Here is a 55,265-nt window from a genome sequence, read left to right on the forward strand (position 1 = left end):
CCGGCATCCTGGCCCCTTCCATCTCGCCGGTGCGGCGGAACGAGGTGGTCCGGGCCAGCAGTTCCTCCAGCGCGATGCACAACAGCAGGCGCGCCATGGGGGCACCCGGGCACCGGTGGCGTCCGCGCCCGAACGCCATGTGGTCATGGACGTTGGGCCGGTCCAGCCTGAACTCGTCCGGGTCCTCGAACACCGAGGCGTCCCGGTTGGCGGACGCGTAGGTCAGGGTGACCGGCTCGTTGGGCAGGATCTCCCGGCCCAGGACCGTTACCGGTTCGACGACGGTGCGCGCGAAGCCGCGGTACGGTGCGTAGAGGCGCAGGAACTCCTCCAGTGCTTCCGGAATGAGCTCCGGATTCCGCCGCAGCCTCTCCTGGAGTTCCTGGTCCTCGCCCAGGTGCGCGGCGATGGACCCGATGACGATCGGCGGCGCCACCATCCCCACCACCAGCGACTGCCGCAGGGCCCCGACGATCTGCTCCTCGTCCAGGGGCAGGCCGTCGGCCCGCTCGGCCAGCAGGGAGCTGGCCGGGTCCTCGTCCACCGGCCGGGGATTCTCCCGCCGGTCGGCCACGAGCGCCCGGGCGATGCCGTACATCTTCCCGCTCATCTCGTTGACGACGCCGGCGTCCTGCGAGCGCCACGCGCGGACCCAACTGGCCGCGGTTTCGGCCAGCACGGGTGCGGTCTCCGCGTCCAGGTTGAGCCATTCGGTGGTCACCCAGGCGGGGAAGATGGCCCCGAACTCCTGGGCGATGTCGCCGCCGCCGCGGGCGAGCAGCGGTTCGAGGGATTCCGCTGCGTGTTCGCGCAGGCGGGGCTCCAGCCGCTCCAGCCTCCGGCGCGAGAGCGTCGCGTCCAGCGCCTTGCGGAACGGGGTGTGGTCCGGCGCGTCGAAGTTCAGCGGGGGCCTGCGCAGTCCGCGCGGATCGCTGGGCACCACCGCCTTGACGGAGGAGATGAAGGTCCGGTCGTCCATCGCCGCCGCCTTGATCTCCGGGTACGTGGTCAGCGCCCAGAACCCGCCGTACGCGTCGCTGTAGGCCACCGGGCAGCGCTCCCTCAGTTCCCGGTAGAGCGTGTGGATGTCCACCGGATCGTCGGTGGCCGAGGGATCGAAGTCCTGGGTGATCGTTCTGGTGCTCATGCCCGTACCTCTTGGATGGTGTTTGGATCGTTGGTGCTTTGGTTGGTGCCGGCGCCGGGGGAGTCGAAGCGCACGTCCCTGGCCCCGTCCACCAGCGCTGCCCCCTCCACCACCAGCGCGGCCTCCTCCTCCAGGAGCCATCCCTCGCCCACGAGTTCCGCGGCCCGCCGCGCGACGAGCTTCCGGTAGTTCTCCGCGGACCCGTAGCGTTCCAGGAGGACCTCGTCCGGGAAGGGGAGCACGTGCGGGTACAGCCACCCGCGCGACTGGCCGTCGGCGTCGTCCGCCGTGGTGCTGTGCGGCACGTAGGTCGCGGCCGGGACGTCGACGTAGGTCGAACGGACGCCGCCGACGGCGTTGCAGTCCGCGTCGCGCTCCAGCGGACGGGCCTCGGGCCACGGGGCGCGGAGCCCGGTTTCCGCGAAGGGAATCCGCTCGGCGCGCGGGGCCGGCGTGCCCTCGGCCACCCACCGGTCCAGGTGCTCGTACGCGGCACGGGCGGCGAATTCAAGCGGGAAGGTGCTCCACTGCTCACGGATCGGGGTGGCGGGGCGCCGGTGCCGCAGCGCCACCTCGTCGCCCGGCCATCCGGTGCGCGGGCGGTAGGACGAATGCCCGGAACCGGCCACCTGGTACAGGCGGTACGGGTCCTGGGGGTCGTCGGAGTCGGGGCGCAGCACGCCGGAGTGGGTTTCGGACTCGTTCTCGCTGAGCAGTTCGATCACGGGCACGCCGTACGCGCCGATCGTCCGGCGCGGATCGTCCTCGGGAAGGACGGGGCACCCGTCGCTGAGCGGGGTGTATCCGCCCTCCAGGAAGCCGCCGGAGGAGATTCCGATCAGGTAGCCGTCCACCGCGGGCCCGCCCTCGGGGGTGCGGGATGCGGCGTGGAACCCGTCGCCGAGGAAGACGCGGCAGAACGTGCCGGTCATCGACCAGCCGGTCAGGTACAGGCGGGACACCGCGCCGGGGCCCAGGCCCTCGAAGGCTCCCGCGCGCAGGGCGGTGACGACGTCGGACATGATGCCCCAGCCGAGCCCGTTCGCGGGAAGGGAGAGGGCACCGTAGCGGGCAGGGTCGATGGACTCGGCCATGGTCCTGGCCCAGCCCGCGGCGGTGGTGACCCCCACCCAGGTGTGTCCCTTGCGGATGATCCAGGGGTGCGCCCCGCGCCAGCTCGAATCGTTGGCCGATCCCGGATGCAGGGATTCGCCCACGACCACGCCGCTGGCCGCGGAGGCCTCGGCCGGCCGCCGCACCAGTACGCGAGTGGTGTAGGGCAGGTCCGCCTGGGCCACCTGCCGGCTCCAGTCCGCGCCGTAGGTGTAGGTGTTCTGGGTCCCGGAGACGATGAACTCGTCCTCGACGTAGCCCACCTCCTCCAGGTCCACGCCGTGTTCCTCGCCCACGGCCCAGCCGCTGGTGAACGGGCGGTTGGAGCGCTCGGTGCGCGTCCTGTGCACAATCTTCAGTCCGGGCATGCCGTCCTTCTTTCGCCTCGTTGGTGGTCTAGTTCCCTGTACTCGTTGTCCAAGTGCCCGCGTCCTCCCGCGCCTCGCCGAGCCATCGGCGGGCGTCGGCCTCCAGGTAGTGCCCCCGGCCGACCAGTTCCTTCAGGGTGCGTTCGGCCTCGTCGAGGTAGCCCTGGGCGGATCCGTAGCGGGCCAGGAGTTCGTCCGCGGGAAGCGGGAACTCGTGGCCCCGGTTCCAGTACTTTCCGGAGGAAATGGCGTGGATCCGGGCGGTGGGCTGTTCGACGGCGGGAACCTGCAGGCCTCCGCGCGGGTGGCCGAAATCGTCCCTTGCCAGCGACCCGTCCGGTGCGGCCTCCAGGGGAGCGCAGTCCAGGGGCGGTTCGCCGCCCCGGATCCACCGGATCAGGCCCTCCAGCGCGGCGTGGACCACGTGCGTGTGGGGGAAGCTGCTCCAGCGGGACCGGGCCGGCGGATCCTGGTCCGGGACGGCGTAGCGGGCATCGTTGTGGGCCATCCCGGCCACCTCTATGAAGCGGTAAAACGGGCTGGCGCAGTCGCGGTGGAGCAGGTCGCGCCCCTGGCCGGGAAGGCCCGCCGCGGAGCGGACCGACTCGATCTCCGCCTCGGCCAGGAGCTCGTAGGTCGGAACGGACAGCTCCGCGGGCAGCGGCTGGCCCCCGCTGTGCAGGGGCAGGAACCCGTCCACCCGGCGGGGCAGCTCCCCGCGCGCCACCTTCTCCGCGTAGCGGCGCACCACGCCGCCGGACTGCGAGGCCCCGGCCAAGATCACGGTGGACGGGCTCACGTTCTCCAGCCGTCCGCGGCCCACCGCATCCACCGCCGCGTCGAGGATCCCAAAGAGCAGCGGACTGGTGGCCCACCACTCGCTGGAGAAGGCGTCCGACGCCGCCCGGGTGTCGATCCCCGGCCCGATCTGGGACTTCAGCCCGGTGGTGCGGCCCGGCAGCGACACCCAGCCGTAGCGCTCCGGGTCGGAGGGCACCAGGTAGGTGAGGGCCGGGTGCGTTTGGCAGGCCACCTCCACCCACGCGTGCCCCGCCCGGACCAGTTGCTCGTGGGCGTGCCCCCAGAACGAGCGTCCGCCCCCGAAATGCATGGGTTCGACGACGCACACCCCGCTCGCGGCCTCCGGCGCCGGGCGGCGCACCAGCAGCCGGGTCGCGAAGCGCCCGCCGGAGGCCTCCCCGGCGAACCGGTATTCATCGGTGACGTACCCGTGCCCGGCGAGCCGGTCGGCATAACGGTCAGGGGAGGGGAGGGCAGCGCCGAAGGCCCGCTCCGGATCCGGGAGAAGCTCGATCCTGATGTTCCCGGCGCCGGTGTTTTCGATGCTCACGCCCGCCCGCTCTCGCCGATGGCCCGTCCCCAGGGGTCCTGCCGGGAGGTGGTGACGAATCCGCTCCAGCGCTCCAGCCGTTCCCGGGCGAAGCGGTCGGTGACGTCGAAGCCGTCGTCCCCGAAGTGGAACTGCGCCGGCTCGCCCTGCTCGAAGGCGGGCCAGACTAATCCGCCCACACCGCCGTCGTTCGGGTTGCCCGTGCGCGCAAAGGTGGCCAGGGCGTGGGACATGACCGGGGCGGCCTTGTGGTACGCGGGTTCGTCGACCGGAATCGCGCCCATTCCCACGTTGCGGAAGAAGATAGGCATCTCCGTGCCATGGAAGCTGCCCAGCGGCATGTCCTGGCCCAGCGTGCACCAGTAGCTGTAGACCGGCGCGGTGCCGAAGGCGGCCTTCGCCGCGGCCAGGCGGTGCGTGCGGATCGCGAACTGGTCGCTGAGGATGTCCAGCATGAGGTCCAGCAGCCGGAGGCGGGCCGAATCGCCGGACGAACCCCGGTACGGGCCGCCGGAGTCCCGGTAGGCGTCCAGGACGGCCCGGGCGTCGTCCGGGTGGTTGAACCCGGCGTCGAGGATGCGCAGGACCGTGGCCTCGTCGAGGTCGAAGTCAGGCTCCTGCCAGCGCGGCTGGCCGGCCATGATGAACCTGGCCTCGTCGATGGCCGTTCCCGTCATCAGCGGGATCCCGGCGGCGACGCCGGCCGCCAGGGCCTCCTCGGGGAAGGCCGGCAGGGACGCGGTCCCGGCCACGGGGGCGAAGAGCATGCCGTGGTCGGTCGGCTCCGCGCCGACGCCCAGCTGGGCCTGCACGGCCATGAGGCGCTCGCGGGGGAGCGCCCGCAGGGCGGAGGCGTCGTTCCCGTTGACCCCCAGCAGCGCCAGGGCCCGCTGCGCGATCTCCGTGGCGCGTGCGGGGTCCTTGTAGCCGAACGGCGGGCCGCCGTGCACCACGGCGCGGCTGAACAGGCCCTCGGCCAGGGGCGAGGTGAGGATCGCGGAGACCTTTCCGCCGCCGCCGGAGTGCCCGAAGATCGTCACGTTGGACGGGTCCCCGCCGAAGCCGGCGATGTTGTCCCGCACCCATTCCAGCGCAGCGACAAGGTCCAGCAGGCTCGGGTTGGCCTCGTAGCCCCAGTCGCCCCCGCCCAGTTCGCTCAGGTACAGGAACCCGAGCAGGGCCAGGCGGTGGTTGACGGAGACGACGACGACGTCCTCGGTGCGGGCGAGCTCGGCCCCGTCGGTGTGCGCGGTCAGGCCGCGGCCGGTGAAGAACCCGCCGCCGTGCATCCAGAACAGGACCGGCTTCTTCCCCGTGGTCCCGGGGGTCCACACGTTCAGGGCCAGGCAGTCCTCGGACTGCTCGTGGGACCCGTGGCGGGGCCGCTCCAGCTGGGGAGCCGTGGGGCCGGCGGCGTGCGCGGTGCGCACCCCGGTCCAAGGCTCCGGCGGGCGCGGCGGCAGGAAGCGGTTCTCCCCGCTGCAGGACCCGGCGTACGGGATCCCCAGGAAGGACAGGACGCCCTCTTGGGACAGGCCCTCCACGCGTCCGGAAGCGGTTGCGACGATCGGATTCGCTGCGGTGGGTGTCACGCGACCGTCACCTCCTCCGGGGCTTGCGTGCGGGAAGCCGCCTCGAACGCCCGGCCCCAGGGGTCGGTGAAGGCGGTCGCCGTGATGCCCGCCCACCGGGGGCGGCGCTCGGCCAGCCACGCGTCGGTGACGTCGAAGCCGTCGTCGCCGAACACCAGCTGGCTCGGCTGTGCCGGATCGTAGGCCGGCCACTCGATGCCGGCCACGCCGGCGTCGTTCGGGTCGCCGGTGGCGGCGAACGCGGCCAGCATGCGGCGCAGGACGTCCGACGCCGCGTCGTAGGCCGGACCGGTCAGGCCCGCGGGCCCGGCCCCGACGTTGCCGAAGAACAGCGGCATCTGCACGCCGTGGAAGGTGCCGTTGGGCTGGGAGTGGTTGAGCGTGCACAGGTAGCTGAACACCGGGGCCTGCCCGGAGCGGGCCTTGGCGTCGGCCAGGCGCGCGGTCCGCTCCAGGAACTGGTCGCTGAGGATGTCCGTGAGCAGGTCCACGTTGCGGCCGGCGTCGTAGTCCGCCCGGTAGCGGTCCAAAAGCAGGCCCGCGTCCGCGGCGTTGTCGACGCCGGCGGCGACCAGCCGCTCCAAGGTGGCCTCGTCCAGGTCGAAGGCCGGGTCGAGCCAGTGCGGGCGCGCGTTGTAGACGTAGCGCATCTCGTCGACCGAGGTGCCCGTCAGCAGCGGCACGTCGGCGTTCACTCCGGCCCCGAAGGCGTCCTGCGGCATGGTCGGCAGCGAGGCCGTACCGATCACGGGCGCGAAGCGCATCCCGTGCTCGGTGGGCTCGGAGCCGACGCCGAGCTGGCTCTGGGCGTCCATGATCCGTTCCAGCGGCAGCTCCTGGAGTCGCTGCCGGTCCGCCGACCGCAGCCCCAAAACCTCCAGGACGCGCTGCGCGGTGACGGTGGCGCGTCCGCGGTCCTTGAGCCCGAAGGGCGGGCCGCCGTGCAGGGCGGCCCGGGAGAACAGTCCGCGGGCCGGCGGGCTGGAGAGCAGGCTGCCCACCTTGCCGCCGCCGCCGGAGTGCCCCTTGATGAGGACCCGGGAGGGGTCCCCTCCGAAGGCGTGGATGTTCTCCTGGACCCAGCGCAGCGCGGCCACCAGGTCCAGCAGGCCCGGGTTGGCCTCGTGGCCCCAGTCCTCGCCGCCGAGCTCGCCCAGGTAGAGGAAGCCCGGCAGCGAGAGCCGGTGGTTGATCGAGACGACGACGACGTCCTCGCGCTGGGCGAGGGCCGCCCCGTCGGTCTGCGGCGAGTAGCCGCTGCCGGTCGCGAAGCCTCCGCCGTGGATCCAGACGATCACCGGGCGGCTGCCGTTCAGGCCGGCCGTCCACACGTTCAGCGCCAGGCAGTCCTCGGAGGGCTCGCTGGAGCTGGGACGGCGCGGGCTGGAGAACTGGGGCGCGATCTGCCCCAGCGTGTCCGCCGCGCGGACCCCGGTCCACGGGGTCACGGGCTGGGGCGGGAGGAACCGGTTGGCCCCTCCCGTGGGCGCGCCGTAGCGGATGCCGAGGAAGCGGATGACGCCGTCGGCCTCGTGGCCTTCGAGCCGTCCCGAGTTGGTGGTTGCGATGTGGGTCATGAGGCCGGCTTCCAGGTGAACTTGCCCGTCGGATCGATGAGGGAGTAGTAGCCCGGGAACTCCGGCTCCATGGTCACGTTGTCCACGCCCTTGACGTACTGGACCGAGTACGGCCGCACGACCGGGGCGAACCAGGCCTTTTCTGCGAGCAGCTCGACCAGTTCGGAGTAGGCCTTGCCCTGCTCCTCGTCGGTGGTGGTCTGGACGACCTTGTACTGGGCGTCGATCTCCTCGTCGACGGTGCCGAACGGGTTGGCCAGGACGTCGCGCTGGGTCAGGCCGCGGGCGGAGTTGTAGGCCGGGCCACTGCTCTGGAAGATCACCGCGGGAACCTCGCCGGCGGCGAACTTCTGGTTGAAGGAGGAGATCTCCGACTCCTCGTTGATCTTGATGGTGATGCCGGCGTCGGCCACGGAACTGGCGATCGCCTGGGCCACCGGGCAGGTGTTGAGGTTCTTGCTGCACGTCACCTCGAAGGTGAAGCCGTTGGCGTAGCCGGCCTCGGCGAGAAGCGCCTTGGCCTTGTCGATGTCGTAGCCGTAGTAGCCGTCGAGGGCCTCGTTGAAGCCGGTCTGCAGCGGCAGGCCCATCTGCGAGGTCGGATCGGCGTACTCGTCGCCGTAGAGCGCCGTGGTGATCCCCGCGCGGTCGATCGCGTAGTTGATGGCCTGGCGGACCTTCTCACTGCCGAGCTCCGGGACCATGGTGCCCTCCCGGTCCAGGAGGTAAAGCCCCACCACGCGTCCCGGGGCCGCCAGCACCTCGGCGCCGGCCTTCGCGGCGGCCTCGGCCGTCTCCGGCTTGCCCAGTGCGAAGTCGAGCTGGCCCGAGGAGAGCGCGGAGACGACCGTGTTCGGGTCGGACACGACCGTGACGACGACCTTCTGGTACACGATGCCGTTGGGGTTCCAGTAGTTGGGGTTCGGCACGTAGGTGTAGTGGTCGCCCGTCACCGTGGCGGCGGGATCGAGCTGGTAGGGGCCGGTGCCGATCGTGGCGGCGTCCAGCGAGCCCGGCTTGTCCATCCCGGCGGGAGCGGCGACCAGGCCTGCCGCGTACTGCTGGGACAGGATCACCGGCAGGTCGGGGTTGGGGGAGTCCAGGGTGATCCGCACCGTGGTGTCATTGACGGCCTCCGCCTTGGTCATGGCCGCCAGCATGGAGCTCTGGGTGGCCTTCGCGTCCTTGAAGTAGGCCAGCCACTCGGCGACGCCCTCGGCGGTCAGTTCGGTTCCGTCGCTGAACTTCACCCCGTCACGGATCGTCAGTTCGAACTTCGTCAGCGCGTCGTTGGTGAAGCCCCATTCGGTGGCAAGGCCCGGGACGAGCGTGCCGTCGGGCTGGCGGAAGATCAGCGAGTCGTACGCCGGCGTGTTGTAGATGAGCGAGCCGCCGCCGCCGGACTTGGCCGGGTCCAGGCCCGTGATGGGCGGGCCGTTGAACTGGACGTTGAGGACGTCGGCGTTGCCGGCGGCGGCACCGCCGGCCGTTGCCGTTCCGCCGCCGCCTGCGCAGCCGGCGAGGGCGAGGCTGGCCACGGCCAGGCCGGTGAGGAGGGTGGTGCGGGCGGCGACGGTCCGCCGAGGGGTTGACCACTTCATCGTGAATCTCCTGTTGCTTCCGAAGGTGCGGTGTTCTGAAGGTGCGGTGATTTGGCAGTGCGGTGCTGTGGAAATGTGGTGCTTGGGAAATGCGGTGGGTCGTGAAGGTAGGTGGCTCAGGCGGTGGCGCGTGCCGCGGCGGCCTGGGCGCGGCGCAGGCGCTGGGCTCCCGGGTTGGGCAGCGGCGCGGCGTCGATGAGCGCCCGGGTGTAGGCGTCGGAGGGGGCGTTGTAGATGTCCAGCGCCGGGCCCTCCTCGACAATGCGGCCACGGAGCATGACGTACATGCGGGTGGCGAGATGTTTCATCAGGGCCAGGTCGTGGCTGATGACGAGGTAGCTGATGCCGTGCGCTTCCTGCAGGTCCAGCAGTAGGTTGACCACCTGGGCCTGGATCGACAGGTCCAGGGCACTCGTGGGTTCGTCGCAGACAATCAGCCGCGGCCGCGGCATCATGGCCCGCGCGATGGCAATGCGCTGGCGCTGCCCGCCGGAGAACTCCCGCGGGTAGCGTTCCATGGCGGCCGGCGGGATGCCGACCTCGTCCAGGACCGCGAGCGAGCGCTTGGCGGCCTCCCGGCGGGAGAGCTTCAGGTGCACCACCGATTGGGCGAGGATCGCCGAGATCGGCAGGGCGGGGTCCAGCGAACTGTAGGGGCTCTGGAAGACCGCCTGGGCCCCGGCGTCGACCACGCCGCCGCGGTTCCTGGGGTCGATCGTCTTCCCGTTGACCGTGATCGAGCCTTCGGCGATCGGGGTGAGCCCCAGGGCCGCCATGGCCAGCGAGGTCTTGCCGGAACCGGATTCGCCCACCAGGGCGACGGTTTCCCCGACGCCGACCCGCAGCGAAACCCCGTGGACCACCCGCTTGAGGCGCTTGCCGCGCCCGTACTCGATGGAGACGTCACGGATGTCGAGGGCAGTGATGCCCGGAGCGTCAGTTTGCGTCACGGCGGAGTTCCTCCCAGCGGATGCAGCGGACCTTGCGGCCGTCGTCGGTCGAGGTCAGGGGGATGGGACCGGCGGCGCAGGCCGCCGTGGCGAACGGGCACCGCGACTGGAAGCGGCAGCCTTCCGGCCAGGCGTTGGGGCTGGGGACGCGGCCGGGAAGGGCCGCGAGGCGTTCCCCGGGAACGCCCTGGGAGGGGTTGGCCTCCAGCAGGGCCCGCGAGTACGGGTGGCGCGCGTCGTCGAACAGGTCATCCACGGTGCCGACCTCCACCACTTCGCCGGCGTACATCACCACGCACCGGTCCGCGATGTCCGCAACCACGCCCCAGTCGTGGGTAACGAAGAGGACGGCGAGGTCGGTCAGGGCCTGGCGTTCGCGCAGGAGGTTGAGCACGCCGGCCTGGACCGTCACGTCCAGGGCCGTCGTCGGTTCGTCGGCGATCAGGAACTTGGGGTCCGCGGCCAGGGCCCGGGCGATGCACACGCGCTGGGCCATGCCGCCGGAAATCTCGTGCGGATAGAGCTTCAGCACGTTCTCCGGGTCCCGGATGTCCACCTGGGCCAAGAGTTCCAGCGCCCTGGCCCTGGCCGCCTTGCGGTCCAGGCCGGCATGGCGGCGCAGCGAGTTCGTCAGGATGGTGCCGACGGTCAGGGACGGATCGAGGGCGGCGACCGGCTCCTGGAAGATCATCGAGATGCCGTTCCCGCGCGGGAGGGTGTCGCCGTCGTCGGACAGCTCGTACGTCTTCCCCTCAAAGACCGCGGTGCCGCCGTCGACGTGCGCGCTGGGCGGGAGAAGCCCCGCCACGGCCCGGGCCGTGACGCTCTTGCCGCACCCGGATTCGCCCAGCAGGGCGACGGTCTCTCCGGCGGCGACCTCGAACCCGACGTTCTGGACCACGGGGATGCGGGAGGCGCCGTGGCCGAAGCTCACGGTCACCCCGTCCACCGAGACCAGGGCGTCGCTGGGGCGGGAGGCCCCGCCGCCGGTGGTGGCGGCCGCGAGCCGCTGGTTGGCCACGAGCTTCCGGGCCCGGGCGCTGCGCCTGGTCGCCGGCGGGCCCTGCCACCGCTCGGCGAGGGAGTCGCGCACGCCGTCGCCCACGAACCACAGGGCCAGGGTGGTGAGGGTGATGATGCCGCCGGTGGGCACCAGCATCCAGGGGCGCGTGTGGATGAGTTCGGCGGCGTCGCTGATCAGGTTTCCCCAGGTGGCGGTCGGGGGCTGGGGCCCCAGGCCGAGGAACTCCAGGCCGCTCTGCACCACCACGGCCACGCCGGACACCAAGGTCATCTGCACCACGATCACGCCGGCGACCTTGGACCGGACGTGCTTCCACATGATGCCCAGGTCGCCGATGCCGCTGATGCGGGCGAAGTCGATGTACTGCTCGGCCCGGACGCCGAGCGTGGCGGAGCGGACCACCTTGGCCACGGGCGGGGAGATCAGGATGCCGAAGACCACCATCGCGATGACGATGTTGTGGGGGAAGACCGCCAGCACGGCGAGCAGGAAGATCGTTGACGGGACCGCGATGATGCCGTCGAGGATCGAGCTCACGACCTGGTCGGTCCGGCCGGCCTTGAAGCCGGAGAGGATGCCCACGGGGACCCCGATGGCGAAGGCGACGGCGACAGTCAGCAGCGCCGGGCCCAGGGTGTTGGCGCCGCCGTAGAGCAGGCGGGAGTAGACGTCCCGGCCCAGGGTGTCCGTCCCCAGCCAGTGGGCGGCGGAAGGGCCCTGGCTCGCAGCGGCGAAGTCCGTGGCGTCGGAGGCGTAGGGCGCGATCCACGGCGCCAGGAAGCAGGCGGCGGCGAGCGCGATCAGGAAGAGGGCCGCTGCGACGGCGGCGCCCTTGCGCAGGTACCGCAGGAAGAATCCGGGGCGGCGCTCGCCGGCGGGTTGGGGTGCGGCCACGGAGGCGCCGGGTGCCGCCTCGGTGGCCGCCGGGGTGGTGGTTTGTGTGGTGGACATGCTCACTTCACCTGCACCTTCGGGTTGAGGCGGCGGTAGGTCAGGTCAAGGACCAGATTGACGAGGACAGCCAGGATGGCGAAGTAGACCACGACGCCCTGGATGGTGGTGATGTCCCGTTGGGAGGTGGCGCTGACGGCGATCCCGCCCAGCCCGGGCAGGCCGAAGATCTTCTCGATCAGGACGGTTCCGCCAAGGGACCCGACGAAGTTCAGCCCGATGATGGCCAGGATGGGGGCTGCCGAGTTACGCAGCGTGTGCCAGTAGACGATCGTGCCTTCGCGCACGCCGTCGGCTCGGTGGGCCAGCGTGTATTCGGCGGAGAGGCCGGTCAGCATGGCGTCGCGGGTCTGCTTCGCGATGCCGGCGAAGCCGCCGATCACCATGCTGAGCACGGGCAGCGTGATCGACGTGGCCCATCCGCTGAGGGAGACCGTGGGGCTGACGTAGCCGATCGCGGGGAAGATCGGGAACGTGACCGCGAGCAGGGTCACGACGATCAGGGCGATCCAGAAGTTCGGGAGGGCGCTGCCGAAGACGGCCGCGAAGTCGACGGTCCGGCCCAGCCAGCGGCCGCGGTGGGCGCTGATGCAGCCGACCAGGACACCGAGGAACGCGGAGATCGCAACCGAGGGAATGACGATGGACAGGGTCACGCCGAGCCGCTCGTTGAGGCTTTGGACCACGTCCTGGCCGTTGACGATGGACTTGCCCATGTCGCCCTGGACCGCGTTGACCAGCCAGTGCCAGTACTGCAGCAGGAGGGGTTCGTTCAGCCCGAGCTCCTGCCGGAGCGCCTGGTACTCGGCGGGGGTGGCTTCGGCGCCGGCCAGGATCATGGCCGCGTCGCCGGGGGCGACCCCGATCAGGATGAACGTCACGAAGGAGACGCCCAGCAGCAGCGGAATGCCGGACAGGAGCCGGCGGAGGATGATCTGGGTCATGGCCTCTGGGCCTCTCTGGAGTGGCGGCGCACGTCAGCGCTCCAGGAAGTTGACGTGGCGGCCGCGGCGGATGAAGGTGGCGTCGAGCCCCGCGTCCCGGGTGATGGTCTCGACGTAGTCGATGGACTCCTGGGCCGCGTCGCCGTCCACGGGGACGGGGATGGCGTCGGTGTCGATCAGGCAGGGGATGAACCCGGCCTCGACGATCCCGTCCCGGTCCGCGACGACCCGGGCGATCATGGTGTGCCGCGAGTCGCGCGGGAACGGGAAGGGGGCCCGCCCGGGGTCCGGGCGGAAGAAATCCAGGCTCGGCGCGTTCTTGGGTCGGGGCCGTTTCCCGTGGTGCCCCAGCGGGTCAGACTCCTCCGTGTAGGCGGCGACGAAGTGGTTGATGCCGTGGAAGATGGGACGATCGCGGTACACCTCGACGCCGCGCAGGATGTGGGCGTGGTGCCCGATGACGACGTCGGCGCCCGCGTCGACGGCGGCGTGGGCCAGCGGCTGCTCGTAGAGGGCCAGCCGCGCGTGGACGAAGCCCATGCCCTTGTGCAGGCTCACGCAGACGACGTCGGCCTCCTCCTTCAGGGCGGCGATGTCCAGTTCCATCGCGGCCAGCGACTCGGGATCGAGGCTGGTGAATTCCGCGGGCGCGCTGCCGGGGGAGGCGATGTCGAGTTCGTAGTGGTTGATGATCCGGATCGGGGCGACGCCGGCCTTGACGGTGGTCGCCCACGATTCGCGCGGCCCCACGGCGTTGTAGCTGAGGAAGCCGAAGCGGATTCCGTCGCGTTCGACGATCGCGGGCCGCCGGGCCTCGGCGATGGTCATGCCCGCCCCGGTGTGCTCGATGCCGCGCTCCCGCAGCGCGGCCATCGAGTCGCCGATGCCGTGGGGCCCCTGGTCGAACATGTGGTTGCTGGCCATCGTCATGACGGCAAAGCCGCAATCGGCGACGCTGTCCAGGAAGGCCGGCGGGTTGGCGGGGGCCGGGATGTCGACGACGCAGACCTGCCCGCGGTCCGTGTGCGGCCACTCGAGCTGTCCGATCGCGATGTCGCTGGACCGGAGGATGTCGCGGCTGGGCGCGAAGTAGCGCTCGGGGTTCGGGGCGGAGAGCATGACGTCTCCGACGAAGGCCATTTCAACGGGCATGGGTGGAGCTTCCTTTCACGGAGGCGTTGGCGGAGGCGAAGTGGCGGTCGATGACGTCCCGGACGGACGGCCGGTGGCGCAGCTGCAGCAGGTCAGCGGCCAGCTCCTCGGGGTCCGCGATGGGCCGTGCGGAATGGGCGGAGTTGTCGATGAACTTGGCGGTGAGCGCCGCGGCGTCCAGGGGCGATTCGGCGCTGCCGCGCGGCCGGTCGACGTCCAGGACGACCGTCTGGCCGTCGTCCAGGTGCAGGGTGGTGAGTCCGGAGGTCATGTGTTCCGGACGGTCGCGGTTGGGGTCCACGGTGAAGGAGACCTTCTCGGCGACGGCGAGCAGGTCCGGGCGGCGCAGCTGCTCGGGGGTGAAGGACGCCAGGGTGATGTCTCCGTCCACCAGGGCCAGCGCCACCGTGTAGGGGAGGCTGAACTTCGCGTCGATCGCCAGACGGGGAGCGCGCTTGGCCGCCAGCGGCTCGGCGAGCATGGTGTTGACGGGGGCCCCGCTGAGCTCGATCGAGCGGATGCGTTCCACCTCGACGTGCTCGCGCAGGCGCAGCGCCGCGTCGACGAAGGCGTGGGTGCCGCGGCAGCTCGGCCAGGGCTTGAAGCTGACCTTCGGGCCCCAGAAGGTTTCGCCGAACCCGTCGAGGAGGGCCTCGGCGTCGTCCGCGGCCAGGCCCGCGTAGGCGGCGAAGAAGCCCGCCTTGCCCTCCAGCGGGGCGGCGAAGCCGCGCAGTCCGCGCGCGGCCAGTTCGACGCCGCGGACGGCGGCGTGGCAGGCGAAGGCGTCCCGGACGGCCCGCATGTGCGAGTCGGGGCTGTTCTTGATTTCGCCGCTTGCCGACATCTGGGACAGGGTGAAGGTGACAGCGTCCACCAGCTGCGCGGGCGGGAGGCCGGCGATCAGTCCGCCGGCGAACGTGGCGCCGATGGCCCCGGCCAGCGGCGGGGGATACCAGCCGCGCTGGGCGAGCCGGTCCCCGGACACCGCCGCGATGCGGCAGGTGATGTCGCAGCCGATCGCGATGGCGGCCAGGGCCTCCGCTCCGCTGGCGTCGTGGTGTTCGGCCAGGGCGAGCACCACGGGAATCACCTGGGCGTTGGGGTGTGCGGCCAGCCCGTCCACGGCGTCCTCGAAGTCGAGCGCGTGGGCCGCGGCGCCGTTGGCGAAGGCGGCCGCGGCGGCGGAGGTCCGCAGTCCGGTCCCGAGCACGGTGCTGCGGCCCGCGGCGGCCTCCTCGGCGACCAGCTCGGCGAACGGGGCCACCCCGTCGGCCAGGGTCGAGGCGGCCAGGGTGACGCCCACGGCGTCGAGCAGCGACAGCGATGCCGCGGACAGCGCGGCGGCCGGAAGGGGCGCAGCGCCCAGGGCGGCCACGCGCTCCGCCAGTTCGAGGGTTAGTGCTCTTGCCACGAGTGAACTCCATCGTTATCTCAGGAAACCTGATAAAGAGAGTCACACGGGGAAAAACGATTGTCAACGGTTCGCCCGGACGTAAATTTGTCGCGTATTTTCCGCCCGAGGGGTCGGTAAGGGAGGTCCCCAGGGAGGGGCGGGGCCGCGGGGCGTTACGGGATCCGGAACTGCGGGGAGTGGAGCCGGATGTTGTTGCGGCACGTGCGCAGCGCGCCGAGCAGTGCACTCCGCTCCGTGCCGTCCAGGCCGTCCAGCATCCGGTCCTCGATCGCGGCGATCCGCGCCGCGTGCTCGGTGAGGAAGGCCTGGCCTGCGGGCGTGAGGGAAATGATCAGCCGCCGGCGCCGGGCCGGGTCCTCGCGCCGGGAGATGAAGCCGCGCTGGGACAGGGCGGAGACCAGGTCGGCGGCCGACTGCGGGCGCATGAAGGAGAACCGGGCCAGGTCGGACTGGGTCATGTCCGGCCGCCGCTGCAGGGCGGTCAGGGCGGTGTACTGCAGCGCCGTGACCCCGGTGGGGCGAAGCACCTCGTCCAGGGCGCTGCGGATGCCGGCTTCGAGCTGCTTGATCACGTACATGATCGTGGGTTCGGACGGAAGGGCCTCCCCGGCCGTGAGGGTCTGTTCGGAGCCCCCCGTTGATGCTGTCGGCATGGCGGATCTCCTTTGATTGCTGGCCGGTGTGGGGTTGTTCGCGGGCCCGGTGGCCGGTCCTAGATGGCGGTGCCGCCCCAGGGGGAGTGGGGCTGGGCCAGTTGGGCGAGCTGCTCGTCGTGGCCGGCGATGATCTGCCGGAAGCGCAGGACGGCGTTGGGCGCCAGCGCGTCGTAGATGGCCATGAAAAGCGTCCGGGCGCGCGGCCGCGGCCAGTTGGGCGGCAGCAGTTCGGCGGGCAGTTCGGGATCGATGCTCCGGAACGCCAGCCATTCGCTGGTGAGCATGGTCCGGCGGATCAGCGCCTGGGACGGTTCCACGGCAGCCGTGGTCACCTGGCGCAGGGTCTCCTGGTGCCGGGCGATGAAGTCCTCGTAGGCCGCCGCGAGGCTCTCCAAATCGAAGGCCTGCGCAAGGGCGTCGGGGGTCTCCAAACGCCCCCGCCACCGGGCTCGCATCACGTGCCCCCGGCCCACGTGGAGTTCGTCGAGCAGGGCGAGCGCCTCGGCTTCCAGGTTGCGGGGGCTGATCCACATGCCGTCTTGGAGAACGCCGAAATGCAGGGCCTTCAGCCCGTTGCGCAGGTGCCTCCGCGTGTCCCGTTCCGTCTCCGGGATCGAGTAGCTGACCACCGTCCACTGCCCGTCCCAGTCCGTGAAGTCGGCGCCGAACTTGATGGCGCGGTCCAGCCGTTGCAGCTGGTCCTGGACGATCGGCGAGGGAATGCCGTAGAAGGTGGTGCGGCCCTGCTTCGACTGGGTCAGCAGGCCGGCGGCCGTGAGCCGGCGCATGGCCTGGCGGGAGGCCATCTCGTTGGCGCCGAACTCGGCCAGCAGGCTCACCAGGGCCGCAGAGGGGAGCGGCTCCGAGCGGGCGTACCAGTAGTCGCCAAGGAGGCTCACGAGGATGTGCTGCGAGTCCTTGCCGGTGTGGGGGCGGGGCAGCCGAGACGCGTCGGCGGGCGCCGGGGCCGTGCCGGGCGGAGCGGGATTCTTCATGGGACCACCACCATACGTCGGGGGTGGCCGTGGCGGTTCGGGGAGCGTTTCATCCCGCGGCCTTCATGCTGGCGGCCTCGACGGATGCGGCCCCGACGGCGATGGTGAGGGGGTCGAGCTCCAGGCCGGGCGGGTACGCTCCGCCGAACAGTTCGCTGCCCTCGCCGGTCAGGATCGGGACCAGGGGCGGCCATAGGAGCGTTTCCCCGATCCGGGCCGGGGCGGCCGGCCGCAGCGTGGCCAGCTGGATCCGCCGGTCGTCCGGTTTCCCGGTGGCGGCGGACAGTGACCCGCCCGCGGGCGTCAGTTCGACCGCGGGGCGGTCGACGGTGATGGCGAGCGCGCCGAAGTGGCCGCTGAAGCGGACGGTTCCTCCGAAGCGGAGCGTCCAGGCGTCCGGCCCCGGGTTTGCCGCGGCGGCTGCGGGGAACCGGAACAGGCCGGTGGCGTCGACGTCGGCGCCGTCGGAGATCGCGCAGGTTCCGTCCGCCATCGATGTCAGGTACGCGACGAAGGAGCCCTTGACCCTCCAATACAGCCCGGAGGGGACGTCGCCGGGGATGAGGTCCGTTTCCACGTACCAAGAGTTCCGGTCGTCACTGATTTTGTCAAACATTTATGGGTTCCTATGCTGCCGCTCACACGTATTCCCGAGAGGTGTCCGCCCGGATTTTGGCCCTTCTGATGCGCCCTCCCCTTTTCGCGGATCCCGCCGGCGTGCACCGGGGCCGGCCCTCTGCCGCGCGGGGTCGCGACCGCAGCGACATCCCCTCGGCCGGGCCCTGGGCGCCGGCCGAGGGCGGCAACTCCGTGTCGGGGAGCCCCGTTGGCGGCGCGTTGGAACATAGTGGTGTACCCGGTGGTTGTACTCCGGGTTGGGAAAGGAGAAGCGACCAATGAACGATCAGCAAACGGTGAGTATCGGAGACCTGGATGCGGTGCCCGAGGGAGCGGACAGGTTCATCGTGCGGGACCGGAGCCGGGACCTGGTCCTCGGCGACGTGCGGAAGGCCGACGACGCGCGGTTCGAGGCCCGTAGGGCCGACGGATACTTCGCCGGTGCCTTCAAAACGCTGGCCGAAGCGATGCGGACCCTCGCCGGCGACCGGTAGGCAAGGCGCACGCGCCGAACCCCTGGCGGACTGGCTCCACCGGGGTCGGCGCCATGGCCAAAAGCCTGCGGCACTTCCCGCTCTCTGGCCGAAGCGAAATCAAGGGACTGCTTCACACCCTTGACATGCCCGGGTGCGGGGAGAAGGGTGGGCGGTACGGGACCGTGAGCTCGGCGGGCCGATCTGTCCGGCTGCCCGGCAGCCGATCAAAGGTGATGCCGGGCTGGCCCCCCTGGACAGAGGAGGACCCCTTGCACGTACCGGCCACCCGCGGCCCCGTCTCCGCCGAACTGCTCGCCGCGCTGGGCCGCAACGACTTCGACGCCCCCTTGCCGACGCTGGAGTCGGCGGTGGATGCGGCGCTGCGCGCCACGGACGACATCCTGTACGACGACGACCTGCAGCTGGCGCTGCTCTGCCTCTACGAACTGCACTACTCCGGGATCGAAGGCGTGGACGACCGCTGGGAATGGCACCCCGCGCTGTTGGCCGTGCGCTCCCGGATCGAGTCCGCCTTCGAGGACCGGCTGCGTAGTGGCATTAAGGTCGGAGGCATTGAGGCAGCGGGCGCCGAGTTCGAAGACCGGACCATCTCCAGCGCGCAGGGTGTCGCCGAGGCCCTGTTCCGGATGTCCGAGGGCGGGGACGGACCCTCCGTGTCCGACTTCGTGGCCCGGAAGGCCACTCTGGACCAGGTCCGCGAGTTCCTGGTCCACAAGTCCATCTACCAGCTCAAGGAGGCCGACCCGCACACCTGGGCGATCCCCCGGCTGCCTGGCCGAGCCAAGTCTGCCATGGTGGAAATCCAGGCCGACGAGTACGGCGGAGGACGGGCCGGACGGATGCACTCCGAGCTGTTCGCCCGGACCATGGAGGGCGCCGGCCTGGACCCGGCCTTCGGGCGCTACGTGGACCTGCTCCCGGCGATCACGCTCGCCTCGGTCAACGCCATGAGCCTGTTCGGGCTGCAGCGCCGGCTGCGCGGAGCCATCGTGGGGCACCTGGCCATCTACGAGATGACCTCCTCCATCCCCAACGCCAAGTACGCCCGGGGTTTCCGCCGGCTGGGCTTCGAATCCCCCGTCACTGACTACTTCGACGAGCACGTGGAGGCGGACGCGGTCCACGAGCAGATCGCCGGCCGCGACCTCGCCGGAGGCCTGGTGGAGTCCGATCCGCGGCTGGCCTCCGACGTCTTCTTCGGTGCGGCGGCGGTGTGCCTGCTCGACGAACTCGTCGGGGCCTGGCAGCTCGGCGCCTGGCAGGAGGGGCGCTCCTCGCTGCTCGCGGCGCTGCCCGCCCCGGAGGCCGCATGACCCGGACAAGGGACGGCGCGCCGACCGAAAACGGGCCGGGCGCCGGCGTCGAATACGTGCTGCCGGTGCGCTGGATGGACAACCGGCGGGACGAGGAGCTCACCCGCTACCTGCGCCGGCTGGTCCGCTCGGTCGATGTCACCGTCGTCGACGGCTCGCCCGCTCCGGTGTTCGAGCGCCACGCGCGCCTGTGGGGGACGTGGCTGCGCCACGTGCGGCCGGACGCGCCCCGCGGTGAGGGGTACAACGGCAAGGCGGTGGGCGCGATGACCGGGTTGCGGCTGGCCCGGCACGAGCTGGTGGTGATCGCCGACGACGACGTCCGCTACAGCCGCCGCTCCCTGCGCCAGGTGGTGGACCGGCTCCGGGACGCGGACCTGGTGCGGCCGCAGAACTACTACAGCCCGCTGCCGTGGCACGCCCGCTGGGACACGGCCCGCATCCTAGTCAACCGGGCGTTCGCCTCCGACTACCCGGGGACGCTGGCGCTGCGCCGCTCCAGCCTGCCGGACGGCTACCGGCAGGACGTCCTGTTCGAGAACCTGGAACTCATCCGGACCGTGCGGGCCCGCGGCGGTCGCGAGGAGCGGGCCGACGACGTGTTCGTCGCCCGCATCCCGCCGACCGCCCGGCACTTCTGGTCCCAAAGGGTGCGCCAGGCCTACGACTCCCAGGCCCAGCCCGCCCGGCTCGCCGCCGAGTTGGCATTGCTGCCGGCGCTGCTGCTGCAGTCCCGGCGCCCCGCCGGCTACCTGCTCTGGACCGCCGCCTGCATCGGCGTCGCCGCGGCCGGGCGCCGGCGGAACGGCGGAACCACGGCGTTCGGGGCCTCGGCGCCCGCGTGGGCTCCCTTGTGGGTCGCCGAGCGGGCGGTCACCGCGTGGTCCGCCCTGGCTCTGCGCGCGGCCGGAGGCGTCCCCTACGGCGGCTCCCGGATCCAGGACGCCGCCTCGCCCGAACGTTCCCTCCGCCTCCTGGCAACCGAGAAAGGGGCGAGGCCATGAGCGCTTCCGAAAACACCGAAATCGGCACCACTGAAATCCGCAGCACCGAAATCACCGTCTGCCCGCAGGGGCCGCTGCTGGTCCGCGGGGAGATCGAACTGCGCGACGCCGAGGGCCGGCTCATCGAACCCGGACGCGGGACGGTGGCCCTGTGCCGCTGCGGCGCCTCGGCCAGGAAGCCGTTCTGCGACGGCAGCCACAAGCTCACCGGCTTCGAACGCTCCCGCGGAGAGGCCTAGCCTTCCTGCGCGCGGCGCACCCGCCGTCGTGCCCGATCCGCACGGGAGGCGGGGACGACGCCGTGGTCCCGGGTGCCGGGCGGAACCCCTAGCGGTTGCGCTCGGACTGGTGGTCGCTGCTGCTGCCTCCAACTTCCCGGGGAAGTTCGGTGACCGGGACCAGGACGATGTCCTGGACCTTCCAGTCGAGGTCGATGCACGCGTCCCGGGCCGCCTCGAGCTCTTCCAACGAGGGGCCGCGGCCGTCCCGGGGGACGATGAAGGACTCGACGTGAAGGACGTGTCCCTGGTCCCGGGTGCGGGAGCCGGCCTCCTGGACCCACGGCAGGGACCGCAGATGCCCGTCGATCTTGGCCGAGAGGGGGTGGGGCTCCCCGCTGTCGAAGGTGGTGGCTCGGGTATCCATGAGGTCGGTGATCGCGGCCCCCATGTTCTTGACCCCGTCGCGCAGGATGCTGGCGGCGATGAGCAGGGCGGCGGCGGAATCCGTCCACCACAGGCCGACGCCGATGCCGGCGACGCCGACGATCGTGCCGACCGCGGTCATCCAGTCCGCCTTGTTCATGTCCGCGTCCGCGTACAGGACCTTGTCATGCAGCTCCTTCGCCAGCGACATCTTCACCCGGCCCAGATAGATCGGCAGGGGGATGCTCAGCGCCATCACGCCCATCATCAGCCACCCCAGCCAGACGGTGTGCCCGAACAGCTGCACGGAGCCGATGGAGGGGTGTTCGGCCGTGAACAGGCCGGAGGCCGAATCGAAGACCAGGAAGGCGCCCATGGTGAAAAGGGCGACGCCCGCGACCAGGTGGGCCACGCCGACGGAGCGGTGGTGGCCGTAGGGGTACTTCCTGGTGGGCGGCCTGTTGACGATGCGCACCGCGAGGAGGAACGCGAGGGGCGGGGCCAGGGAGAGCAGATCCTCGATCCATGCGGCCTTCATGGCCTGCGAATTACCCATCACCAGGAACACCAGGGCGATGAACACGGCGAGGAAGCCGAGGGAGAACCACTCGAAGCGGATAGCCTTCTTCAGGCTCTGGGCCTGGCGTTCGGGCAGCTCCGTCCTGCCGAACCGGATGCTCACGGTTGGACCTCCGGCTTGTGCTCGGCCAGGAAGTCCTCGAGTTCGACGAGGAAGGCGTTTTCGCCCGGCCGCGTGGCCATGACGTGCTTGTGCGTTTCGCCGTGCCCGTCCTCGACCTCCGCGTAGGGGGCCGTGACGGCGACCTTCTCCGACCACGGGGTGTCCTTGGTCAGGCCGCCCACGACGAGGTCAAGGTTGCCGCGCTCGAGCTCGTCCACGAGCTTCTGTTCCCCGCCTTCCGACCACTGGATCCGCGCGTTGAGCGTGGCCGCGAACCCGCGCACGAGGTTCGGTTCGATGCCGGCCGGCTCGGCCCCGTCAGGGGTTTCGGTCCACGGAGCGTTGGTGGAGACCCCGACCCGCAGCTGCCCGTCACGGACCCGGTCCAGGGTCCTCTCGGGGTCGGCGGGGAGGCTGATCCCGCACCCGGTGAGAAGACCCGCAGCCAGCACGGACAGTAAGACAAATGCTGCTACGTTCCTCATTGAAACGACCCTAGCCCATGGCCGGGCGGGGTCCGCGAGTCGACGAAGCTTCAGGCGCCGGTCGAATCCTGAGTGCCGTCTGAAAGTTCGGGCCCGCGGGACGCCAGCCCTTTACCTCTCCTCCGGTCCGGGGCAGAGTGGGTGGCCCGTGGTCCGGTCCGGCCTGTGGCTGGTCCGGCTGCCAAACCAGCGAAAGGCAGGGCGCTCCATGTCCGGAAACTTGATAGCCCGTTCCGTCCACGATCTCAGTGCGGCCACCTGGTTCGGTGGTTCCTTGATGGGCGCCATCGGCCTCAACGGCGCCGCGTCAAAAGCCGCCAATACCACCGAAAGGACACTGCTCTCCAGCTATGGATGGAAGAAATGGGCGCCTGTCCAGGCAGCCGCCTTCGGCGCCCACCTCGCGTCCCTCGGCCCCATTCTGGTTGACAACAAGGCCCGCTACGCCGGACAGGAAGGCGTCATGAGGTGGACCTGGATCAAGGCCGGGGTCACCGTGACCGGGGCGGCCCTGACCCTGTATGCCGGCCTGCTGGGACGCAAGGTCGGGCAACTGGCCGAGGAGGGGGCGGAAGGCGCCACCGAGCCCGGTCCCAGCTCCAGCCCCGAGCTCGCCAAGGCCCAGAATCAGCTGAAATTCCTGCAATGGATAATTCCGGTCTTCGCAGGGGCCGTCGTCGTCCTGGGCGCATGGCACGGGGAGATGCAGCGGCCGAAGAACGTCAAGCTCGGTTTCCTGCAGCGCCTCCATTTGGTGGCATAGCCTTCGGCCGGCCCCCGGGCCGGCCGAAGGGAGCCGCAGCACGACGTCGGCAGCGGGCGTGGTGCCGACGTCGTGCTGCGGCGGCTTGGTCAGCTGCGCCGGCGGTGCCAGACGGCGTGGCCGCGGGTCGCGGCGATGGTGAGGACCACGCTGACCAGCGCTCCGTAGCCGAAGATCGTCCCGAAGCTGCCGGTTTCGGCCAGGCCGGCGGTGGCGAAGGTGCCCAGCGAGGCGCCCAGGAACAGCGAGCCGGCGAACAGGGACACGGTCGTGGCCCGCGCCTCGGGCGCGACGTCGGTCGCCCACCCCTGCATCGAGGAGTGCAGGATGGCGTTGGCCGCGCCGATCAGCGTCGCGGTGGCGGTAAAGGAGGCAGGGGAGGCCCAGAGCGCGGAAACCACGAACGCGGCGACCAGTACCGCGCCGCCGCCGGCGATCAGCTGGGTGCGGGTGAAGCCGTGGACGAGGCGGCGCATGGTCCGCGCCCCGGCAATCACCCCGAGCGCGTAGCCGGTGCCGAGGATGCCGGCCAGGCCGATGCCGACCCCCTCGGCCTGCAGGGCGGGGACGATGTAGGTGATTGCGCCGTTGAGCACGGAGCCTTCGAGCATGGCCAGCAGGTACACGGCCACCGCCGAGCCGGTGAAGGCCTTGCGCAGGGCGAACCCGCGGCCGGTCCGGGGCGGGGAGGAGGCGCCGCGCAGCGCGACCAGGATCGCCAGGCACCCCAGCGCCGGCAGGGCGAACACCAACCGCCAGTCGACGAAGACGGCCAGCGCCCCGGCGCCCAGCGTCGCCAGCGTAGTGCCCAGCGAGGAGTAGATCTGCAGGTCGGACAGCCCGCGGGCGCGGTCGATGCCGGTGCGGGTGTCGCCGAGCAGGGTCAGCAGCGTTGGATACAGCGCACCGAACATCAGCCCCGTGAACGCGCGGGCCGCCAGCAGCGGACCGTACGTGGTGAACAGGGTGCTGGCCGCGGCGCCGATCATCGCCCCCGCCAGAGCCAAGCGCAGGACCGTCAGCCGGCCGAACCGGTCGCTGAGCAGCCCCCAGATCGGTTGGCCGACCGCGTAGAGCAGCGAGTAGACGGCGACGAGCCCAACGGCCTGGCCCAGCGTGAGGGCGGTGCTGGCCGCGAGGACCACCAGGATCGGCGGGGTGGCGAATCGGTCGAAGAAGGCCAAGAAGCCGATCGAGCGCAGCACGGAATCGGGCACTCCGGGACGGGCGTCCGGGCGCACTGCGGCATCGGGGGTCTTCGTCATGCATCGTCTCCTTGGGGCTCCCAACCAGCATGCCACCCCAAGGGGCAACCCCGGTTTGCCGGGGACTGCAGGCCCTGCCGTGCCTCAGGAAGTCGGGGGTGGTCGCTTTGCCGGCCGGACCAGGAGGGCGCCGGCCGAGGCGAACAGGGCCGGCAGGTAGAACCAGCCGATGGACGCCAGGCCGAGCACGGCGAAGACCGCCAGCAGAACGGTTGCCGCGAGGGACAGGCCCCTCCATGCTTTCCCACGGAGCAGCAGGGGAAGCCCCGTCAGGAGTACCGGGATCAGCAGCGGCACGAAGATCGCCGGGCCGTTGACCTCAAGCAGGGTCAGCTGTTCGGTTACCCTGCGGCTATCCGGGTCCCTCGATCCTGCTGAAATTGTTTCCGAGGTGTACAGGGGAAGGAACAGGACGGCGAGGCTGGCAGCGATGGCGAGCGCGAATGCCACACCCTGAAGCACTCGTGCCGGAACGGGCCGGTGATCCATGCAAACCCCCAGCGAAGCTGTGTTGATCAAGGAAAGCATGAACCAGGACTTCGGCCCAGTCGACGGCACCCATGGAATCGCCCACGCCTCTGGTCGGGACGTCCTGACCTCATGTTTGGATTTACCTCAGCCTGACGTCAGAAACCTCATGCCAAGTCCGTCAGGTTAGGGTCGAATTGGTCATTCATGGACGAGTGTTTCCGAATCCCTTGGACTTCAACCTGACAGGTTGAGGTATCGGTTGATGGTCTGGGAGAGGTTTGAAGGCGCGGCGAATCGGGAAAACCAAGGAAGGCCCGCACCCTGGGGTGCGGGCCTTCCCGTTCTCAAACCGTTCACTCGTTTGAGTAAGTGAGTGAATGGTGCGCGGTTCGGTGTTCTGGCTGAAGCGAGGTGGACTGGTCGGGTCCGGGTGAAGCGCCTCGAATCCCTCCGGCGCACCGTCGAGAGGACGATACGAAGCCGTGTTTCAGGGCCGCCCAAGAATGCCTGGACCTGGTACCTTCGCCATCACGGCGCGGGCTGCTCGGCCGTTCCCGAGTCCGAGGACACCTCCGGCTCCGGGCTCTGTTCGGTCTCGGGGACAGGCTCCGGGCTCTGTTCGGTCTCGGAGTCAGGCTCGGGGCTCTGTTCGGTTTCGGGGGCGAGGTCCGCTGGCGGGGTGTCGCTTGATGTGTCCGCTCCCGGCTCCTCGGTTCCGGCCGAGTTGCCGTTCCCGCCATTGGGGCTACTGCCGTCCGTAGCCGGGCCATCTTCTCCGTTGGCGCCTTCCTCGACCTGCTCAGGAGCTTCCTCGACGTCCTTGGTCGTTTCGTCTGTTTCTTCTGTTTCGTCCGGGACGGCCGGCTTGCCGCTCAATGCCTTGCCCAGCGTTGTCGTGGGCCCGGTCGCACCGCCGTCGATGCTCGACGTCGACGAGACAAGGCTGGAGATGGGCTGATGGGTCCCGAACTCGACAGCAGTGATGCCGACCATTGCGATAACGAATGCGGCAGCACTGGCCGCCCCGATCTTGATCCAGGTCTTGGGAGTGAACTGCCACCTCACACGGTTGGCTCGAGGCTCGTCGCTCTCGGCGGGAGCGCTGGCGGCCAGCGCGTCGCCGTCGTCGGCGGACAGTGCGCCCCTGCCTCGCAGGGGGATTCTCTGCAAGGCCACGGTGGTGGCCGAACTGAGTGTTCGCGCATAGAGAGCGCCGCCCACTGTGGCAACGATCGAGCCGAGTGCGGCGCCGATCAGCGTCCCGGCAACGCCCAGAAAGGACCCCACCAGGGCAGAGGTCACCGCGGCCAAAGCCGAGCCAATGGTCTGTGTGCCACTCAGTCCGAGGAACGGTTTCGGCTTGTCTTCGGTATCGGATTCTGCAGGCATATTCACACGCAATTCAGTCAGGGAACATTACGAATAGATAACGCTGACTGCCCGCGGCTGGTTCCCGACCGGGCGTATCCATTTCAGGCGCTGCTCACCGTCGGGAAGGAGGATCAGGGCTGGCATCCAAGCACGGCCAGCGGCCGGGGCCGGACCAGGAAGCAGGAGTAGCAGGTGAAGTCGCCCTCGGCCTGCGGGATGACCTGGGCGATGATCTCCTCGGCGATGAACTCCCCGCCGGGGACACCGGCACCGTCCTGGCCGTCATTCGGGCCTGGACTGCCGCGCCCCGATCGAGCACGAGCGGCACCGCCAGAACCCATCCCAAGCAGCCTGAGACTCATTCTTCACGGGGCAATCAATCCCTTGAGCAGCTCACGCTGTGAATCCAACCTTCAGCAGTCCCAATCGATCGATTTTGACCCGACTAGTTCTGGCGTCCGAACTTGGTTGGTTCCGTCGCAGGTCGAGTGCGGAACCCGTCCTCTCGCAACTGAGGGGGATGAACGGATTTTGACCTCTCCAATCAGGGATGAGTGCGGCCCGAAGTGGCGAGGACCAAGGAGGTCATTCCCGTTGGGTTTTGACCCATTGGCGGGCGTCGAGGTCGGCGATGCGGCGGTAGAGGGTGGCGCGGGACATGCCGAGGTCGCGGGCGACGTGGGTGGCGGGTTGGCCGGCGTCGATGAGGCGGCGGGCGTTTTCGATCTGGTTGTCGGTGAAGGCGGGGCGGCGTCCGCCGAGGTCCTGGCCGGCGGCGCGGCGCTTGGTGACGGAGTCGGTGACGCGTTCGCGTTTGATGTCCAGTTCCATTTGGGCCAGGGCGGCCATGACGGTGAAGACCATGGATCCCATGGGGGTGCCGGTGTCCACGTTGCTTCCGCCGAGGTTGAGCACGCGCAGGTTGATGCCCCGGGTCTTGAGCTGTTCGGCGAGGCCGAGCAGGTTCACGGTGGAGCGGCCGAGCCGGTCCAGGGTGGTGATGACCAGGGTGTCGCCTTCGTGGAGGGCGGCCAGGGCCCGGTCGAAGGCGGGCCGGGTGGCGCGGGCACCGCTGACGCCGTGGTCGATGTAGAGGTCGTCCTGGCGGACTCCGGCGGCAATCAGGTCCCTGGTCTGCCGGTCCGCGTCCTGGGCGCGGGTGGAGACTCGGGCGTAGCCGATCAGTTTTCCCACGTGCACCCCGAAAGTGTCTTGCAACCGATGTTCATGACACCAATCCTAGCTGGAGGTTGCAAGACATGGTGGCAAGACAGTCGGCCCCTTGAATTTTCAAGGGCTGAAAAGTGTCTCGCCGGACTGTCTTGCATCCCGTCCGTTGCGAGACAGTGGTGTCTTTGTGCTTCAACCTCAGGGTGGCGGTCTTGCCGGCCATCGCCCGGCTCCGATCGAACTACCCGTGGACCAAGGGGCTTTCGTGGCCCAAGTGCCGGTACCTACACTGAAACCACGTACGAGCAGGAGGCGGGCGTGGAATCACTCGAGAGTGGCAGCGGACAGCCTGTATCCATCCATGTGGACCGCCTGCAGCAGGTGGGTACCGACCCGGCGTCGTGGGTTCCGTCGAGTGAACGCGGCGCGGCTCAGCCCGGAGTGTATGTGGAGTCCTTTACCACCGAGGTGCCTGACGTGCCCGAATTCGAGAAGAGCCTCCCCATGCTGCGGGCGGGCGGCACCGGGCAGGGATGCACCTATATGGGGGTGGCGGAGCCTGCGCCGTCCGCGCCCATGACCTGGGACTGCGACGGCGACGGCGACTGATTGCCGCAGCCTGGCACCTAGGATCCCGCCGGCACCGCACCATGATGTCCGGGCCGGAGATGCGAGTGCGTTGGGCTTGCCCCGTGTCGGAGTGGGTGGCCTGCGAGAGTGTCTCGACAAATTGCCTTGAGAGCCACCGGTTGTGGGACACCGGCGGGCGGTCTTCCTGTGGCTGGAGTCAAGGGGTGGCGGTTGGATTCGTAGCTGTGATCCCCCACGGGGGACCCCCGGGCATCGAGGCAGGAGCGAGGGGCGGCGGCAAGCAAGATGCAGAAGAATAATGTGCTTTAGCATGCGTAAACTAAGGACATGGCCGATCACGGAACCGCTGCCGATTCGCTCCATGCCGCCGCAGCAGCGCGACAGCGTGCGCGGTCCGATTCGCGATGGTTCTCCTGGGCCTGTCTCGCTGCCGGTTTGCTCGCCATCCCCGGCGGAACCGTCGTTCCGTGGGGATGGCCCGCGCGATTTGTCGTGACGACGGCCGTGTTCGCTCTGGCGATCGGGCTTGTCTGGCTGATGGCCAGGAGCGGGGTGACACCCCGCGGCGGCAAGAGGGCGTTCGGCGTGGCGGCTGGCTGCTGGTTTGTCCTGAACGCGCTGGTCGCGGCGATAGGGCGCGACATCGATCATCTTGGCCTGGGCCTCGTCTGTTCCGCCCTTGCGTCGGTGCCTTTTATGGTGGTGGCCGTCCGCTTCGCGCCGCGGAGGGACGGGGTACGATGAAGCACGCGCGCCATGAGTTGGATGCGCTGATCCACTCGCCGGTGCGGTTCTCGATCATGGGCTATCTCCGATCCGTGGACGAGTGCGAATTCAGTGTTTTGCGCGATGCCGTCGACCTTTCCGACTCAAGCCTGTCGCAGAACCTGACCGCGCTGGCCGGAGCCGGCTTCATCACCATCGACAAGCGCCAGTCGGGGCGGCGTGTGCGGACCTGGGTCGCCAGCACCGGCGCCGGGGACCAGGCGCTGGAGAACAACCTGGCGATCCTGCGACGCATTGCCGGAACGGCCGCCGAACAATAGCTCCAGATGCCGCTGTCACGTACGCGCCAAGTGAGCGGCCGATCCCTCAGACATCGGATCCCGCATCCGGGCAATGGGCCGGCGCGGTCCGCGGAGGTCGCCGCCTCGTCGGCCTGTCGGGCACCAGCCTTCGATCGTGGGTAATGCCACCGGGTTGGCGCTCTGCGCGGTCTTCGCCGCGATCTTCTTCCATGTCCTCCATGGAGTGATACGGGCAGGTGTACGGGATGAAATTCCGGCCGCGGACAACACGTCGACGTGAAGACACCCTGGAATCCCAACGGTCAGAAAGATGATGGGTCACACCACGACAGGTCAACACCGAGCCCGACAGCGGATACCTGACCTGCCAAGAACCAATAGAGAATCATAACGGGATGAAAAGTGTCTCGCCGGACTGTCTTGCATCCCGTCCGTTGCAAGACACACTTCCGTTCGATGGTGCCCTCGCAGAAGCCGCCCCAAGCATCTTCGTCATCGGTGACCAGTGACACCGAGCGGTCAAAGAACGCCGCCAGATAAGTGGCGGCGTTCTTGCCGATTTGATTGGCGGCACATGCAGGCGCTGCAGGTGGGATCACTATGCTGGTGTGGACGCCGGGGTGCCCGCAGCGCCGGTGCTGTCGACTGGCTCGTGATAGTTGGAGGGGAGCAGATGCTGGTCGAGGATGGTGGGATGGCTGCATCGGAGACGGGGCCGGCGCAGCGAATGTTTCCGGGCGCCGAGCTGGAGCGGATGACTGGGCTGACCATCGAGCGGACCTTCATCCCCTTGGGTTTTTCGCACTGGTTGATTCTGCTGCTGGTTGCCGCCGGTGCGGTGCTTTTGGTGTGGCTGGGCCGTGCTCTCCGGGGTACCCGGGCAGAGGAAAGTCTCGCCCGTGGTTTCGCCATCGTGTTGCTGGCCTATGCGGGCACCATGCTGATTGTCCGAATGTTGCCGGCACGGTGGAACATCGACTTGTCGCTGCCGCTGCACGTTTCGGACCTGACGTGGATGGTGGCGGTGTATGCGCTGTGGACGCGTTCCCGTTGGGCCTTCGCGCTGACCTATTACTGGGGTTTAACCCTCAACCCGCAGGCCATGATCACCCCGGCGGTGCGTCCGGGATTCCCGGACCTCGCCTTCATCGACTTTTGGCTTCAGCATGCCCTCGTCGTATGGGCGGCTGTCTACCTGACCTGGGGCTTGGGTCTGCGGCCGGACTGGGCCGCCTTCCGCACTGCGGTCGCGTGCACCCTCGGCTGGGCTGTTGTGGTGTTCTGCTTCAACGTCGCGGCCGGCACCAACTATGGTTTCCTGAATGCCAAACCGGTCAATCCCTCGGCGCTGGACCTGATGGGCCCTTGGCCCTGGTACCTGGCGGTCGAACTGGTCGTCGTACTCGCCCTGTGGGCGTTGATTACCTGGCCATGGACCCGCACACGCAAGACAGGCCAGCAGAATCTGATGCTGGGCCCGGGAGGGCAGAGGTGAACCGGACCTGGCTCCGCCGTGCCGCAGCCGCGGGCCGAACGGTCGTGCTGGCGCTCGTTCCTTACGTCGCCTGGTGCGGTTTCGCCACGGTGCTCTCCGGAGCCGTCCGTCGCCGCAACCGCTGAGACCCGCTGACCCCCGCCGGGGGTGCTCTGTGTCTCTTGCGATAGGCCTCGGATGCAACAAAGTCCGTTGCCACTAGGAAAAAGATTATTGACGTCATCGAAGAATCGGAGACTGACTTGCCAGGCTCAGAGGTGTGTAACTTTTAGTATTCCGCAGTTGGGACGTCGTTTTCCTCGATGGCAGCCCGGCGGGGGACCGATCTAGTCCTCGGGAAGGGCCGCGGGCGCTGCCGGGGCCTGGTGTTTGGACGTTCCCGGCAGGGCATGGACGACGAGCACGGGGCAGTGGGCGCGAGCGATGCAGGCCGAGCTGACGGAACCGATCAGCAGGCCGTGGAAGCCGCCGTGGCCGCGCCGGCCGAGAACGAGCATGACGGCATTTTTGCTGGCCTCGATGAGGGTCGGACGCGGGCTGCCTTCCTGGAGCTTGGGGCTAACGTTGCCGGGCAGGTCCGGGCCGTAGGCGGCGGTGAGTGCTTCGTTGAGGGTTCGTTGGGCGCGTTCTTCGAAGCCCTTGATGCCCATGGCTGCGTATTCCTCTTCCATGCGGGGCGCTTCCCAGCAGGCGGTGGCCTCGATGTGGGCTCCGAGCCCTTGGGCGATCCGCTGGGCCTGTTTGAGGGCCTCGATCGAGGAAGCGGATCCGTCCACGCCCACGACGATGCGCGGTGGCGTTCCGTTGTCCATGGGGCCTCCTGCCGTCGCGGGGCCGGTTGGCTCCATAATGCGCCCCGGGGAGGAGGTGGTGGAAGGTCGGCCCGGAACTCGGGTGCCCCCGTCCGAATAGCCCTGCCATGTGCGGCGTTTATCGCTGGCCTTCCGATCGCCGTCGACGCCTGCGTCGGCGACCAGTTCACCCGGGCAGGCCGGGCAGCTGTCCCCGCGGACGGCGGTTGGTGGCCCATTCCGCCACGTTCAGAGAGGGGCCAGGAGGGCGATGGACCCGACTGCGGAGAGGACCGCGCGCAAAAGGTTGGCTCGGCTCCAGGAGCGGTCGAATTCGGTCCATTCGATCTTGGAGCGCGCCAGCCGGCCGTTGAGGGGAACGTTGATGGCCATCGTTGCGAACCATCCCGCGAGATAGGCAACGGAGCCCAAGATCCGCAGGGGCGAGTCCGTGCCCGGGTTGACGGCCTGTTCCGCCAGGGCGCCTGCGCAGGCCAGGGCGGTTCCGAAGAACAGGATCATGAAGGGCGGCCGCACGGCTTGTTCGTTGATGGAGACCATGGTGGCGGCCGCGTCCTGGGCGGGGCGCCGTCGCAGCGCGGGCATGACCGTGAACGTGAAGGCGGCGTAGAAGCCGGCAACCAGCGCGGACCCCACGCCTGCGATTGCTGCCAGCGCCGTCATCCCGTCCTCCTCCCCGTCGGGTGGAGCCTAGCTGCCCGGGGTTGCCGCCGGGTGAACGCACGGCCCCGGACCGGCTGGGCGGGAAAGCGGCGCAGGCGTCCGGAATGTGTTCTTATCGGGCACTTAACCCGGCCGTCATCGGAGCCGCGGAGAATCGAGGGACGAGAACGGGTTTGTCCGAGGGAGGCTAAGCGATGAACGGAAATTCAGCCCGTCGCCTGCACGAAGGCGACCACGTAACAGCCATGGAGTCCGGCGGAAGGCGGATCAGCGGCAAGGTGGAACAAACCGCGCCCGATATGGGCGCGGCATGGGTCCGCGAGGACGGGTTCGGAGCGCGCCACCTGATCACCACGGAGGATCTCGTAGACTCCCCGAGGGAAACCATCGACGAGCCCGGACGGTGATGCCGGGCCGCTCGCGCATGGTTGCAGCGCGTGATTACAGCGCGGCGAGGATGCCGGCGACGTCGTCCAGCGCTCCGGGAACCAGGGAGAAGTAGGCCCAGGTGCCGCGTTTTTCGCGGTGCAGCAGGCCCGCCTCCACCAGGATCTTCAGGTGGTGGGACACGGTGGGTTGGCTCAGGTCCAGCGGCCCGCTCAGGTCGCACACGCAGGATTCGCCATCAGGCTCGGCCTTGACGATGGAGAGCAGCCGCAGCCGGTTCGGATCGGCGAGGGCCTTGAAGACCAGGGCCTTTTGCCTGGCCTCCTCGGCGCCCAGGGCGGGGGCTCCCGCGGGGGCGCAGCAGGTCTCGTCCGTGGTGGGCTGGAGGACGGGCAGCGAGTTCATGTACCCATTATGCCCACATATCGACATTCATCAATGAACGGGCCGCCCGGGCCTTGGGCCGGGGCGGCTCCGTTTGAGACCGGGTGCCGGAGGCTTACGGGCCGGCGGTTCCGGAGCCGTGGGGGAGGACGACGTCGTCCGCGGCGCGGGCCGCGAGGGGGAACAGGAGCAGGAGCAGGCCCAGGCCGACGACGGCGCCGACCACCTGCGCCGCGACGAAGGCGGGAACGGAGGCCGGTGCGATGCCGGCGAAGGTGTCGCTGAAGATGCGCCCGACCGTGACGGCGGGGTTGGCGAACGAGGTCGAGGACGCGAACCAGTACGCGGCGCCGATGTAGGCGCCCACGGCCGGGGCGGCGAGGACGCCGCGGGAGGTGGCCGCGAGGGCGAAGATGAGCAGGATGAGCCCGGCGGTGGCGACGACCTCGCCGAGCAGGTGTCCCGGGGTCGCGCGGTCCTTGGTGGAGAGGGAGGTTCCCACCTCGAACATGGCGTTGGCGAGCACGCTGCCCCCGATTGCGCCCACGGTCTGGGCGACCACGTAGACGCCGAGGTCCGGCAGGGTCAGCCCGGAACCGCTGCGCCGGCCCAGGATCCAGTCGATGAGGGAGACCACCGGGTTGAAGTGGGCCCCGCTGACCGGCCCGAGCACCAGGATCAGCACCGTCAGGCCCAGCACCGTGGCGGTGCTGTTCTGGAGCAGCTGCAGGCCCGTGTCGTTCGGGGAGAGCTGCTGCGCGGCGATCCCGGAGCCGACGACGATGGTCACGAGCAGGCAGGTGCCGAGCAGTTCGGCGACGGCGCGGCGCCACAGCGGCGGCTGGGGTGAAGTCATGGGAACCAGCTTGACCCAAGAAATTAACTCAGTCAAAATTGAATCAATGGATATTGAGCGAATTGACGGATTCCGGGCGCGGGTCGCGAAGCACGCCGCCCTCGCCGACCCCGCGCGGCTGCGGATCATCGACCTGCTGACCCTGGGCGACTACTCGCCGACCGAACTGCAGGCCGAGCTGGGCATTGCCTCGAACCTGCTCTCCCACCACCTGCGCACGCTCGAGGGCGCGGGCCTGGCCGTCCGCCACCGCTCCGAGGCCGACAGGCGGCGCAGCTATGTCCGACTCGCCGCGGGGGCCTTGGAGGGGCTGGCCCCGGGGCGCGAACACGCGGTGCGCCGCGTCCTGTTCATCTGCACGCGCAACAGTGCCAGGTCCCAGCTGGCCACCGCCCTCTGGCGGCGCGCCAGCGAGATTCCCTCGGCCTCGGCGGGCACCCACCCCGCGGAGCGGGTCGCCTCGGGGGCCATCGAGGTCGCGCAGCGCCACGGCCTCAACCTCGGGCAGCCGACCCCGCGCCGGCTGGCCGAGGTGGCGGCGGAGGGCGACTTCATCGTCACGGTCTGCGACAACGCCCACGAGGAGCTCACGGACCTGGGAGGCATCCACTGGTCGGTCCCGGATCCTCTGCGACCGAACACCCCGGAGGCCTTCGAGGACGCCTTCGAGGACATTTCCCGCCGCATCCACGACCTCGCTCCCCGTTTGCACGCCGCCTGACCCCGCCGAGGCGGCCGCCGCCCACCCTCCGACCCCGAATATTGACAATCATCAATGTCCTGTTCGATACTCCTTGCATCGACGAACATCAATATCATTCGGTGCAGCGACGGGTCGGCCGCACACCCGCATCAGACCCGACACCCGAACCGAGTCCCAGGAGAAAACCCGTGAGCACCGAGACCACCAAGAAGCCCTCCGTCCTGTTCGTCTGCGTCCACAACGCCGGCCGTTCCCAGATGGCCGCCGCGTTCCTCACCACGCTGGCCGAGGGCCGGATCGAGGTTCGTTCCGCCGGCTCGCAGCCGGCCGAGCGCATCAACCCGGCCGCCGTGGAGGCCATGGCCGAGGTGGGCATCGACATGGCCGCGGAAGTTCCGAAGGTCCTGACCACCGAGGCCGTGCAGGAATCCGACGTGGTGATCACCATGGGGTGCGGGGACGAGTGCCCGTACTTCCCGGGCAAGCGCTACGAGGACTGGGTCCTGGAGGACCCGGCCGGCAAGGGCGTCGACTCCGTGCGCCCGATCCGCGATCAGATCAGGACCCGCATCGAGGACCTGATCGCCTCCCTCGTCCCCGCTGCCAAGTAGCACCCGCCAAGTATCACCCCCCGCTTCCCCAGGAGATCCCCGTGAGCACCCACCAGCTGATCATCATCGGCTCCGGCCCCGCCGGATACACCGCAGCGATCTACGCCGCCCGCGCCGGCCTTGCCCCGCTGGTCCTGGCCGGTTCCGTCACCGCGGGAGGCGCGCTGATGAACACCACCGAAGTGGAGAACTTCCCCGGCTTCCCCGCCGGCATCCAGGGCCCGGAGCTGATGGAGGGCCTGCAGCAGCAGGCCGAACGGTTCGGCGCGCAGGTGGTGTTCGACGACGTCACCGAGGTGGCGCTCACCGGGCACCTCAAGCGCGTGGTTACCGGCGCCGGTGAAACCCACGAGGCCCCGGCGCTCATCCTCGCCACCGGCTCCGCATACAAGGAACTCGGTCTGCCGGAGGAGAAGACGTTCAGCGGCCACGGCCTGTCCTGGTGCGCCACCTGCGACGGCTTCTTCTTCCGCGACCAGGACATCCTCGTCGTCGGGGGCGGGGATTCGGCGATGGAGGAAGCGACCTTCCTGACCCGCTTCGCCAAATCCGTCACCGTCGTCGTCCGCAAGAACGAGCTGCGGGCCTCGCGCATCATGGCCCAGCGCGCCAAGGACAACCCAAAGATCACCTTCGCCTGGAACTCGGCCGTCACCGCCATCCACGGCGAGTCCAAGGTCACCGCCGTGACCCTGACCGACACCCTCACCGGGGAAACCCGCACCCAAGCCGCCACCGGCATCTTCGTCGCCATCGGGCACCTTCCGCGCACCGACCTGGTCAACGGCCAGGTGGAGCTGGACGCCGAGGGATACATCAAGGTCGATTCCCCGACCACGGTCACCAACCTCACCGGCGTGTTCGCCTGCGGGGACGCCGTGGACCACCGGTACCGCCAGGCCATTACCGCCGCCGGCACCGGCTGCGCTGCGGCCCTGGACGCCGAACGCTACCTCGCCGCGCTGGAGGACGCGGACAGCATCGCCACCGCGCTGGTGGAGGAACCCACCCACGCCTAAACCCCATCAGAAGGAAAGGGGGTGAGCCGGATGAGAACCGGATGCTGCAGCGACTCGGGTTGCTGCGACGACGATCAGGACTGCTGCTGACCAGCCAGGACTGCTGCTGACCTTTCCGGCCTGCCGGCCCCTGCGGACCGGCAGGCCCCTCCCGCACGAACCGCCACACCTACGGAAGAACGAAGAGGACAGCATGGAGTCATTGAACAACCTCCCCATCGTCGTGATCGGCGCCGGCCCCGTGGGACTGGCCGCCGCCGCCCACCTGCTCGAGCGCGGCCTGGAGCCGCTCATCTTCGAAGCCGGCCCCACGGCGGGAGCGGCGATCGAGCAGTGGCGCCACGTTCGGCTGTTCTCCCCCTGGCGGTACAACCTGGACGCGGCCGCCGTGCGCCTGCTCGAGGGCACGGGCTGGGCATCGCCCCGGCTCACCGCGCTGCCCTACGGCGGCGACCTGATCGACCACTACCTGACACCCCTGGCCACGCTGCCCGAGGTCAGTTCCCGCCTGACGACCGGGGCCCGCGTCGTCTCCGTGACCCGCGCCGGCCTGGACAAGACCCACTCCCGCCACCACGAGGCCACCCCCTTCACGGTCCGGGTCGAACACGCGGACGGCGAAACCCGCGACCACACGGTGGCCGGCGTCATCGACGCCTCCGGCACCTGGTCCACCCGCAACCCCCTGGGCACCTCGGGCCTACCCGCCCTCGGCGAGGACACCGCGGCGGAGCGGATCTCCTCGCCCCTTCCCGACGTCACCGGCCGGGACCGTGAATCGTTTGCCGGCCGCCGGGCCCTGGTCGTGGGCGCCGGGCATTCGGCGGCCAACACCCTCATCAGCCTCGCCGACCTCGCCAAGGAGGCTCCCGGGACCCGGATCCTGTGGGCGGTCCGCGGCACGTCCGCGGAGAAGGCCTACGGCGGAGGAGATGCCGACGGGCTTCCCGCCCGCGGCCAGCTCGGCTTCCGGCTCCGCCGCCTCGTTCAGGCCGGCACCATCGAACTGCACACCGGCTTCGGCATCACCTCGCTCACCACCCTGGACGCGCACGTGAGCGTGGCGGCCACGGACGGGCGCGTCCTGGACGCCGACGTCGTGGTGCCCTGCACGGGCTTCCGCCCGGACCTGGACATCCTGCGCGAGCTCCGCCTCGACCTGGATCCGGCGGTGGAGGCCCCGCGGGAACTGGGCCCGCTGATCGACCCGGAATTCCACTCCTGCGGCACCGTCGCCCCGCACGGGGCCAGGCTGCTGGCCCACCCGGAGCAGGACTTCTACATCGTGGGCATGAAGTCCTACGGCCGGGCACCGACGTTCCTGCTGGCCACCGGCTACGAGCAGGTCCGCTCCGTCGCCGCGGCCCTGGCCGGGGACCGGGCAGCCGCCGACACCGTCCACCTGGAACTGCCCGAGACCGGCGTCTGCTCCGCCGGCGCCGGCACCAGCTGCGACGTCCCCGCCACGGCCACGGCAGCCGCCGCAGCACCTTCCGCGGAGGCGGGTTGCTGCCCGGCCCCGGAACCGGTGCTGGTCGGCTTCCCCACCGGACTGGCCCACGGCCGCTCCGGCGACCACTGACCCGCCGCCCGCCGAACCTTGGAGTGCCGTCATGACCGAGAATCGTGAAACCAGCCTGGGCCTGCAGGACAACACCGAACTGCTGCGCAGCATCAGAGCCCGCCTCGCCGAGAGGTTCGGCGGGATCTTCGCCGCCGAAACCGTCGAACGCTACGTCTTCGAGTCCTACACCGCCCTGGCCCGCACCGCGAAGGTCAGTGCGCACCTGCCCGCCATCACCGAACACTGCGCCACCGACCGGCTCAACGCCCTCGCCAAGTCCAAGGGCGCGGTCGCGTCCGAGGTCCCCGAAGTGTTGTTCGTCTGCGTGCACAACGCCGGCCGGTCCCAGATGGCCGCGGCGCTGCTGAACGTCGAGGCCAAGGGCAGGATCCGAGTCCGCTCTGCCGGCTCGATGCCGGCGGCCGACCTGGACCCCGCCGTCGTCGCTGCCATGTCCGAAATGGGCCTGGACCTCACCCGGGACTACCCCAAGCCCCTCACCGATGATGTGGTGCGCGCCTCCGACGTCGTCATCACCATGGGCTGCAGGGACTCCTGCCCGATCTACCCGGGCAAGCGCTACGAGGACTGGGATCTGGCCGACCCGGCCGGACTGCCCGTCGCGGCCGTGCGGATCATCCGCGACGAACTCCACGACCGGATCAAGACGCTCACCGCCTCCCTGCTCACCCAGCCCGCCTCAACCCACCAGGAAGAACCCACCGCATGAGCCCGAACACCCAAAAGCCCAGCGTCCTGTTCGTCTGCAAAAAGAACGGCGGCAAGTCCCAGCTCGCCGCAGCCCTGATGAACCAGCTCGCCGCCGGCACCGTCACCGTCCACTCCGCCGGCACCAACCCCGGCACCTCGCTGAACCCCCAGGCCGTGGAGTCCCTGTCCGAACTCGGCATCGACATCACCGGCGAACACCCCAAACCCGTCACCGACGAGGTCCTGGACACCGTGGACGCCGTCATCGTCCTGGGCACCGAAGCCAAGCTCGAACCCCGCGAGGGCACCCGCTTCGAAATCTGGGAAACGGACGAACCCTCGACACGCGGCATCGAAGGCATGGAACGCATGCGCCTGCTCCGCGACGACATCAAGGCCCGCGTCCACAAGCTCTACACCGACCTCACCGGCAACTAGACCCGCCCCGGGTGTAGTCGCGGGGAGCTGTCGGCGAGAGTGCGCGGCGCGGCGGCCTTGCCGCGCTGTCCACCACCCAAGCCACTGGGTGGTGCGCTCTGTGTGAGGCTCTGCCCGCAGCTTGCGGGCCGGTCACGCAAGGAACCGAGAGTGTCTCGACAAAAATGTCTTGCATCCCACCGGTTGCAAGACTCGCTTCCGGTCGAGGGTGACGTCGTCAAAGCCGCGCGAGCTTCCCCGATATCGCCGATTGGCGACACCGAGCGATCACAGAAAGCCGCCACGAAGCGCTGAACTCCACAGCCGTAGGGAGCGATTTGCCCCGGGGCTTCTCGATTCGGCCCTTCTTTGATCCTTTGTTTTTGGGAACGCGAACCGCCGCCAGCGCAACCCGGCACATCTGTTCGGGGACAGTCCCCGGCCCTGAAGCTTTGGACCTAGACGCCGTCGGTTGCTTCCAGGCGGCCGGTCCGAACCGCGTCGGCGAAGGCCTGATAGTCCTTGTCGTTCTGGTCCGCGTACCGCCCGGAGAAATCGGTGATCGAGACGTCGAATTTGTCACTCTTGCCGAGATAGGCGGCAATCGCGATCGGGTCACCTGATCGGGCGTGCGCTCGTGCCAGCGTCCAGCCGCATGCGTTGGCATAGAACGTCATGCCGAACGGCTGCATCCCTTCCACGACGGCCGAGCCCTTCATGTCCCGCAGTTGGCGCCAATACAGGTACCGGTTGTCCTGCACGCCCTTGGTCCACCCCAGGAAGATGTCGCTCGCGGCCTGCATCATCCGCTGCCCCTGCACCACCCGCTCGCCCGGCTGGCTGAACCTGCTCTTCGGCAAGTGGTCCTCGAGCACCGATCGCGTGGCCTCCTTGACCTGGAGGAACAGCGGATCCTGTTGATCGCGCCCCTGGAGCAAGGCGATGAATGCCCGCGCACCGACACTGCCGACGCCCACGACCTTGCGGGCGACGTCGATGACTTCGAAGCGCTCGAGCAGGTGACGCCGGTCCTCCGGCAGCGTGGCCCGGTAGGACCGGAACTGCTCACGAACCGCGTGCTCAACCTCATCGCCAGACATCCCGTACGAATCTCCCAGGTCCCGGACGGGAATGACGATCGGTGGCTGACTGACGATTCGGTACCTCCCGTCCGCGAGCTCGGCGAGCTTGGACAGTGCCTGCAGGCTGTCCCGAGTGCGGGCCTTTGCGACGTTCTGTCGCGCCGTCTGTCCCATGCCATGGGCTGCCTTCTTGAGGGCCTTGCCCTTTTGGGATGCCACTGCCAGATCGATGGCCTCCACCAGCTGCTCCTCGGACAGGCGGGCGTACCAGATGTCCAGGGTGCGCATTTGCGCGAACTGGGCCATCGCTTCGCGGTAGGCCCGAACCGCGGTGAGTGTCACGTCACGTGTTTGGTCCTTGGTGAACGCGTTGCTCCGAGCGGCGATGGTGAAGCTCGCGGCCATCCGCTTGACGTCGTACTCGAAGGGCCCCGGAAGTGTCTCGTCGAAGTCGTTCAGGTCAAACAGCAGGTTCCGCTCCGGCGAGGCGAACACGCCAAAGTTGGACAGGTGGGCGTCCCCACAGAGTTGGCAGTCCAAGCCGGCCCGCGGCGTGTCCTTCAGGTCGGCGGCCATGATCTTGGCCGCACCCCGGTAGAACGTGAACGGCGAGACCAGCATCCGGCCGTGACGCACCGGCACGAGGTCCTGTTCCCGGGTCTGGTTCTGTTCCTCAAGGAGCGCCACCGGATCGGGCCGGTCGGAAGCGGGAACCCAGCCCGTGTGGCTGGCGACGGGCGTCTTCTCGCGGTATCCCTTGCCCTGGGATGCACGTTCCTCGACGCTCGGGTGCTTGACCTTCTTCTCCGCCATGCTCGGCGACCTCCCTTTGGCGTCCGGAACCGCCACCGTCACACCGGCAGCAGTTGCCTGGGTCAGTCCCGGCTGAGCGCGCTGACGCGCCCTGGCTCCTGCTCCATCAGCGTGGCTGCTTAGGTACATATCGAGCGAGCATCGAGGGTGCTGCGCCCCTCACGGAAGCACCCATCAAAGCTCACGCGTGGAACGTTCGGGAATCGCCTGGCCAGGCTGTTGTCCCGTTCACCAAGCCATGCAGCATCTCGTCCGCCTTGACACTGCGATTGTGGCCCCGGCGCAGCCAATCGTCAACGCGCTGGGCTCTTCACCGAACTCAGGGGGTTGTGCCTTCCGGATTCGGGTCCTCCATCAGCCCGGAGGGCCCGCGGCGCACCTGCCCGAGGCTCGGCAGCGCAAATTCTGCCCGGACGCTTTCCTTGTCCGAACGCCGAACGCCGAACGCCGATCGGCCGGCGGTTCGATGTCGCCGCCGCCTGGTCGTTGATGTTTTCCAGGAGCCGCTGGGTGGAGCGCGGGTTCCGGCGCAGCGTGGAGGTCCGCAACGCGGGGTCTGAGGATCCGAAGTGGACTCTCTGCCCTGTGGAGTCGTTTTGGCTGCTCAGGTAAAGGCTTCCTCCCCGACCGACCATGGCAACTCCCTCACCCGGGTGTTGTGACGATCACTGGAATCCGCCCTGCGAAAACTAGGCCACTTATCACCGCGATTCACAAGAGTGTCTCGACAAAGTGTCTTGCTACCCACGGGTTACGAGACGCCCACGATGTCGCGGATAAGTCGACCTCGCGGGCAGGTTCCCCGGGCGGGTCCTTCAACCAGCCGCGCTCCTGACGAACGCGGTGATGGCTGCGGCGACCTCGCGGTGCGCCGTCTCGTTGAGGATGTCGTGCTTCATGCCCTCGAACACCAGGGTGCGGATCTGCGCGGACCGGGCGGCGACGGCGGCCACGTCCGCAACGGGCGCGACGGCGTCCTCCGAACCGTTGAGGGCGAGGACGGGAATCCTGAGGTGGCCGATCGTCTCGTCGATCTCGGCCCATGCGGGTGGCAGGGCCCTGCGGAGCACGTCGACGATGTCGGCTTCCGTGAAGGCGAGCGGGTCGTTCTCCAGGGAGTCCCGGTAGAACGGGTCCCCGGAGAGGTCGTCCAGGTCGAGGGCAAACGCGTCGCCGGCGCCCTCGAGGTCGGCGAACCACCGCGGCATGCTCAGAGTGGCGCCGGTCAGCACGGCCGCGCGGTAGCGGTCGGGGTGGCGCAGGGTGGTGATCGTGGCCGCCACCGCTCCCAGCGAGTGCCCCGCGATGACCAGCGGCAGGCCGGCCTGCGCGGCGAGGTCGGTGAGTCGCTGGCCGTTGGAGACCAGCGCATCGATGCTCTCGATTTCACCGCGCTGGCCTCCGGTAAGGCCGTGCCCGATTTCGTCCAGCGCCCACAGGTCGATGTCCGCCTGGTTCAGGGCCGCGCCGAACCGGTGGTAGACCCCGGTGTGCTCGCCGAAGCCGTGCAGGAAGACCACCGCGGCCGTGGGCGAGGCCGCGTCCCAGTGCCGGTAGTACACGGGGCCCGAGACCCCATCGAAGAAGGGCACCGTTACTCCAAGGCTGGGCGGACGTCGGTCGTTACCATCCTGCCCGACGTTTCGCTGCGACGCGATCCCTCAAGTCCGTGACTGTTGACGTCGTTTGGTTCTGGCACGAATTTCGTGAACGGTGGCGGATCGTCGCGGCGGGCGCACAGCCGGTATCGGCGCCGGATCGCGGACACCGCCGTGGGCGGGCAGTCGGTGGTCATCGAGTTGTCGGGGCGGGGGGTCTCCTGCTCCGGGGCGGGGCGGGGCAGGAAGCGGTTCGCCGTTTTTCCGGTGGCGGGCGGCTTTCGCTTGCGGGTAGCAGGCTTGCGCAGGCGGTGCGTGGCCTGTTCGCGGCTTCCTCGATTTCTCGTGTCTGCAGCCGGTGAGGCAGGTACCGGCGGTGGTTGGCGCGGCGGGTGCGGTTGACGTCGTCGGTGAAGTGCCTAAGGCGGCCCGGTCTCACTGAATGCTTCTGCTGGCTTATGGACCTGTTCCATCACGGCTGCTGGGCGCTACTTCGTCTAGGAGATATGTTGCCAGTCGCTCTGGTTGGCTGAGCGCGATCAGGTGGCCGCCGGGGAGTACATCGATGGGGAGGCCCAGCCGGTCTTGTGCCACGTGCTGTTGGAATGTCAGCGGGAAGAACCGGTCGTCTGCTCCGGCGGCGATGCGGGTCGGCACGCTGGGCCAGGCGGTGAGCGGCCAGGGGTCGGCGAATGGTCGGTTTGACTGGCGGGGCTCGCCCCGGCTGAGCACCTCCTGTATGACGTTGTCGGGCACGTCGTGGAAGAACTCTGCGATGGGGTCGAAGGCCCCCGTGGGGTCGCGTCCGTCCGCTCGTGCCTTGGCGGCGTGCGCCTTTTGGTGGCCGGTGTTCGCCCACCAGTCTTGGCCGGTTTCCCCGGGTTTGGGGATCATCGCGTTGATCAGCACGATTTCCGCCACGGGGCGGCGGGCAGCGACCAGTGGTGCGGTGAAGCCGCCCATCGATTGGGCCACGAGCGTGACGGTTTCGTGGCCGTCGGCAGCGGCTTCGATCACGTTGGCGTACGCCGATAGGCCTGCGGTGTCATCTGCAGCTGGCAGATCCACCGCGATCGCGGCATGTCCCCTGCGGAGAAGATGCGGTACCAGCCAGTCCCAGTAGCCGGCGTCGCCGCCGGCACCGGGAACGAGTATGAACGTTGTCATTTCTGCTCCTGGACTGCGTCTGGGGTTGCCGGGAGTATCGGCCGGTGGGTATCAGCGCATCGAGGATTGCGCATCAGTCGGACTTTCCGGTCAAGGACTGGCCGGAATAACGCTTGGGGGTGTGGGTCGGTAGCGTTTCCACTGTATCCGGAAGTGGGTGTTCCTTGATCGGTTGTGCGTGGGGCATGAACCGTCCCGGGAATCATGCCGCCGTTTTGTTGGCGGCGTCCTCTGCTGCGCCAGTACTTCCCCAAGGGCACGAACCTCAACCTCCACGGCCCGGGACGCCTCCTCGAGGTCGCCACCGAACTCAACCAGCGACCCCGGAAAATCCTCGGCGGCGTCACGCCCGCCGTAGCACTCCAGAAGCTACTCTTGAACCCACCAAAACCGTCCGTTGCGACGACCCTTTGAAACCGCCCGTCCGTTGCAAGACACACTTTTGGCTGGTGGCAGCGTCGGCTACTGGCTTGAGTGCCCTTTCTCGATTGCTTCGCCGCCGGCCTTCACGCTACGGCCGGAAGCGGCTGGGAGACTGTTGTCGTGACCATCGACATCAAAGCCATGCTCCATCGGGTCATCGCCGAGGTGTTCGACGGAAACTTCACCGTGGAGGACGCGACCTCCAGGGAGGATCCTCAGCTACACAGGGTCCGCGTGGCCTGCCGGTTCGATGAGGGCCGCACGGCCATCATCCGGGCCAGCTACGAGTGGGTGGACGCCTTCGTCCCCGAGCTGGAGGTCCAGACCGTCCTCTTCGACTACGACGATGCGGAACAGGAAAAGGCTGACGAGCTTCGAAGGCTCTGCCTTGTCGTGCGCGCCTACCTGCAGGGGGAGGGGCGTATCGAACGGCGGCGGCGGCTGTTCCGCCGGGGCACGGTCGCGGTTCTGGTGATCGAGGTGGACGGCCTTGAATGGCGCCTCGGCCGGAACCACTGGGTGGTTCCCTAGCCGTAGGGCTGATCCTTCCGCCCGTTCCGGCCCCGGAAGACGGGGCACTTCCTGCGGCGAGGACGCCTGGTTGGCCTGTGGCACACTGGCGAAATGGACACCCGGCACATCCCTCCGGCCTCGATCGCGGCGCGCTGGAACGCTTCCGACCAGGCTGTGGATTTGGTGATCGATGGGCGCGCGGTCATCGACATCGTTGACCCGCAAAAACAATGGGGTGTTTCCCCGTTTGCGCGCCGGTTCAGGCGGGCAGCGGCTCGCGGGTGGCTGTCCAGGTACCGCGGGGTGTTCGATGGCCGCGACGAGAGGCTTCTGGAGGGGGAGCTGGAGATCGCGGTCTGCGGGGCGTGCGGCGACCGGGGGTGCGGGAACCTTGCGGTCTACGTGGACATGGACGCGGACACGGTCGTGTGGCGGCAGCCGCACTGGGCCGGGGACGACGAGGAGGACGACGAGGAGCCCGGTCCCGACGATCCAGAATCGCTCTTGCCGCAGGTACTGGTGTTCGGCCGTGCCGAGTACGACGCAGCGCTGGCCGACGCGGAGCGGTTCATCAATCGCCCGGGGTGGCGCCGGGAGACGCCGGAAGCCGCAATATGGCCGAATTGGCTGCGGAACCGGTTCACGAGGTTGTGGGCCAAGTAGGATCGCGCGCGCTGCCCGTCCGGGGGTCGGTGACGGAAGTGCGGTCGGCTCGCAGCCGTCCGATGCACGTACTGGCCGGTGGTTCAGTCTCCGTCTTCGTCCCGCACGATTTCGATGTGGGAGACGAACCACCCTTTCCGGTGTCCGGTTCCGACGGTCGATCTCAAGGCAGGCCGTCATCCTGCCCGAGGCAGGCCTTCTAGGGTGGAATCATGAACACACCGACGCCGGAACAGCTTCACATTTTCGGCCAACTCATCGCCCACGCGGGCGGCCTCGCCCCTATCCTTGAGGCGCAGTTCGCGGCGAGCCGGACCAAAGGCTGGGCGTTCTGCGGCGTGTGCTTCGATCTGGAGGTGGCAGGGGATGTGCCCCTGCTTCCCGAGGGCACCGAGCGCCCGCTGGCCTTCGAGGTGGACCCTGCCGCGGCTTCGGACCTGGTTCAGGTTCTGCTGTGGCATGACGACGGCCGGTCGAGCGGGATCGAGGTGTCCGCAGTCGATGATCCGCACCCCGGACTGAGGAACTTGCAGATCATCGGCTGCCTGCGCGAAAACCGGGCACCGTGAAGACCGGCTGCCTTTAACGGGCGAGGCCAAGCAGCCGCCGGAGGCGCCGAAAGCGGAGCTCTGACGGAGGAGGAACACGCCACGGTCCAGGTGCAAGCATCTCCAGGGCGGAGTTCAGGGCCGCTTCGTACTGCTTCTTGTCGAACACGATGCGCTCGGGGAACGCCTGGGCAAGGGGCTCCGGGTCGGGCAGCTCGTCGAACTCATTTTCTCGGTCCAACGTCCACCGGACGTCCTCCCAAGCGACTTCCGTGCCAGTCACGGTGATGCGCGCGATGATGGCGCCGCATCCGAGATCTCCGCACTGCGAGCACACGGCCAGTTCGATCTGGCCGGGGCCCAGGGGAGCGTTAGTTTCTCTCTGTCCCAGCAGGGCCGCGGCACTCTCCAGCACCGGCTCGCGAAGCCACCGGTTCGCAAGGGGTGTGATCCTGTCAGCAACCTCGGGAATCAGTTCAAGGACGGACTTCCCGTCGATCAGGAGGTCGACATACTTCTCCTCTTCCACCCATCTCACGCCGAGGGTCCGGTGTTGATCTATCGCCATGGAGTCAGTATGCCCTGCGGCGTTCGAACCTAGGGGAGAACGGCCGCGGTCAGATCTCTCAAGACGCTATTGGCTATTGAGATGGGCGGCCATCGGGGGCTGGTCGGGCCTCGTGTGCCCCGCTCGAGGCTCCTTCAATGCGCCGGAGGCTTAGGGTGGAACCGCCGGTTCCTCATCACGAGCACAGCCCCGGCTCGGAGGTCAGCGCGGAGGGGCAGCCTTGCTCGATGTCGATGATGGTGATGGCCAGGGACGCAGCCAGAAGGACGAGGAAGCCGGCCAGCATGAACATGCTCTTGGACAGTCCTCCGGGGACCCATGCGTCGGGGGAGTCGTAATCGCCGTTGCCGTACGTGTAGGCCCTCCACAGCCATCCGGACCCGCAGAAGTGAATGAACGCCAAGGCATACGACGCCACGGCCGCAGCCGTGCGGAGCCCGGTGAACCAGACGGACAGGGTGAGGGTGGCCAGGACCAGTGCCGCGGTGAGCACCAGCGAGTGCCAGCTGGTCAGCCGACGTACAAGTGTTTTCATCCCAAGATCCCCACGCCCGTGTCGGCTCCTGCCGCGTATCCGACCGTTAGAGCTGCGGCCCCTGCCAAAGGCAGGACCAAGAGCCAGCGCCAAAAGTATTTGACGAGGCTGTTCCGTCGCTCTGCCCGCTCACGATAATCCGGGTCCCATGCGAATCGGCTGCCCATCGAGACCTGAGCCTCCACAAAAAGGGCAAACCGGGAAGGATGCCCCGCGGTTGCGGCGAAGAAGCTGAGGCTGCCCGCGGCCATCCACGCCGCCGTGAGCAAAAGCGGGTCCCAGCCCAACATCAGGGCCAGCTGCCATGCGGCAAATGCAGGGAACACCAACAGGACTGAATAGGCGTAAAAGATTGACCCGATATCCACTTTTCCCTCTTGGGGGTCGTATCGGCTGGCCATGAGCAGCCAAACGGTCGCGACCAGCGCCACGATGAGAGCCATCAGCGGCAATGTTCCAAGAATTCTTCCGTTTCTATCGTCAGCTAGCGAGGGAACTCCGGTTCCCGTACTTGGAGGCAGTCGGCTCCCTTGGCGGTCAGGATCCCTATCCGGGTGGCACCCTAAAGTCGAGGCTAGGCCACCGCCACGCCCTTGGGCGAACCGCCCATCGCCGCGGCTCAGAGAGCGTCTCGACAAGAACGTCTCGCATCCCACCGGTTGCAAGGCGCGGGCGAGGGGCCGCGCTGACTTTCGCGTGCTGCGATTGAGCATCGCGGGGCGGCTCGCTGGTGGCGGGACGGCGGGGGTGGCTCCTGCTTTCCTGGAGCTAGTTGGTCCGCTGGTCGCGGCCGTTGCCTCGTCCGTGGTTTCGGCCCTGACCGCTGGTGCGCTGTCCGGCGCGCCGCTGGCCGGGTGGTTGCTTCCTGGACGGTTGCGGACGGAACGGGATCTCTGCTTCCGGTAACGCTTCGTCAAATCCTTCGGGCGCCGGGGGAGCGGTGAACACGGCTGGGGGAGCGACGGTTTCGCGGGATGCCGGGCTGACCGGCGGGGCCTCTCCGGCCAACGGGTTCATGAACAGGGGGTCGGGGGGCATGGCGGCCTTTCGGGCGGGGTGGGAGTCGGACCAGCCTACCCTCGGCCTTCCGGGAACTTGCTGTCTGGTGCCCTGCTGCCCGTCGCTGGCAAGGCGCTTGCGAGCAGGTTCGGCGTGACCGTTCTTGAGGGAGGGAGCTGGATCCTCACGCAAGGTCTCCCGGCTGGTCGACGGTGCTGACGGTCGGTGGATCGCGGGTTCCGCGTGAGCGTGGGGCGCGGATGCCTTAGGGTTGCGGGGCAGAACCCGCAATCGAGGAACAGGACATATGGCACAGGACTATGACGCGGCACGCCCCGAAGTGGCCGAGCAGAGCGAGGAGACGTACAAGAGCGTCCGGAGCATGGCGGCGCCGACGGCCCGTACGGTCGTCGAGGAACTCGACGTCGCCGAGGACGTGGACGGGCTCGAACTGCCCGGAGCCATCGTCAACGATGAGCTGGTCGTTGCGGTGATCCCGCAGGGCGAGGACGAGTTCGTCTGCGGCTCGTGCTTCACCGTGCGCCACCGGTCCCAGTTGGTGCGCGAGAAGGACGGCACCGCCTACTGCCGCGACTGCGAGCTGTAGGGCACGTCGGGTGCGGGATTCGCCGCCGGCGACGGGCGGGCCGCGGCCGACCAACCGGGGAACGCGGCGCCTCAAGACCGGCGATCTGTAGGCTGAGGGGGTGGACTTCCTCTCGATCCCCACGCTGACCGGTGCCTTGGCCACACTGGAACCGCTGGCGCTGGAGCATGCCACGGAGTTGGCGGAGGCGGTCGCCGAGAACGACCTCCACAAGGTCTGGTACACCCGCCCGCCCTTCCCGGAGGGGATGAGTGCGGAGATCGAGAACCGGTTGGCCAAGCACGACGCCGGCCAGATCGTCCCGTGGGCGATCCGTCGGGCCAGCGATGGCCGGGCGGTCGGGATGACGACCTTCCTCAGTATCCGTCCCGACCACCGGCGTCTGGAGATCGGTTCCACTTGGATCGCCCCCAGTGCCCAGGGCACCGGCCTCAATACCGGGGTGAAGCTGCTGCAGCTCACCCATGCCTTCGACGCGCTGGACTGCATTGCCGTGGAATTCCGCACCCACTGGCACAACCAGCGCTCCCGGCGGGCCGTCGCCGCGCTCGGAGCCAAGCAGGACGGGGTGCTGCGCAACCACGACCTGTGGCGGGACGGAACCATGCGCGACGTCGTGGTGTTCTCCATCATTGAGAGCGAGTGGCCGACGGTGAAACTATCCCTGACCGAAAAGCTGCGCACTCCACAACCAAACGTCAAAACAAACAGCTAACCTGGCAAACTTCCGGGACAGCCCTACTGTCTCGACAGAGTGTCTTGCATCCCACCGGTTGCAAGACACCCGAGTGGGCCCGGGTATGGCTGTGATCATGGCGAGGCATCCGGATCCCCCAGGAAGATCTCGCGCTGCCCACGGGCGCTGGTTGCGATCGCCCTGCGAATGCCTCCCGCGGGTCAGTGCGTGGGGTGCATTTCTACAAGCTGTTGTCTTACGACAACCGGATCCGTGGCATCCAATAGCGAGGCTCGGGATCAGGCCCTCCCGAGGTGTGTTCAGCGGTTCGCGTCCACAACCATCTGAACTTCGTCTTGGCGGAGGGGCGCGCCGAGGTGGTAAACGGAGTCCTTTTGCATCCCGGTGAGGGATGCCTGCGGGTCGGATTCGAAATGTGGTTGTCGCTTGGCCGTTATTGCTCCGTCAAGGGATCGATTGCCACAAGGATTTCCCGCAGATGTTCCTGCATGGCGTTGCGGGCGGCTGCAGGATTCCTTGACTGGATTGCCGTGAAGATCATCCTGTGGGCGGTGACGGACTGCTTCATCCTCTGGGCTGTCTGAAAGGTGGTCTGGCGCGTCGGGGCCATCCACCCGTGGGTCTCATCCACGAGGCGGATCAGCAACGGGTTGTGGGTCACGCGCGCGATCGCGGAGTGGAATTCGACGTCGTACCGCTGCAAGGCCGAAGGCGACGGCGAGGATTTCAGCAGTTCCTGCTCCGACGCCAGAAGCGGCTCTTCCAAGGAGGCGAGCTCCCGGGCCGAGTGCCGAACCGCTGCCCGCTCGGAGATGGGTGGTTCGATGACGCTGCGAAGGTCCATGACTTCACGGATCGTCCGTTGTTTCTGGCTCATGTTTCCAAAGATGCTGCCCTCCAGCGCCCGGTCCTCGGCTGAGTTGACTGTCCATCCGGACCGTGGCCGGCTGGACAGGTAGCCTCGCATCTCGAGGTCCTGAAGGGCCTGCCTCACCGAGATTCTCGACGCGCCGAGTATCTCAGTCAGATGACGCTCGCTGGGAAGCTTTGAACCGGAGGCGATCCGCCCGCTTTCAATCAGGCGGGCCAAGCGCTCACTGAGCCGCTCGGGCACCGTTGCCCCGGACACGTTGATTTCATCCCAAACAGTCACCGCAACTCCTTCATCTGGTCCTACCAAAATACCAGAGAAGCCTTTGATTACTTGGGATGATTGGTTGGGAGGCCCTTTCTTCGTTGACATTTTGGTCCTACCAGAAAAACATGATTGCTGTGTTGACCGTCACACTTCCCGGTTGGCGCCCCGTTCTGAAAGGTTTGCTCATGTCCACCAAGGATTTTGCGGCACCGGCAGCCGAACGTGAGAACGAAGAGGTTCCCGCTTCGCGTCCGTCGCTCTTTTCCCAGCCCAAGGGGCTGCTTACGCTCTCGGCCACTGAAATGTGGGAGCGGTTCAGTTTTTACGGTCTTCAGGTCATCCTCGCCTATTACCTCTACTACTCCCTCAGCGAAGGGGGCCTGGGGATAGCTACTCCTGTTGCCCTGGGTATCGCCGGAGCCTACGGCGGGGTCGTTTACATTTCCCAGATGCTCGGGGGGTGGCTGGCGGACCGCCTCCTTGCTCCCAGGACCTTGGTTCTCGTGGGCGGCATCCTGATCATGCTGGGGCACATAGCCTTGGCTGTTCTCCCCGGCATCGCTGGCCTGATGGCGGGTTTGCTGCTCATTGTTCTGGGTACGGGTGGTTTGAAAGTGAACACCACCTCCATGGTGGGAGAGCTCTACTCCCGGGAGGATTCGCGGCGCGATGTCGGTTACTCCATCTACTACACGGGCATCTCGATCGGCGCCTTCCTCGGACCGCTGTTGACCGGTTTCCTTCAGCCGGAGTTTGGCTTCCACGTTGCCTTCTCGGCAGCTGCCGTCGGCATGGGACTTGGCTTGGTCCAGTATGTGTTCGGCATGAAGCGCCTGCCCGCCGTAACCCGTACCGTCCCGAACCCCCTTCCCCGCCAGATGCGGGCGCGGGCCGCCCTGATCGCGGTCGTCGGTGCGGCGGCCTTGGTTACTGGAACTGTCACGGGGTTCATTAACTTTGAGAACATCGACACTCTCGTCACCGTCATCGTCCTCGTGGCGGCACTGGCCTACTTCGCTGTCTTGCTGTCCTCGCGGAAAGTGGATCGGGCCGAACGCCTCATGGTGCACACCTACATTCCGGTTTTTCTCAGCAGTCTGCTGTTTTGGACACTGCTGTTCCAGCTCTTCACAACCCTGGCGCTCTACATGGACACCCGGGTCAATCTGACCATTGGTGACCTCACCCTTCCCCCCGCTCTGATCATCACCCTGGAAGGCCTGTTCGCGACGCTGATTGCCCCGGTGTTCGCGGCCATCTGGGCCAAGATGGGCACCGCCCAGCCTGAGTCGGGAAAGAAAGTGGTTGCCGGAATCGCCTGCATGTCCCTCACCTTGCTCAGCTTCGCGTTCATGGGCCAGACCACTGGCCCGGTCAACAGCGTCCTGGTCGTACTCATCGCCATGGTCCTGTTCGGCGTCGCGGAGATCGTCGTGGTCCCGACCGCCTTGTCGCTGACCGCGCGACTGGCCCCCAGGGCGGCCTCGGCCCAGATGACCTCGCTGTACTTCCTGACCATGGCAGGCGGCTCGACATTGTCCGGGTTCATCGCCCAGGCATATTCACCCGAAAACGAAGGCTTCTTCTTCTCTGTCGTCGGTCTCGGCTCGCTCGCAGCAGCCGTCGGCCTTTACCTCGTCTACCGTGCGCTGAACCGCAAGGTTCCCGCGCTGTAGGTCCCCTCCACCCTCATTCACCGAGCAAGACATAACTGGAGTCATTCAATGAACACCATCCCCTCCAACACCCAGCGCGTCGCCATCGCCGCCCCCCATTTCGCGGCTGTGGAAGCTGCCCGGGAAGTAACCGCTGCCGGGGGAAACGCCATAGACGCAGCCGTCGCCGCAGCCGCGGTGCTGACCGTCGTTTACCCGCACATGTGCAGTGTCGGAGGGGACGTCATCGCGTTGGTCCGCAAGCCGGACGGGCAACAGGTGTGCGTCAACGCATCCGGCGCCTACGGGTCGGCCCCCGAAGCCCAGGCTGCTCTGGCCCGGACGGGCGGGAACATGCCGATTCTGGGGCCGCTGACCGTTTCGGTTCCCGGCGCCGTCTCCGGCTGGGCCGCCCTGCTCGAGCACGGCGGGTCACTGCCGGCGGCAGACGTCCTCGCCCCCGCCATCCGTCTGGCCCGGGACGGGATGACAGTCAGCCCCGGACTGGCCGAAGCCATCGAACTGGACAAGGCCACGCTTCTGCAGGACGAAGGGATGAAGTCGATGTTCTTCGTGGACGGCACTCCACGCCGTGCCGGGGACATCGTCATTCAGAGCGCACTGGCGGAAACCCTTTCGCAACTTGCCCATGAGGGACTTGACTCGATGTACCGGGGCTCCGTCGCCACCCGGCTGGCCGATGGGTTGAAATCCCTGGGTGTCCCCGTCACCGAACAAGACCTTGCCAACCACAGGCCCAGCATCGAACCGGCCCTGACACGTTCCTTCGGGCCGTTGACCGTGTCCACGGCAGCCCCGAACTCCCAGGGCTACACCATGCTCAGGAACCTCGGCGCCGTGTTCGCCCACACCGATGATCCCTCGACCGTGAACGCGGGGCTGCTGGCCGAACTCTTCTACAGCTCCGATGCACTACGGGACAACCAACTGGCCGACCCCCGCTTTGTCGAAGTCGATGTCGAGGCCGAACTTTCCGATGAAGCCCTGCACCGTGCTCTCGCATCCGCACAGAACAGCCTGGCCGGCAAGGGGCGTCCGCACTTCGCCCACACGCCCCGGCCCGGCGGGGACACCGTCGGTGTCGCAGCGGTCTCTGCTGACGGAACGGCGGTGTCCTTGATCCAATCAGTCTTCCACTCCTTCGGATCACAGCTGCTTGAACCCGACACAGGGCTCGTCCTGCACAACAGGGCCGCGTTCTTCACCCTGGACCCGACCTCGCCCAACCTGCTGCAGCCGGGCAAGCGGCCCGCACACACGCTCGTCCCGGTCATTGTCGAGCACGAAAACGGCACCCTTTCCGCCCACGGCACCATGGGCGGAAAGGCCCAGTCCCAAATCCACACCCAACTCATCCTGCGCTCCCTGGAAGGCCTCAGCCCCCTCCGGATGGTTGCGGCACCACGCTTCATCGTTGGAGGACTCGAAGCCGGAAGCAGCAACGACCGGATCATGATCGAACCCTCCCTGGAAACCGGCCGGGCAGCACAAATCCGCGAGACCACCATGACCGTCACCGAAGGCAAGGACCTCGACAGCAACGCAGGGCACTCCATGGTGGCCCGGCTGAACGCCGACGGCTCCCTCGAAGCCGGTGCCGACCCCCGCAGCGACGGCGCCGCATGGGCAGGAAACTGATGCACCGCGCAATACAGCCCGAACAAAGCAGTCGCGAATGCTGAAGGAGAAACGAAACGCCCGGATGCGTCTGTCGTTGATGATGGCCCTAACCTTCGTCACCGGCGCCCTGGATGCCGTCGGCTACCTCGGACTGGACCGCATCTTCACCGGAAACATGACCGGCAACATCGTCATCCTCGGAATGGCCGCTGCCGGCGGCAACGGCCTACCCGTCCTGGGGCCGGCCCTGGCACTGGTGGCGTTCGTGCTGGGAGCCGCGGTCGCCGGAGCCGTTCTCAAGCGCCGGTCCTCGGGCTGGAACGTGCGCGTAACGGTCCTTCTTGGCATCGGCACGGTAATGCTCTCCGTCGCCGGAGTTGTTCTCACGCAAACGGACACCCATCCCGAGTGGATCCGGGTCGCCATGGCCTGCGCCATCGCCGTGCAAATGGGCTCCCAAGCCTTGATCGCCCGTTTCCTGGCCGTCAAAGACATGACGACAGTAGTCGTCACCTCAACCCTCGCATCACTGGCCGGGGAATCCTTCTTTGGCTCCGGAAGCCGCTTATGGAACCGACGATTCGCAGCAGTGGCCGTGCTCTTTGCCGGCGCCACAGCGGGAACCGGGCTGATGCACCTACACCTCAGCGTGCCCGTCTTCGTCGCAGCCGCGATCACGGCGGCGGTAACGATCACCGGCATGAGTAAGTGGAACCTACCCGAGGAAGCCACCATCCAGGCGCCCGAGCTACAGACGGCAAAGCAATAGGTCACGGACTGCCAAGGCTCTCTTGGCAGTCCGTATTGCTCTGCCCAGCCACACCTCACGACAGTCGAACGCTCACCCCCGTTCAATCGAAGAACAACGACCCCTGACCATCCGGCAGTCCCCTACCGACAGATAGCGTCACAAAAAACACCGCCACATACTGCTGCAATCCACACACCGACCTTCTGTCTCGACAAACCGTCTTGCATCCCTTCGGTTGCGAGACTGTTCTGGCCGCCTGCAGTCGAGGTCAGCTTCGAACACTAATGCGGCCCATCGGGAAGCGGACGATCCTGGCAGGCGGCTCGTGGTGTTAGACGCCCAGCACGAGCGCCAGAGGAAAGACCATGACGAACCACAAGCCCGCAAGAAGCGCGGGAACCTGGTACTTGGCGGCCGGTGCGGCAATCTGGGGAGTCCAAACCGGTCGCACGGTCATGAACGCAAGCACGACTGCGGGCAGGAGGAGCGCAGACGCCGTGATGAAGCGGAATCTCTGTACGCCGGCCTCCACCTCTGCCCCCAACATCAAGCGGCTGAAAAACCACAACCCGAGAAGAGCCAGAAGGCCACAGCCTGCAAGGGCACACAGGATCCGGGCAGTCCCACGATGGGCCTGTACGCATGTCCCCTTCCTGTCGTGGGGCACTGCGAAAACACCGCCACTTATCGGCTGCGATTCAATACGGTCGGCACGCGGATTCCTGACGCAGGCCTACTGTCTCGACAAACCGTCTTGCATTCCTCCGGTTGCAGGACCTACTTTCCGCCGATGGTGACTGTGCAGAAGCCGCCGCCCATTTCATCAAGGATCCCTTGACGGGATCCGGTCGCGAGGGGGGCTGGTTTAGATGATGGGCGTCCCGTCGGGGACACGCCGTTATCTGCCCGGTGCATCATTGGTTCCGGTGGGGCTGCTCCGGGGTGTGCTCCGTTTCGGGATCGACCTGGAGACGGCTGGCTAGGATGGTCCGGCCGCGGTTGAGGATTTCCGCTATCAGACGCTGCTCGGAGGCGCTGAAGTCCGGGCTGTAGTGTTCGCCGGCAGGCGTGATGCATTCCAGGTTGTTGCCGTAGAAGACCTTGTCGTAGCACTTGGAGGCCTTCGGGCCGCGGTCATCGAGGGTGGCGCCAACGCTGCGGGCAATGTCTGCGAACAGGTTCCAGGCGTTCAGCAGCTGGGCGCAGGTGTCATCCGATACCGCCAGTTCAAGCAGCGCCTCCAACCCGTCCAGGTCCTGGGGAGTGTCGATGCCGCATTCCGGATCAATAGCGGTTTCCAACTCAAGGCCATGCCTGCCGGCCAGGGCCAACAGATCCTCCACGGTGCTCGCGGACACGATTCTTCCGCCATCCGTCAGAAAGCGGTCGGTGTCCTCGTCGGAATCCCCGGTCCCATCCTCGGATTGCCAGATCAGGCCCAGCGTCCGTCCTTGGAACCGAATCCAGCAGGGGTAGGAGAACATCATGGTTGAACCCTATCCATTCAG

At 68.2% G+C, this 55,265-nt stretch carries 57 protein-coding genes and 1 pseudogene (1 of these 58 only partly in view); 25 read left to right on the forward strand and 33 right to left on the reverse strand.

Annotated features, from left to right (window positions below; all coding sequences use genetic code 11):
- From ABD912_RS00490 to ABD912_RS00555, 14 genes are all read right to left on the reverse strand, one after another.
- Window positions 1-1,147, reverse strand: the 5' portion of a protein-coding gene (locus ABD912_RS00490; protein WP_345147659.1) for a cytochrome P450. 44 nt of this gene lie to the left of the window's left edge; the window shows 1,147 of its 1,191 coding nt (coding positions 1-1,147); the start codon lies at window positions 1,145-1,147; its stop codon lies beyond the left edge, outside the window.
- Entirely contained in the window at window positions 1,144-2,628 is a 1,485-nt protein-coding gene (locus tag ABD912_RS00495) for an alpha/beta hydrolase domain-containing protein (RefSeq protein ID WP_345147660.1), read from the reverse strand. Before ABD912_RS00495 ends, ABD912_RS00490 begins: the two co-directional genes overlap by 4 nt.
- Window positions 2,629-2,656: 28 nt before the next feature.
- A complete protein-coding gene (locus ABD912_RS00500; RefSeq protein ID WP_345147661.1) occupies window positions 2,657-3,979 on the reverse strand; it encodes an alpha/beta hydrolase domain-containing protein in 1,323 nt (440 codons plus the stop codon).
- Complete coding sequence (locus ABD912_RS00505) at window positions 3,976-5,571, reverse strand: carboxylesterase/lipase family protein (RefSeq protein ID WP_345147663.1); 1,596 nt, start codon at window positions 5,569-5,571, stop codon at window positions 3,976-3,978. Before ABD912_RS00505 ends, ABD912_RS00500 begins: the two co-directional genes overlap by 4 nt.
- The gene (locus ABD912_RS00510; RefSeq protein WP_345147664.1) at window positions 5,568-7,148 is read right to left on the reverse strand and encodes a carboxylesterase/lipase family protein; all 1,581 of its coding nucleotides are present in this window, start codon (window positions 7,146-7,148) and stop codon (window positions 5,568-5,570) included. The genes ABD912_RS00505 and ABD912_RS00510 overlap by 4 nt, the downstream gene beginning before the upstream one ends.
- Window positions 7,145-8,749, reverse strand: coding sequence for an ABC transporter substrate-binding protein (locus ABD912_RS00515; protein WP_345147665.1), 1,605 nt, complete (start codon window positions 8,747-8,749; stop codon window positions 7,145-7,147). Before ABD912_RS00515 ends, ABD912_RS00510 begins: the two co-directional genes overlap by 4 nt.
- Window positions 8,750-8,865: 116 nt before the next feature.
- Window positions 8,866-9,699, reverse strand: a complete 834-nt coding sequence (locus ABD912_RS00520) for an ABC transporter ATP-binding protein (protein ID WP_345147666.1) — start codon at window positions 9,697-9,699, stop codon at window positions 8,866-8,868.
- The gene (locus ABD912_RS00525) at window positions 9,686-11,674 is read right to left on the reverse strand and encodes a dipeptide/oligopeptide/nickel ABC transporter permease/ATP-binding protein (RefSeq protein ID WP_345147667.1); all 1,989 of its coding nucleotides are present in this window, start codon (window positions 11,672-11,674) and stop codon (window positions 9,686-9,688) included. The genes ABD912_RS00520 and ABD912_RS00525 overlap by 14 nt, the downstream gene beginning before the upstream one ends.
- A 2-nt stretch (window positions 11,675-11,676) precedes the next feature.
- Window positions 11,677-12,618, reverse strand: coding sequence for an ABC transporter permease (locus ABD912_RS00530; RefSeq protein ID WP_345147668.1), 942 nt, complete (start codon window positions 12,616-12,618; stop codon window positions 11,677-11,679).
- 33 nt (window positions 12,619-12,651) lie between these two features.
- Window positions 12,652-13,770, reverse strand: a complete 1,119-nt coding sequence (locus ABD912_RS00535; protein WP_345147670.1) for a CapA family protein — start codon at window positions 13,768-13,770, stop codon at window positions 12,652-12,654.
- Entirely contained in the window at window positions 13,760-15,181 is a 1,422-nt protein-coding gene (locus ABD912_RS00540) for an MmgE/PrpD family protein (RefSeq protein WP_345147671.1), read from the reverse strand. The genes ABD912_RS00535 and ABD912_RS00540 overlap by 11 nt, the downstream gene beginning before the upstream one ends.
- A 155-nt stretch (window positions 15,182-15,336) precedes the next feature.
- Window positions 15,337-15,837 carry a MarR family winged helix-turn-helix transcriptional regulator gene (locus ABD912_RS00545; RefSeq protein WP_345147673.1) on the reverse strand — a complete coding sequence of 167 codons (501 nt, stop codon included), beginning with the start codon at window positions 15,835-15,837 and terminating at the stop codon, window positions 15,337-15,339.
- 59 nt (window positions 15,838-15,896) lie between these two features.
- The gene (locus ABD912_RS00550; RefSeq protein WP_345147675.1) at window positions 15,897-16,835 is read right to left on the reverse strand and encodes a PaaX family transcriptional regulator; all 939 of its coding nucleotides are present in this window, start codon (window positions 16,833-16,835) and stop codon (window positions 15,897-15,899) included.
- A gap of 49 nt (window positions 16,836-16,884) precedes the next feature.
- Window positions 16,885-17,451 carry an HtaA domain-containing protein gene (locus ABD912_RS00555; protein WP_345147676.1) on the reverse strand — a complete coding sequence of 189 codons (567 nt, stop codon included), beginning with the start codon at window positions 17,449-17,451 and terminating at the stop codon, window positions 16,885-16,887.
- A gap of 280 nt (window positions 17,452-17,731) precedes the next feature.
- Between ABD912_RS00555 and ABD912_RS00560 the strand changes: the two genes are divergently transcribed.
- From ABD912_RS00560 to ABD912_RS00575, 4 genes are all read left to right on the forward strand, one after another.
- Complete coding sequence (locus ABD912_RS00560) at window positions 17,732-17,947, forward strand: hypothetical protein (RefSeq protein ID WP_345147678.1); 216 nt, start codon at window positions 17,732-17,734, stop codon at window positions 17,945-17,947.
- A 251-nt stretch (window positions 17,948-18,198) separates the two neighbouring features.
- On the forward strand, window positions 18,199-19,263 hold the full coding sequence (locus ABD912_RS00565) for an iron-containing redox enzyme family protein (RefSeq protein ID WP_345147680.1): 1,065 nt from the start codon (window positions 18,199-18,201) through the stop codon (window positions 19,261-19,263).
- Window positions 19,260-20,267 (forward strand): glycosyltransferase family 2 protein, encoded by a 1,008-nt coding sequence (locus tag ABD912_RS00570; protein WP_345147681.1) that lies wholly within the window; start codon window positions 19,260-19,262, stop codon window positions 20,265-20,267. Before ABD912_RS00565 ends, ABD912_RS00570 begins: the two co-directional genes overlap by 4 nt.
- The gene (locus ABD912_RS00575; protein WP_345147683.1) at window positions 20,264-20,506 is read left to right on the forward strand and encodes a CDGSH iron-sulfur domain-containing protein; all 243 of its coding nucleotides are present in this window, start codon (window positions 20,264-20,266) and stop codon (window positions 20,504-20,506) included. Before ABD912_RS00570 ends, ABD912_RS00575 begins: the two co-directional genes overlap by 4 nt.
- Window positions 20,507-20,594: 88 nt before the next feature.
- Here ABD912_RS00575 and ABD912_RS00580 read toward each other — a convergent pair whose 3' ends face one another.
- Together ABD912_RS00580 and ABD912_RS00585 are read right to left on the reverse strand one after the other, a co-directional pair.
- Window positions 20,595-21,593, reverse strand: a complete 999-nt coding sequence (locus tag ABD912_RS00580; protein ID WP_345147684.1) for a cation diffusion facilitator family transporter — start codon at window positions 21,591-21,593, stop codon at window positions 20,595-20,597.
- Window positions 21,590-22,078 (reverse strand): transporter substrate-binding domain-containing protein, encoded by a 489-nt coding sequence (locus tag ABD912_RS00585; RefSeq protein ID WP_345147685.1) that lies wholly within the window; start codon window positions 22,076-22,078, stop codon window positions 21,590-21,592. Before ABD912_RS00585 ends, ABD912_RS00580 begins: the two co-directional genes overlap by 4 nt.
- Window positions 22,079-22,286: 208 nt before the next feature.
- Here ABD912_RS00585 and ABD912_RS00590 point away from each other — a divergent pair, with 208 nt between their 5' ends.
- Window positions 22,287-22,841, forward strand: coding sequence for a hypothetical protein (locus ABD912_RS00590; protein ID WP_345147687.1), 555 nt, complete (start codon window positions 22,287-22,289; stop codon window positions 22,839-22,841).
- Window positions 22,842-22,930: 89 nt separating this feature from the next.
- Here ABD912_RS00590 and ABD912_RS00595 read toward each other — a convergent pair whose 3' ends face one another.
- From ABD912_RS00595 to ABD912_RS00615, 5 genes are all read right to left on the reverse strand, one after another.
- A complete protein-coding gene (locus ABD912_RS00595) occupies window positions 22,931-24,106 on the reverse strand; it encodes an MFS transporter (protein WP_345147689.1) in 1,176 nt (391 codons plus the stop codon).
- A gap of 84 nt (window positions 24,107-24,190) precedes the next feature.
- Window positions 24,191-24,556: a hypothetical protein gene (locus ABD912_RS00600; protein WP_345147691.1), complete on the reverse strand. Its 366-nt coding sequence runs from the start codon at window positions 24,554-24,556 to the stop codon at window positions 24,191-24,193.
- Between the two features lie 549 nt (window positions 24,557-25,105).
- A complete protein-coding gene (locus tag ABD912_RS00605) occupies window positions 25,106-25,966 on the reverse strand; it encodes a hypothetical protein (protein ID WP_345147693.1) in 861 nt (286 codons plus the stop codon).
- A gap of 113 nt (window positions 25,967-26,079) precedes the next feature.
- Window positions 26,080-26,310 (reverse strand): DUF4193 family protein, encoded by a 231-nt coding sequence (locus ABD912_RS00610; protein WP_425548000.1) that lies wholly within the window; start codon window positions 26,308-26,310, stop codon window positions 26,080-26,082.
- 223 nt (window positions 26,311-26,533) lie between these two features.
- A complete protein-coding gene (locus ABD912_RS00615; RefSeq protein WP_345147768.1) occupies window positions 26,534-27,142 on the reverse strand; it encodes a recombinase family protein in 609 nt (202 codons plus the stop codon).
- Window positions 27,143-27,436: 294 nt separating this feature from the next.
- On the opposite strand from ABD912_RS00615, the gene ABD912_RS00620 reads away from it, so the two are divergent.
- The 4 genes from ABD912_RS00620 (at window position 27,437) to ABD912_RS00635 (ending at window position 30,232) form a co-directional block, all read left to right on the forward strand.
- On the forward strand, window positions 27,437-27,727 hold the full coding sequence (locus tag ABD912_RS00620) for a hypothetical protein (RefSeq protein ID WP_345147695.1): 291 nt from the start codon (window positions 27,437-27,439) through the stop codon (window positions 27,725-27,727).
- Window positions 27,728-28,036: 309 nt separating this feature from the next.
- Window positions 28,037-28,453, forward strand: a complete 417-nt coding sequence (locus ABD912_RS00625; RefSeq protein ID WP_345147697.1) for a hypothetical protein — start codon at window positions 28,037-28,039, stop codon at window positions 28,451-28,453.
- Window positions 28,450-28,755, forward strand: a complete 306-nt coding sequence (locus ABD912_RS00630; RefSeq protein ID WP_345147699.1) for a transcriptional regulator — start codon at window positions 28,450-28,452, stop codon at window positions 28,753-28,755. Before ABD912_RS00625 ends, ABD912_RS00630 begins: the two co-directional genes overlap by 4 nt.
- Before the next feature lie 655 nt (window positions 28,756-29,410).
- Window positions 29,411-30,232, forward strand: coding sequence for a YwaF family protein (locus ABD912_RS00635; RefSeq protein ID WP_345147701.1), 822 nt, complete (start codon window positions 29,411-29,413; stop codon window positions 30,230-30,232).
- Between the two features lie 326 nt (window positions 30,233-30,558).
- Here the strand turns inward: ABD912_RS00635 and ABD912_RS00640 are convergent, their stop codons facing one another.
- Window positions 30,559-31,044 carry a universal stress protein gene (locus tag ABD912_RS00640; protein ID WP_345147703.1) on the reverse strand — a complete coding sequence of 162 codons (486 nt, stop codon included), beginning with the start codon at window positions 31,042-31,044 and terminating at the stop codon, window positions 30,559-30,561.
- Window positions 31,045-31,272: 228 nt separating this feature from the next.
- On the reverse strand, window positions 31,273-31,707 hold the full coding sequence (locus ABD912_RS00645) for an anthrone oxygenase family protein (protein WP_345147704.1): 435 nt from the start codon (window positions 31,705-31,707) through the stop codon (window positions 31,273-31,275).
- Window positions 31,708-31,901: 194 nt separating this feature from the next.
- Here ABD912_RS00645 and ABD912_RS00650 point away from each other — a divergent pair, with 194 nt between their 5' ends.
- Window positions 31,902-32,114 carry a hypothetical protein gene (locus ABD912_RS00650; RefSeq protein WP_345147705.1) on the forward strand — a complete coding sequence of 71 codons (213 nt, stop codon included), beginning with the start codon at window positions 31,902-31,904 and terminating at the stop codon, window positions 32,112-32,114.
- 34 nt (window positions 32,115-32,148) lie between these two features.
- On the opposite strand, the gene ABD912_RS00655 is transcribed toward ABD912_RS00650, so the two are convergent.
- Complete coding sequence (locus ABD912_RS00655) at window positions 32,149-32,499, reverse strand: ArsR/SmtB family transcription factor (RefSeq protein WP_345147707.1); 351 nt, start codon at window positions 32,497-32,499, stop codon at window positions 32,149-32,151.
- A gap of 94 nt (window positions 32,500-32,593) precedes the next feature.
- Window positions 32,594-33,334, reverse strand: coding sequence for an MIP/aquaporin family protein (locus ABD912_RS00660; protein WP_345147709.1), 741 nt, complete (start codon window positions 33,332-33,334; stop codon window positions 32,594-32,596).
- Between the two features lie 46 nt (window positions 33,335-33,380).
- Between ABD912_RS00660 and ABD912_RS00665 the strand changes: the two genes are divergently transcribed.
- The 6 genes from ABD912_RS00665 to ABD912_RS00690 all read left to right on the forward strand — a co-directional run bounded on the left by ABD912_RS00665 (window position 33,381) and on the right by ABD912_RS00690 (window position 38,380).
- Window positions 33,381-34,055 carry an arsenate reductase/protein-tyrosine-phosphatase family protein gene (locus tag ABD912_RS00665; protein WP_345147710.1) on the forward strand — a complete coding sequence of 225 codons (675 nt, stop codon included), beginning with the start codon at window positions 33,381-33,383 and terminating at the stop codon, window positions 34,053-34,055.
- Window positions 34,056-34,225: 170 nt separating this feature from the next.
- On the forward strand, window positions 34,226-34,648 hold the full coding sequence (locus ABD912_RS00670) for an arsenate reductase ArsC (protein ID WP_345147711.1): 423 nt from the start codon (window positions 34,226-34,228) through the stop codon (window positions 34,646-34,648).
- Between the two features lie 41 nt (window positions 34,649-34,689).
- A complete protein-coding gene (gene trxB / locus ABD912_RS00675) occupies window positions 34,690-35,667 on the forward strand; it encodes a thioredoxin-disulfide reductase (RefSeq protein ID WP_345147713.1) in 978 nt (325 codons plus the stop codon).
- A 193-nt stretch (window positions 35,668-35,860) separates the two neighbouring features.
- Window positions 35,861-37,249 carry an FAD-dependent oxidoreductase gene (locus tag ABD912_RS00680; protein WP_345147715.1) on the forward strand — a complete coding sequence of 463 codons (1,389 nt, stop codon included), beginning with the start codon at window positions 35,861-35,863 and terminating at the stop codon, window positions 37,247-37,249.
- A gap of 31 nt (window positions 37,250-37,280) precedes the next feature.
- Window positions 37,281-37,961, forward strand: coding sequence for an arsenate reductase ArsC (locus ABD912_RS00685; RefSeq protein ID WP_345147716.1), 681 nt, complete (start codon window positions 37,281-37,283; stop codon window positions 37,959-37,961).
- A complete protein-coding gene (locus tag ABD912_RS00690) occupies window positions 37,958-38,380 on the forward strand; it encodes an arsenate-mycothiol transferase ArsC (protein ID WP_345147718.1) in 423 nt (140 codons plus the stop codon). The genes ABD912_RS00685 and ABD912_RS00690 overlap by 4 nt, the downstream gene beginning before the upstream one ends.
- 437 nt (window positions 38,381-38,817) lie before the next feature.
- Here the strand turns inward: ABD912_RS00690 and ABD912_RS00695 are convergent, their stop codons facing one another.
- From ABD912_RS00695 to ABD912_RS00705, 3 genes are all read right to left on the reverse strand, one after another.
- A complete protein-coding gene (locus ABD912_RS00695; protein WP_345147719.1) occupies window positions 38,818-40,254 on the reverse strand; it encodes a DUF2252 domain-containing protein in 1,437 nt (478 codons plus the stop codon).
- 815 nt (window positions 40,255-41,069) lie between these two features.
- The gene (locus tag ABD912_RS00700) at window positions 41,070-41,846 is read right to left on the reverse strand and encodes an alpha/beta fold hydrolase (RefSeq protein ID WP_345147721.1); all 777 of its coding nucleotides are present in this window, start codon (window positions 41,844-41,846) and stop codon (window positions 41,070-41,072) included.
- A 462-nt stretch (window positions 41,847-42,308) separates the two neighbouring features.
- Entirely contained in the window at window positions 42,309-43,019 is a 711-nt protein-coding gene (locus ABD912_RS00705) for an alpha/beta fold hydrolase (RefSeq protein ID WP_345147722.1), read from the reverse strand.
- A 219-nt stretch (window positions 43,020-43,238) separates the two neighbouring features.
- Here ABD912_RS00705 and ABD912_RS00710 point away from each other — a divergent pair.
- The 4 genes and pseudogenes from ABD912_RS00710 to ABD912_RS00725 all read left to right on the forward strand — a co-directional run.
- Window positions 43,239-43,433: pseudogene (locus tag ABD912_RS00710) on the forward strand (IS30 family transposase); the annotation flags it as partial.
- A gap of 129 nt (window positions 43,434-43,562) precedes the next feature.
- Window positions 43,563-43,973 carry a hypothetical protein gene (locus ABD912_RS00715; RefSeq protein WP_345147723.1) on the forward strand — a complete coding sequence of 137 codons (411 nt, stop codon included), beginning with the start codon at window positions 43,563-43,565 and terminating at the stop codon, window positions 43,971-43,973.
- 93 nt (window positions 43,974-44,066) lie between these two features.
- Complete coding sequence (locus tag ABD912_RS00720; RefSeq protein ID WP_345147724.1) at window positions 44,067-44,618, forward strand: hypothetical protein; 552 nt, start codon at window positions 44,067-44,069, stop codon at window positions 44,616-44,618.
- Between the two features lie 212 nt (window positions 44,619-44,830).
- Window positions 44,831-45,187 carry a hypothetical protein gene (locus tag ABD912_RS00725; RefSeq protein WP_345147725.1) on the forward strand — a complete coding sequence of 119 codons (357 nt, stop codon included), beginning with the start codon at window positions 44,831-44,833 and terminating at the stop codon, window positions 45,185-45,187.
- A gap of 13 nt (window positions 45,188-45,200) precedes the next feature.
- Here the strand turns inward: ABD912_RS00725 and ABD912_RS00730 are convergent, their stop codons facing one another.
- The 3 genes from ABD912_RS00730 to ABD912_RS00740 form a co-directional block, all read right to left on the reverse strand.
- A complete protein-coding gene (locus tag ABD912_RS00730; protein ID WP_345147727.1) occupies window positions 45,201-45,734 on the reverse strand; it encodes a hypothetical protein in 534 nt (177 codons plus the stop codon).
- Window positions 45,735-45,909: 175 nt separating this feature from the next.
- Window positions 45,910-46,269: a hypothetical protein gene (locus tag ABD912_RS00735; RefSeq protein WP_345147729.1), complete on the reverse strand. Its 360-nt coding sequence runs from the start codon at window positions 46,267-46,269 to the stop codon at window positions 45,910-45,912.
- Complete coding sequence (locus ABD912_RS00740) at window positions 46,266-46,712, reverse strand: hypothetical protein (protein ID WP_345147731.1); 447 nt, start codon at window positions 46,710-46,712, stop codon at window positions 46,266-46,268. The genes ABD912_RS00735 and ABD912_RS00740 overlap by 4 nt, the downstream gene beginning before the upstream one ends.
- Before the next feature lie 863 nt (window positions 46,713-47,575).
- Here ABD912_RS00740 and ABD912_RS00745 point away from each other — a divergent pair.
- A complete protein-coding gene (locus tag ABD912_RS00745) occupies window positions 47,576-47,875 on the forward strand; it encodes a DUF4193 family protein (RefSeq protein WP_345147732.1) in 300 nt (99 codons plus the stop codon).
- Window positions 47,876-47,975: 100 nt separating this feature from the next.
- Window positions 47,976-48,590, forward strand: a complete 615-nt coding sequence (locus ABD912_RS00750) for a GNAT family N-acetyltransferase (protein WP_345147733.1) — start codon at window positions 47,976-47,978, stop codon at window positions 48,588-48,590.
- A 415-nt stretch (window positions 48,591-49,005) separates the two neighbouring features.
- Here the strand turns inward: ABD912_RS00750 and ABD912_RS00755 are convergent, their stop codons facing one another.
- Complete coding sequence (locus ABD912_RS00755) at window positions 49,006-49,725, reverse strand: FadR/GntR family transcriptional regulator (RefSeq protein ID WP_345147734.1); 720 nt, start codon at window positions 49,723-49,725, stop codon at window positions 49,006-49,008.
- A 170-nt stretch (window positions 49,726-49,895) separates the two neighbouring features.
- Between ABD912_RS00755 and ABD912_RS00760 the strand changes: the two genes are divergently transcribed.
- Genes ABD912_RS00760 through ABD912_RS00770 form a run of 3 tightly spaced genes read left to right on the forward strand, consistent with a single transcriptional unit; the run spans window position 49,896 to window position 53,775 of the window.
- Window positions 49,896-51,386 carry a peptide MFS transporter gene (locus ABD912_RS00760; RefSeq protein WP_345147735.1) on the forward strand — a complete coding sequence of 497 codons (1,491 nt, stop codon included), beginning with the start codon at window positions 49,896-49,898 and terminating at the stop codon, window positions 51,384-51,386.
- Between the two features lie 48 nt (window positions 51,387-51,434).
- Window positions 51,435-53,024, forward strand: a complete 1,590-nt coding sequence (locus ABD912_RS00765) for a gamma-glutamyltransferase family protein (protein WP_345147736.1) — start codon at window positions 51,435-51,437, stop codon at window positions 53,022-53,024.
- Between the two features lie 37 nt (window positions 53,025-53,061).
- Window positions 53,062-53,775 carry a YoaK family protein gene (locus ABD912_RS00770; RefSeq protein WP_345147737.1) on the forward strand — a complete coding sequence of 238 codons (714 nt, stop codon included), beginning with the start codon at window positions 53,062-53,064 and terminating at the stop codon, window positions 53,773-53,775.
- 896 nt (window positions 53,776-54,671) lie between these two features.
- Here the strand turns inward: ABD912_RS00770 and ABD912_RS00775 are convergent.
- Window positions 54,672-55,115 (reverse strand): hypothetical protein, encoded by a 444-nt coding sequence (locus ABD912_RS00775; protein ID WP_345147738.1) that lies wholly within the window; start codon window positions 55,113-55,115, stop codon window positions 54,672-54,674.
- Window positions 55,116-55,265: the final 150 nt, after the last annotated feature.

Origin of the sequence: Arthrobacter ginkgonis (genome assembly GCF_039540195.1) — a bacterium.
Lineage (GTDB): Bacteria > Actinomycetota > Actinomycetes > Actinomycetales > Micrococcaceae > Zafaria > Zafaria ginkgonis.

Excerpts from the sequence above, each read along its gene's own strand:
- ABD912_RS00495 (WP_345147660.1), bottom strand. The coding sequence starts at position 2,628 with ATGCCCGGACTGAAGATTGTGCACAGGACGCGCACCGAGCGCTCCAAC.
- ABD912_RS00510 (WP_345147664.1), bottom strand. The coding sequence starts at position 7,148 with ATGACCCACATCGCAACCACCAACTCGGGACGGCTCGAAGGCCACGAG.
- ABD912_RS00515 (WP_345147665.1), bottom strand. The coding sequence starts at position 8,749 with ATGAAGTGGTCAACCCCTCGGCGGACCGTCGCCGCCCGCACCACCCTC.
- ABD912_RS00525 (WP_345147667.1), bottom strand. The coding sequence starts at position 11,674 with ATGTCCACCACACAAACCACCACCCCGGCGGCCACCGAGGCGGCACCC.
- ABD912_RS00530 (WP_345147668.1), bottom strand. The coding sequence starts at position 12,618 with ATGACCCAGATCATCCTCCGCCGGCTCCTGTCCGGCATTCCGCTGCTG.
- ABD912_RS00535 (WP_345147670.1), bottom strand. The coding sequence starts at position 13,770 with ATGCCCGTTGAAATGGCCTTCGTCGGAGACGTCATGCTCTCCGCCCCG.
- ABD912_RS00545 (WP_345147673.1), bottom strand. The coding sequence starts at position 15,837 with ATGCCGACAGCATCAACGGGGGGCTCCGAACAGACCCTCACGGCCGGG.
- ABD912_RS00550 (WP_345147675.1), bottom strand. The coding sequence starts at position 16,835 with ATGAAGAATCCCGCTCCGCCCGGCACGGCCCCGGCGCCCGCCGACGCG.
- ABD912_RS00555 (WP_345147676.1), bottom strand. The coding sequence starts at position 17,451 with ATGTTTGACAAAATCAGTGACGACCGGAACTCTTGGTACGTGGAAACG.
- ABD912_RS00560 (WP_345147678.1), top strand. The coding sequence starts at position 17,732 with ATGAACGATCAGCAAACGGTGAGTATCGGAGACCTGGATGCGGTGCCC.
- ABD912_RS00570 (WP_345147681.1), top strand. The coding sequence starts at position 19,260 with ATGACCCGGACAAGGGACGGCGCGCCGACCGAAAACGGGCCGGGCGCC.
- ABD912_RS00575 (WP_345147683.1), top strand. The coding sequence starts at position 20,264 with ATGAGCGCTTCCGAAAACACCGAAATCGGCACCACTGAAATCCGCAGC.
- ABD912_RS00585 (WP_345147685.1), bottom strand. The coding sequence starts at position 22,078 with ATGAGGAACGTAGCAGCATTTGTCTTACTGTCCGTGCTGGCTGCGGGT.
- ABD912_RS00590 (WP_345147687.1), top strand. The coding sequence starts at position 22,287 with ATGTCCGGAAACTTGATAGCCCGTTCCGTCCACGATCTCAGTGCGGCC.
- ABD912_RS00595 (WP_345147689.1), bottom strand. The coding sequence starts at position 24,106 with ATGACGAAGACCCCCGATGCCGCAGTGCGCCCGGACGCCCGTCCCGGA.
- ABD912_RS00605 (WP_345147693.1), bottom strand. The coding sequence starts at position 25,966 with ATGCCTGCAGAATCCGATACCGAAGACAAGCCGAAACCGTTCCTCGGA.
- ABD912_RS00610 (WP_425548000.1), bottom strand. The coding sequence starts at position 26,310 with ATGAGTCTCAGGCTGCTTGGGATGGGTTCTGGCGGTGCCGCTCGTGCT.
- ABD912_RS00625 (WP_345147697.1), top strand. The coding sequence starts at position 28,037 with ATGGCCGATCACGGAACCGCTGCCGATTCGCTCCATGCCGCCGCAGCA.
- ABD912_RS00630 (WP_345147699.1), top strand. The coding sequence starts at position 28,450 with ATGAAGCACGCGCGCCATGAGTTGGATGCGCTGATCCACTCGCCGGTG.
- ABD912_RS00635 (WP_345147701.1), top strand. The coding sequence starts at position 29,411 with ATGCTGGTCGAGGATGGTGGGATGGCTGCATCGGAGACGGGGCCGGCG.
- ABD912_RS00640 (WP_345147703.1), bottom strand. The coding sequence starts at position 31,044 with ATGGACAACGGAACGCCACCGCGCATCGTCGTGGGCGTGGACGGATCC.
- ABD912_RS00645 (WP_345147704.1), bottom strand. The coding sequence starts at position 31,707 with ATGACGGCGCTGGCAGCAATCGCAGGCGTGGGGTCCGCGCTGGTTGCC.
- ABD912_RS00650 (WP_345147705.1), top strand. The coding sequence starts at position 31,902 with ATGAACGGAAATTCAGCCCGTCGCCTGCACGAAGGCGACCACGTAACA.
- ABD912_RS00655 (WP_345147707.1), bottom strand. The coding sequence starts at position 32,499 with ATGAACTCGCTGCCCGTCCTCCAGCCCACCACGGACGAGACCTGCTGC.
- ABD912_RS00660 (WP_345147709.1), bottom strand. The coding sequence starts at position 33,334 with ATGACTTCACCCCAGCCGCCGCTGTGGCGCCGCGCCGTCGCCGAACTG.
- ABD912_RS00665 (WP_345147710.1), top strand. The coding sequence starts at position 33,381 with ATGGATATTGAGCGAATTGACGGATTCCGGGCGCGGGTCGCGAAGCAC.
- ABD912_RS00680 (WP_345147715.1), top strand. The coding sequence starts at position 35,861 with ATGGAGTCATTGAACAACCTCCCCATCGTCGTGATCGGCGCCGGCCCC.
- ABD912_RS00685 (WP_345147716.1), top strand. The coding sequence starts at position 37,281 with ATGACCGAGAATCGTGAAACCAGCCTGGGCCTGCAGGACAACACCGAA.
- ABD912_RS00690 (WP_345147718.1), top strand. The coding sequence starts at position 37,958 with ATGAGCCCGAACACCCAAAAGCCCAGCGTCCTGTTCGTCTGCAAAAAG.
- ABD912_RS00695 (WP_345147719.1), bottom strand. The coding sequence starts at position 40,254 with ATGGCGGAGAAGAAGGTCAAGCACCCGAGCGTCGAGGAACGTGCATCC.
- ABD912_RS00705 (WP_345147722.1), bottom strand. The coding sequence starts at position 43,019 with ATGACAACGTTCATACTCGTTCCCGGTGCCGGCGGCGACGCCGGCTAC.
- ABD912_RS00720 (WP_345147724.1), top strand. The coding sequence starts at position 44,067 with ATGGACACCCGGCACATCCCTCCGGCCTCGATCGCGGCGCGCTGGAAC.
- ABD912_RS00725 (WP_345147725.1), top strand. The coding sequence starts at position 44,831 with ATGAACACACCGACGCCGGAACAGCTTCACATTTTCGGCCAACTCATC.
- ABD912_RS00730 (WP_345147727.1), bottom strand. The coding sequence starts at position 45,734 with ATGGCGATAGATCAACACCGGACCCTCGGCGTGAGATGGGTGGAAGAG.
- ABD912_RS00735 (WP_345147729.1), bottom strand. The coding sequence starts at position 46,269 with ATGAAAACACTTGTACGTCGGCTGACCAGCTGGCACTCGCTGGTGCTC.
- ABD912_RS00740 (WP_345147731.1), bottom strand. The coding sequence starts at position 46,712 with ATGGCTCTCATCGTGGCGCTGGTCGCGACCGTTTGGCTGCTCATGGCC.
- ABD912_RS00745 (WP_345147732.1), top strand. The coding sequence starts at position 47,576 with ATGGCACAGGACTATGACGCGGCACGCCCCGAAGTGGCCGAGCAGAGC.
- ABD912_RS00760 (WP_345147735.1), top strand. The coding sequence starts at position 49,896 with ATGTCCACCAAGGATTTTGCGGCACCGGCAGCCGAACGTGAGAACGAA.
- ABD912_RS00765 (WP_345147736.1), top strand. The coding sequence starts at position 51,435 with ATGAACACCATCCCCTCCAACACCCAGCGCGTCGCCATCGCCGCCCCC.
- ABD912_RS00770 (WP_345147737.1), top strand. The coding sequence starts at position 53,062 with ATGCTGAAGGAGAAACGAAACGCCCGGATGCGTCTGTCGTTGATGATG.